Annotated in this window: 41 protein-coding genes and 3 pseudogenes (1 of these 44 running past the window's edge); 19 read left to right on the top strand and 25 right to left on the bottom strand. The window is 69.7% G+C overall.

The window, feature by feature from the left end; translation table 11 throughout:
• Together KZ813_RS11840 and KZ813_RS11835 are read right to left on the bottom strand one after the other, a co-directional pair.
• Positions 1-450: the 5' portion of a crotonase/enoyl-CoA hydratase family protein gene (locus KZ813_RS11840; protein WP_219755197.1), read on the bottom strand. Its footprint begins 339 nt before the window's first position; only the first 450 of its 789 coding nucleotides appear in the window; the start codon lies at positions 448-450; its stop codon lies off the left edge, out of view.
• A gap of 87 nt (positions 451-537) precedes the next feature.
• Positions 538-738, bottom strand: a complete 201-nt coding sequence (locus tag KZ813_RS11835; protein WP_219755196.1) for a hypothetical protein — start codon at positions 736-738, stop codon at positions 538-540.
• A gap of 187 nt (positions 739-925) precedes the next feature.
• Between KZ813_RS11835 and KZ813_RS11830 the strand changes: the two genes are divergently transcribed.
• Genes KZ813_RS11830 through KZ813_RS11820 form a run of 3 tightly spaced genes read left to right on the top strand, consistent with a single transcriptional unit; the run spans position 926 to position 2,471 of the window.
• Positions 926-1,582, top strand: a complete 657-nt coding sequence (locus KZ813_RS11830; RefSeq protein WP_219755195.1) for an HAD-IA family hydrolase — start codon at positions 926-928, stop codon at positions 1,580-1,582.
• Positions 1,579-1,794, top strand: coding sequence for a hypothetical protein (locus KZ813_RS11825; RefSeq protein WP_219755194.1), 216 nt, complete (start codon positions 1,579-1,581; stop codon positions 1,792-1,794). The genes KZ813_RS11830 and KZ813_RS11825 overlap by 4 nt, the downstream gene beginning before the upstream one ends.
• Positions 1,791-2,471 carry an ATP12 family chaperone protein gene (locus KZ813_RS11820; protein WP_219755193.1) on the top strand — a complete coding sequence of 227 codons (681 nt, stop codon included), beginning with the start codon at positions 1,791-1,793 and terminating at the stop codon, positions 2,469-2,471. The genes KZ813_RS11825 and KZ813_RS11820 overlap by 4 nt, the downstream gene beginning before the upstream one ends.
• 14 nt (positions 2,472-2,485) lie before the next feature.
• Here the strand turns inward: KZ813_RS11820 and gmk are convergent, their stop codons facing one another.
• The 3 genes from gmk to KZ813_RS11805 form a co-directional block, all read right to left on the bottom strand.
• Complete coding sequence (gene gmk / locus KZ813_RS11815) at positions 2,486-3,145, bottom strand: guanylate kinase (protein WP_219755192.1); 660 nt, start codon at positions 3,143-3,145, stop codon at positions 2,486-2,488.
• 62 nt (positions 3,146-3,207) lie between these two features.
• The gene (locus KZ813_RS11810; RefSeq protein WP_308461872.1) at positions 3,208-3,987 is read right to left on the bottom strand and encodes a metallophosphoesterase family protein; all 780 of its coding nucleotides are present in this window, start codon (positions 3,985-3,987) and stop codon (positions 3,208-3,210) included.
• Positions 3,978-4,811 (bottom strand): hypothetical protein, encoded by an 834-nt coding sequence (locus tag KZ813_RS11805; protein WP_219755191.1) that lies wholly within the window; start codon positions 4,809-4,811, stop codon positions 3,978-3,980. Before KZ813_RS11805 ends, KZ813_RS11810 begins: the two co-directional genes overlap by 10 nt.
• Before the next feature lie 298 nt (positions 4,812-5,109).
• On the opposite strand from KZ813_RS11805, the gene phoA reads away from it, so the two are divergent.
• Both phoA and KZ813_RS11795 read left to right on the top strand, forming a co-directional pair.
• Positions 5,110-6,516, top strand: a complete 1,407-nt coding sequence (gene phoA, locus KZ813_RS11800) for an alkaline phosphatase (RefSeq protein ID WP_219755190.1) — start codon at positions 5,110-5,112, stop codon at positions 6,514-6,516.
• Between the two features lie 55 nt (positions 6,517-6,571).
• Entirely contained in the window at positions 6,572-7,315 is a 744-nt protein-coding gene (locus KZ813_RS11795) for a glycosyltransferase family 2 protein (protein ID WP_219755189.1), read from the top strand.
• A 239-nt stretch (positions 7,316-7,554) separates the two neighbouring features.
• On the opposite strand, the gene KZ813_RS11790 is transcribed toward KZ813_RS11795, so the two are convergent.
• Together KZ813_RS11790 and KZ813_RS11785 are read right to left on the bottom strand one after the other, a co-directional pair.
• Positions 7,555-8,517, bottom strand: a complete 963-nt coding sequence (locus KZ813_RS11790) for a glycoside hydrolase family protein (RefSeq protein WP_219755188.1) — start codon at positions 8,515-8,517, stop codon at positions 7,555-7,557.
• Positions 8,514-9,281, bottom strand: a complete 768-nt coding sequence (locus KZ813_RS11785) for an SDR family NAD(P)-dependent oxidoreductase (RefSeq protein WP_219755187.1) — start codon at positions 9,279-9,281, stop codon at positions 8,514-8,516. Before KZ813_RS11785 ends, KZ813_RS11790 begins: the two co-directional genes overlap by 4 nt.
• Positions 9,282-10,074: 793 nt before the next feature.
• On the opposite strand from KZ813_RS11785, the gene KZ813_RS11780 reads away from it, so the two are divergent.
• Positions 10,075-10,818 carry a FadR/GntR family transcriptional regulator gene (locus tag KZ813_RS11780; RefSeq protein ID WP_258046696.1) on the top strand — a complete coding sequence of 248 codons (744 nt, stop codon included), beginning with the start codon at positions 10,075-10,077 and terminating at the stop codon, positions 10,816-10,818.
• A 244-nt stretch (positions 10,819-11,062) separates the two neighbouring features.
• Here KZ813_RS11780 and KZ813_RS11775 read toward each other — a convergent pair whose 3' ends face one another.
• The 4 genes from KZ813_RS11775 to KZ813_RS11760 form a co-directional block, all read right to left on the bottom strand.
• On the bottom strand, positions 11,063-12,748 hold the full coding sequence (locus KZ813_RS11775; RefSeq protein ID WP_219755185.1) for a GH35 family beta-galactosidase: 1,686 nt from the start codon (positions 12,746-12,748) through the stop codon (positions 11,063-11,065).
• A gap of 108 nt (positions 12,749-12,856) precedes the next feature.
• Positions 12,857-15,865, bottom strand: coding sequence for a TonB-dependent receptor (locus tag KZ813_RS11770; RefSeq protein WP_373369275.1), 3,009 nt, complete (start codon positions 15,863-15,865; stop codon positions 12,857-12,859).
• Between the two features lie 1,013 nt (positions 15,866-16,878).
• Positions 16,879-18,309: a M20/M25/M40 family metallo-hydrolase gene (locus KZ813_RS11765; RefSeq protein WP_219755183.1), complete on the bottom strand. Its 1,431-nt coding sequence runs from the start codon at positions 18,307-18,309 to the stop codon at positions 16,879-16,881.
• Positions 18,310-18,341: 32 nt separating this feature from the next.
• Positions 18,342-20,663, bottom strand: coding sequence for a TonB-dependent receptor (locus KZ813_RS11760; protein ID WP_219755182.1), 2,322 nt, complete (start codon positions 20,661-20,663; stop codon positions 18,342-18,344).
• 378 nt (positions 20,664-21,041) lie between these two features.
• Between KZ813_RS11760 and KZ813_RS11755 the strand changes: the two genes are divergently transcribed.
• Complete coding sequence (locus KZ813_RS11755) at positions 21,042-21,881, top strand: RMD1 family protein (RefSeq protein WP_308461871.1); 840 nt, start codon at positions 21,042-21,044, stop codon at positions 21,879-21,881.
• Positions 21,882-21,999: 118 nt separating this feature from the next.
• Here KZ813_RS11755 and KZ813_RS11750 read toward each other — a convergent pair whose 3' ends face one another.
• The 3 genes from KZ813_RS11750 to KZ813_RS11740 are packed head-to-tail and all read right to left on the bottom strand — an operon-like array spanning position 22,000 to position 24,359.
• A complete protein-coding gene (locus KZ813_RS11750) occupies positions 22,000-22,425 on the bottom strand; it encodes an ion channel (protein WP_219755181.1) in 426 nt (141 codons plus the stop codon).
• Between the two features lie 24 nt (positions 22,426-22,449).
• Positions 22,450-23,313, bottom strand: a complete 864-nt coding sequence (locus KZ813_RS11745) for a hypothetical protein (RefSeq protein ID WP_219755180.1) — start codon at positions 23,311-23,313, stop codon at positions 22,450-22,452.
• Between the two features lie 47 nt (positions 23,314-23,360).
• Positions 23,361-24,359, bottom strand: coding sequence for a L,D-transpeptidase family protein (locus tag KZ813_RS11740; RefSeq protein WP_219755179.1), 999 nt, complete (start codon positions 24,357-24,359; stop codon positions 23,361-23,363).
• Positions 24,360-24,455: 96 nt separating this feature from the next.
• On the opposite strand from KZ813_RS11740, the gene KZ813_RS11735 reads away from it, so the two are divergent.
• The gene (locus KZ813_RS11735; protein ID WP_219755178.1) at positions 24,456-25,127 is read left to right on the top strand and encodes a hypothetical protein; all 672 of its coding nucleotides are present in this window, start codon (positions 24,456-24,458) and stop codon (positions 25,125-25,127) included.
• Positions 25,128-25,325: 198 nt separating this feature from the next.
• Here KZ813_RS11735 and KZ813_RS11730 read toward each other — a convergent pair whose 3' ends face one another.
• A complete protein-coding gene (locus tag KZ813_RS11730) occupies positions 25,326-26,354 on the bottom strand; it encodes an arabinan endo-1,5-alpha-L-arabinosidase (RefSeq protein ID WP_219755364.1) in 1,029 nt (342 codons plus the stop codon).
• Positions 26,355-26,371: 17 nt separating this feature from the next.
• A complete protein-coding gene (locus KZ813_RS11725) occupies positions 26,372-28,999 on the bottom strand; it encodes a TonB-dependent receptor (protein ID WP_219755177.1) in 2,628 nt (875 codons plus the stop codon).
• A gap of 483 nt (positions 29,000-29,482) precedes the next feature.
• Here KZ813_RS11725 and KZ813_RS11720 point away from each other — a divergent pair, with 483 nt between their 5' ends.
• Positions 29,483-29,818 carry a hypothetical protein gene (locus KZ813_RS11720; RefSeq protein ID WP_219755176.1) on the top strand — a complete coding sequence of 112 codons (336 nt, stop codon included), beginning with the start codon at positions 29,483-29,485 and terminating at the stop codon, positions 29,816-29,818.
• Between the two features lie 62 nt (positions 29,819-29,880).
• Positions 29,881-30,864, top strand: a pseudogene (locus KZ813_RS11715) (glycoside hydrolase family 43 protein); the annotation flags it as partial.
• A gap of 81 nt (positions 30,865-30,945) precedes the next feature.
• Here KZ813_RS11715 and KZ813_RS11710 read toward each other — a convergent pair.
• The gene (locus tag KZ813_RS11710; protein WP_219755174.1) at positions 30,946-31,380 is read right to left on the bottom strand and encodes a DUF3617 domain-containing protein; all 435 of its coding nucleotides are present in this window, start codon (positions 31,378-31,380) and stop codon (positions 30,946-30,948) included.
• 255 nt (positions 31,381-31,635) lie between these two features.
• On the opposite strand from KZ813_RS11710, the gene KZ813_RS11705 reads away from it, so the two are divergent.
• On the top strand, positions 31,636-34,395 hold the full coding sequence (locus KZ813_RS11705; protein ID WP_219755173.1) for a TonB-dependent receptor: 2,760 nt from the start codon (positions 31,636-31,638) through the stop codon (positions 34,393-34,395).
• Positions 34,396-34,448: 53 nt separating this feature from the next.
• Entirely contained in the window at positions 34,449-35,507 is a 1,059-nt protein-coding gene (locus tag KZ813_RS11700) for a glycoside hydrolase family protein (protein ID WP_219755172.1), read from the top strand.
• Positions 35,508-35,602: 95 nt separating this feature from the next.
• Here the strand turns inward: KZ813_RS11700 and KZ813_RS11695 are convergent, their stop codons facing one another.
• The 6 genes and pseudogenes from KZ813_RS11695 to KZ813_RS11670 all read right to left on the bottom strand — a co-directional run bounded on the left by KZ813_RS11695 (position 35,603) and on the right by KZ813_RS11670 (position 41,996).
• Entirely contained in the window at positions 35,603-37,714 is a 2,112-nt protein-coding gene (locus tag KZ813_RS11695; protein WP_219755171.1) for an outer membrane protein assembly factor BamB family protein, read from the bottom strand.
• Between the two features lie 457 nt (positions 37,715-38,171).
• A pseudogene (locus KZ813_RS11690) lies at positions 38,172-38,888 on the bottom strand (IS6 family transposase).
• 74 nt (positions 38,889-38,962) lie between these two features.
• Positions 38,963-39,421, bottom strand: a complete 459-nt coding sequence (locus KZ813_RS11685; RefSeq protein ID WP_219755170.1) for an SDR family NAD(P)-dependent oxidoreductase — start codon at positions 39,419-39,421, stop codon at positions 38,963-38,965.
• 166 nt (positions 39,422-39,587) lie between these two features.
• Positions 39,588-39,929 (bottom strand): hypothetical protein, encoded by a 342-nt coding sequence (locus KZ813_RS11680; RefSeq protein ID WP_219755169.1) that lies wholly within the window; start codon positions 39,927-39,929, stop codon positions 39,588-39,590.
• A gap of 193 nt (positions 39,930-40,122) precedes the next feature.
• Positions 40,123-41,106, bottom strand: a complete 984-nt coding sequence (locus KZ813_RS11675; protein ID WP_219755168.1) for a glycerophosphodiester phosphodiesterase family protein — start codon at positions 41,104-41,106, stop codon at positions 40,123-40,125.
• Positions 41,107-41,282: 176 nt separating this feature from the next.
• Positions 41,283-41,996 (bottom strand): annotated as a pseudogene (locus KZ813_RS11670) (IS6 family transposase).
• Positions 41,997-42,193: 197 nt separating this feature from the next.
• Between KZ813_RS11670 and KZ813_RS11665 the strand changes: the two are divergent.
• Positions 42,194-44,026, top strand: coding sequence for a glycoside hydrolase family 9 protein (locus KZ813_RS11665; protein ID WP_219755167.1), 1,833 nt, complete (start codon positions 42,194-42,196; stop codon positions 44,024-44,026).
• Between the two features lie 14 nt (positions 44,027-44,040).
• Complete coding sequence (locus KZ813_RS11660; protein ID WP_219755166.1) at positions 44,041-45,186, top strand: endo-1,4-beta-xylanase; 1,146 nt, start codon at positions 44,041-44,043, stop codon at positions 45,184-45,186.
• A 45-nt stretch (positions 45,187-45,231) separates the two neighbouring features.
• On the opposite strand, the gene KZ813_RS11655 is transcribed toward KZ813_RS11660, so the two are convergent.
• Positions 45,232-48,684 carry a TonB-dependent receptor gene (locus tag KZ813_RS11655; protein WP_219755363.1) on the bottom strand — a complete coding sequence of 1,151 codons (3,453 nt, stop codon included), beginning with the start codon at positions 48,682-48,684 and terminating at the stop codon, positions 45,232-45,234.
• A gap of 309 nt (positions 48,685-48,993) precedes the next feature.
• On the opposite strand from KZ813_RS11655, the gene KZ813_RS11650 reads away from it, so the two are divergent.
• The 5 genes from KZ813_RS11650 to KZ813_RS11630 are packed head-to-tail and all read left to right on the top strand — an operon-like array spanning position 48,994 to position 56,126.
• The gene (locus KZ813_RS11650) at positions 48,994-50,517 is read left to right on the top strand and encodes a tryptophan halogenase family protein (RefSeq protein WP_219755165.1); all 1,524 of its coding nucleotides are present in this window, start codon (positions 48,994-48,996) and stop codon (positions 50,515-50,517) included.
• 2 nt (positions 50,518-50,519) lie between these two features.
• Positions 50,520-52,001: a tryptophan 7-halogenase gene (locus tag KZ813_RS11645; protein WP_258046719.1), complete on the top strand. Its 1,482-nt coding sequence runs from the start codon at positions 50,520-50,522 to the stop codon at positions 51,999-52,001.
• A complete protein-coding gene (locus KZ813_RS11640) occupies positions 51,998-53,599 on the top strand; it encodes a tryptophan halogenase family protein (protein WP_219755163.1) in 1,602 nt (533 codons plus the stop codon). The genes KZ813_RS11645 and KZ813_RS11640 overlap by 4 nt, the downstream gene beginning before the upstream one ends.
• Entirely contained in the window at positions 53,596-55,122 is a 1,527-nt protein-coding gene (locus KZ813_RS11635) for a tryptophan halogenase family protein (RefSeq protein ID WP_219755162.1), read from the top strand. The genes KZ813_RS11640 and KZ813_RS11635 overlap by 4 nt, the downstream gene beginning before the upstream one ends.
• Complete coding sequence (locus KZ813_RS11630; RefSeq protein ID WP_308461870.1) at positions 55,119-56,126, top strand: cupin-like domain-containing protein; 1,008 nt, start codon at positions 55,119-55,121, stop codon at positions 56,124-56,126. Before KZ813_RS11635 ends, KZ813_RS11630 begins: the two co-directional genes overlap by 4 nt.
• Before the next feature lie 18 nt (positions 56,127-56,144).
• Here the strand turns inward: KZ813_RS11630 and KZ813_RS11625 are convergent, their stop codons facing one another.
• Positions 56,145-57,176 carry a cupin-like domain-containing protein gene (locus tag KZ813_RS11625; RefSeq protein WP_219755361.1) on the bottom strand — a complete coding sequence of 344 codons (1,032 nt, stop codon included), beginning with the start codon at positions 57,174-57,176 and terminating at the stop codon, positions 56,145-56,147.
• Positions 57,177-57,671 lie beyond the last annotated feature (495 nt).

The following is a 57,671-nucleotide window of genomic DNA, read 5'->3' as shown; positions in this document are numbered from 1 at the left end:
CGCGTAGCCGCCCATGTCGGGCACGAGGCCCCAGTGCAGCTCGCGGATCGCCAGCCGGGTATCGGGGTGGGCGACTCGCACGTCAGCGCCGGCGAGCAGCTGGCAGCCGCCGCCGAAGGCGACGCCGTGCGCCGCCGCGATCACCGGCACGGGCAAGGCGCGCCAGCCGGTGCAGACATATTGCACGTCGTTGCTCGCGCCGCGCGTGCGCTCGGCGAGCGCGAGTCCGGATCCGCCCACCGCCATCGCCGCCATGTCGAGCCCGGCGCAGAAGCCGCGCCCCTCGCCCGAGAGCACCACCGCGCGCAGTCCCGGCGTGACCGCGAGCCGGTCGATCGCCGCCGCCAGCGCGGCGAACATCGCCGGGTCCAGCGCGTTCATCTTGCCGGCGCGCGCGAGCCGCACGTCGGCGACGCCGTCCTCCAGCGCGATCGTCACCCGCTCGTCCATCCCGCCTCCGCTCGATCGTGGTGGCGTATCGAACCGCCGCGCGACCGCGGCTGTCAACGGGTGTTATCGGCGGACGCGGTCAGTGGATCAGAGCGTCTGCCCGGTCGCCAGCCCCCAGGCGGCGTACACCGACAGCGTCGCGGTCAGCGCGCAGGTCGCGCCGAACAGGACATAGCCCACGTAGTTCAGCACCGGCGGGTTCGGCCGCGCCAGCTTGCGATTGTGCGACGCGCCCGAGAGCACGAAGCTCAGCAGCATGCCATAGGTCAGTGCAACGGCTTCCAGCATTCCCCACACCCTCGTGATCGGTCATCCACGCGGCCGCCCCCCGACGCCCGCCCTGGGCTTAACCATATCCGTTCCCTCCTACGAAGGGGTTAACACGCACTCCGCCGCGACGCTCGCACGCCCTGCCGCTGCACCGCAGCATGAACCAGGCTGGCGCTCGCGCGCGGCGCGTCCTAAGCGCGCGGGCATGCTCCCACGTCTCGCGATATTCGACTGCGACGGCACGCTCGCCGACAGCGCGGCCAACATCTGCCGCGCGATGGAGGCGGCCTTCGCCGGCGCGGGTCTCGCCGCACCGACTCGTGACTCGATCCGCGGTATCGTCGGGCTCAGCCTGGTCGAGGCGATGGCGGCGCTCGCGCCCGCGGGCGGCCCGGCGCGGCATGAGGCGCTCGCCGCGGACTACAAGGCCGCGTTCCAGCGGATGCGCGCCGAGGCCGCGCTCGACCCCGAGCCGCTGTACGACGGGCTGATCGCCGCGCTGGACGCGTTCGCGGCCGCGGGCTGGCGGCTCGGCGTCGCCACCGGCAAGTCCGACCGCGGGCTCGCGCTGCTGCTGGCACATCACGGGCTGACCGAGCGCTTCGTCACCCTGCAGACCGCCGACCGGCACCCGTCCAAGCCGCACCCCTCGATGCTCCAGGCGGCGATGGCGCAGGCAGGCGCCGCGCCCCATATGACGGTGATGATCGGCGACACCAGCTTCGACATGGCCATGGCGCGCGCCGCCGGCGTGCGCGCGGTCGGCGTCACCTGGGGCTATCATCGCGAGGCGGCGCTCTGGGCGGCGGGCGCGCATGCCGTGGCGCGGCGCCGCGACGAGCTGCTCGGGTGCTGCGCGTGAGCGAACCGGCGGACCCCGCGTTCGCGCGCTGGCTCGCGATCGCGGGGGTAAGGCTGGCGACGAGCTTCGGCGCGATCCTGGGCGTGGTGCTGCTCGGCCGCGCGGTGACGCTGCCGACACGGCTGCTCGGCGTCGCGATCGTGCTCTCGGCGCTGTGGGTGATGGCGACGGTGCCGCGCGCGCTCGCGGCGCGGTGGCGGAGCGACCGGTGAGGCGGTTCTGGAGCGAGGTGGCGGTCGACGTCGATCGCGTCGTCCGGCTCGACGACCGCCCGGTGCGCACTCCCGGCCGCGCGCCGCTCGCGCTGCCGAGCGACGCGCTGACGGCGCTGGTGGCCGAGGAGTGGCGCGCGGTGGGCGAGACGCTCGACCCGCGCGCGATGCCGCTCACCGGGCTGGCCAACGCCGCGATCGACCGGGTCGCGCCCGCGCGCGCCGACTTCGCCGCCGGGCTGGCGCGCTACGCCGAGAGCGACCTGCTCTGCTATCGCGCCGATACGCCAGCCGCCTTGGTCGAGCGTCAGGCCGCCGCCTGGGACCCGCTGCTCGCCTGGGCGCGCGAGCGCTACGACATCCATTTCACGCTGGTCACCGGCGTGATGCACCGTGCCCAGCCGGCGGCGACGCTGGCGCGGCTCGGCGAGGCGGTGGCGAGCCGCGACGCCTTCGCGCTCGCCGCTTTGTCACCGCTGGTGACCGTCACGGGCACGCTGGTCGGCGCGCTCGCGCTCGCCGAGGGCGCGGTGACCGCCGAGTCGCTATGGGACGCGGCGACGCTCGACGAGCGCTGGCAGGCCGAGCATTGGGGCGAGGACCCGCTCGCCGCGGCTGCCAACGCGGCGCGACGGCGCGATTACGACGCGGGAGTGGCATTTCTCGCGGCGCTGTAGCGCCGCCGCTGCCCTCAGCCCGCCGGCGTGCGCAGCTTGCGGATGAAGCCGATCAGCCCGGTCTGGCGCGAGCGCTTGAGCCGCTCCGCCGCCAGCACCGTCTTCACCTTGGCGAAGCAGCTCTCGACCTCGTCGTTGACCAGCACATAGTCGTAGCCGTCCCAGTGGCTGATCTCGGCGTCCGCGCGCGCCATGCGGCGATCGATGATCTCCTGCGCGTCGGTGGCGCGACCCTCGAGCCGACGGCGCAATTCCTCCATCGACGGCGGCAGGATGAACACGCGCACCACATCCCCGCCCGCGATCTGGTGGAGCTGTTGCGCGCCCTGCCAGTCGATGTCGAACAGCACGTCCTTGCCCGCCGCCAGCATCGCCTCCACCGGCGCGCGCGGCGTGCCATAGCGCTGGTCGAACACGTGCGCCCACTCGAGGAACTCGTGGTTCGCCGCCATCTCGCGGAAGCGGTCGAGCGAGACGAAATGATAGTCGCGCCCGTCCTCCTCGCCGCGCCGCATCGCGCGCGTGGTGGCCGAGACCGACAGCGACAGCTCGGGCTCGCTCGCCAACAGCATCCGCGCGATCGTCGACTTGCCCGCGCCCGAGGGCGAGGAGAGGACGAACAGCACGCCGCGGCGCTTCATATGGTGCGGGTCGGCGGGGGGGGCGGAGTCCATGCCGGCTGATGCCCCGCGCGGTCGCGGCGCGTCAAGGCAAAGCGTCCGCACGGGCCAGCCGCTTAGGCCGCGGCGACCGCCTGGACGATCTCCAGCCCGTTGCGATCGATCCGCAAGGCAGAGAGCACGCCGGTCTCATAGGCGCCGGTGTCGAGCCCGATCCGGTGCGGCAGCAGCACCGGCCGGTCGCTTGCCCAGGTGTGGCCGTGCACCACGATCGTCTCGGCGGGATGCGGGTGATCGAGGAAGTCGTCGCGGATCCACAGCAGGTCGTCGCGCTGCTGCGCGCGCAGCGACACGCCCGGCCGCACCCCGGCATGGACGAAGGTATAGTCGCCGACGCGCACCATCGGCTCGAGCCGCTCGAGCAGGCGGTATTGCGCCACCGGCATGGCGTCGAACAGGCGGTCGCGCAGCGCGGTGAGCGCGGCGGCGTCGGGCTCCTCCTCGGGCGGCGCGACGCCGTAGGAGCGCAGCGTCTCCGACCCGCCGTAGCGCAGCCACTGGCCGTTCGCCGCGGGCCGCTCCATGAACAGGCGGAACATCGCCTCGTGGTTGCCCTCGAGCAGCCGCGCGGTGATCGCGCTGGAGCGCGCCAGCCACGTGAGCGCGGCGAGCACCTTGGCCGACTCGGGCCCGCGGTCGACATAGTCGCCGAGCAGCACCAGCACCGGCGCGGTGCCGGGTGAGCGCTCGGCGGCGTCGCGCGCGACCCAGGCGAGCAGCGCGTGGAGATGGTCGTAGCAGCCGTGGACGTCGCCGATCGCGTACAGCGGCCGGTCGCCGGCGCGCGCGCCCGTGGGCGCGGCGTGGCGCTCGTGGCGCAGCGTGATCAGCGCCACGCGCTCCGCTCGTCGACACGCGTGTCCTCGCCCTCGGGGTCGGTGGCGAGCATGCGCAGGTCGGCGGCGACCATGCCGTAGACGCGCAGCGCCTCGCGCGGCCGGCTACGCCCGACGCGACGCGCGCGCAGCCACTCGCCGCGATAGTCGCGCAGCAGCCGCGCGCTCACGCCCGCTTGGGTGGCCTCGGCATAGGCCGCGGCGACCTCGCCGTCGGCGTCGTACAGCCGCTCGCCGGCGCAATAGGGATCATCGAGGCAGCGCTCCCCGTTGCCCGACGCGGCGCGCACCGCGACCGGACGCGCGGCCGGCGCCGACGGCACGCGCGGGGCCGCCGCGTAGCGCTCGGCGGCGGTGGGACGCGGCGGCGCGGTGTAGCGCGGCGCGACCGGCGCGAGGGTCGCGCGCGCTCGCAGCGGGGCGGCGGGGTCGATCGGCGCGCGCTCGGCGGGGCGCGCCATCTCGGCGACGGGCGGCACCGCCTCGGGCGAGTCGGCGAGCACGGTCGGGGGCAGCGCCAGCGGGGCCGGCCCCGGCGTGGCGTTCGGCACCGCGCTGGGCGCGGCAGCGCGGGTGGCGGCACGCGTGGGCACGGGCGCGGCGGGCGAGCGCGCCACCGGGCCGACCGCGCTGGTACCGGCGAGCACACCGGCGGTCACCGCCACCGCCAGGCCGGCCGCGCCGAGCGCGAGCGAGCGGCGCCGCCCCGATCGCGCGGGCAGCGGGCGCGGCGGCGCCGCCGACGCGGGACGCACCCCCGGCCCGAACAGGGCGGCCATCTCCTCGGCCACGTCGCGGCCGGCGCTACGCTCTGGATCACTCATGCCGCCTCCCGTGCCCTTATGCCACTGAACCGACGCTGTATGCCGGCCGGATCACCGGGCGCGGCATCGACCCGCGGCGCGCCGTAACGTTCCCGACATGCGACCGTCACTGAGCTGACACAGCGGGGCCATAACGCTGGAGCGCGGCGCGGTGGCGCACGACCGGACCCGGTACGTCAGGCGGCGGAGTCCTTCGCTGGCGGGAAGGCGAAGCCTCGGCCGGCACGGCCGGGCCTCACCGCCGCCGCTTCGGACCTGCGCCCCCGCGGCGCCTCACGATCGATCCCAGGAGAACCGCATGATCCCGCGTCTCGCCCTCGCCGCGCTGCTCGCCGCCAATGCCCAGCCGGCGCTCGCGCAGCGCGCCGCGCCCGACCTGTCGCGCGCCGCGACGGGCGATCTCAGCCGGCCCGGCGGCGCGCGGCGCCTGCGCGGCGACATGCAGGCCACCTATCGCGCGCTCGCGGCAGAGGGCGAGGTGCGCAACGTCATCCTGCTGATCGGCGACGGCATGGGCGATTCCGAGATCACGCTGGCGCGGAACTACGCCGAGGGCGCGGGGGGCTATTTCAAGGGCATCGACGCGCTGCCCTTCACCGGCCAGTACACGCATTACTCGCTCGATCGCGCCACGGGCAAACCGAACTACGTCACCGACAGCGCGGCCTCGGCTACCGCCTGGGCGTCGGGGGTGAAGAGCTACAACGGCGCGATCGGGGTCGACATCCGCGGCGCACCGCAGCCGACGCTGCTCGAGCGCGCCAAGGCGGCCGGGCTCGCGACCGGCGACGTCTCCACCGCCGCGATCCAGGATGCGACGCCGGGCGCGCAGCTGGCGCATGTCGTCCAGCGCAGCTGCTTCGCGCCGGCGGAGACGAGCCGGACCTGCCCGGGGAACGCGCTCGAGCAGGGCGGCGCGGGCTCGATCACCGAGCAGTTGCTCGCGACGCGCGCCGACCTGGTCCTGGGCGGCGGCGCCGAGAGCTTCGCCGAGACCGCGCGCGCCGGCACGTACAAGGGGCGGACGCTCCTCGACCAGGCGCGCGCGCGCGGCTATCGCATCGTCCGTACCGCCGCCGAGCTGGACGCGGTGCGCCGCGCCGACGACCGGCAACCGCTGATCGGGCTGTTCGCCGACGGCAACATGCCGGTGCGCTGGATGGGACCGCGCGCCACCCACCACGGCAACATCGACCAGCCCCCGGCGACATGCCGGCCCAACGCCGAGCGCACCGCCGCGACGCCGACGCTGGCGGCGATGACGCGCAAGGCGATCGCGCTGCTGCGCGGTCGGCCCAAGGGCTTCTTCCTCCAGGTCGAGGGCGCCTCGATCGACAAGCAGGACCATGCCGCCGACCCGTGCGGCCAGATCGGCGAAACCGTCGACCTGGACGAGGCGGTGCAGGAGGCCCTCGCCTTCGCCGAGGCGGACGGCCACACCTTGGTGATCGTCACCGCCGACCACGCGCACACCAGCCAGATCGTCGGCAATGGCACGCGCGCGCCCGGACTCACCGCGGCGCTGACGACGCGTGATGGCAGCGTGATCACGGTCAATTACGGCACCGCCGAGGAGGGCTCGCAGGGCCATACCGGCACGCAGCTGCGCATCGCCGCCTATGGCCCGCACGCCGTCAACGTCAGCGGCCTGCTCGACCAGACCGACCTCCATTATATCATCCGCGACGCGCTCGCGCTGCGCTGAACCGGGACGCGCGGCGCCGTTGCGATCGGGGCCGCCTCACTTTAGGGGCAGCGCCATGCTTCCATCAGAGATCGGGCCGCCCCACGCCGTGGGGTGCGGCGGCTATGACGTCGTCATCCCCTGCTTCAACCGTGCGCGCACCGTCGAGCAGGCGGTCGCGAGCGTGCTGTCGCAGGTTCCCGCGCCGCGCGAGGTGATCCTGGTCGACGACGGCTCGACCGACTCGACCGCGGCGGTGCTGCGGTCGCTCGAGGCGCGGCACGCGTCGATCCGCGCGCTCCTGCTCCCGCGCAACACGGGCGCGTCGGGCGCGCGCAACGCCGGTCTCGCGCTCGCCCGGGCCGAGTGGGTCGCCTTCCTCGACAGCGACGACGTCTGGCTCGACGGTGCCGCCGCGACGCTGCTCGGGGCGGGGCGCGACGCCGACGTGGTCGTCGGCCAGTTCCGGCGGGTGTGGCCGTGCGGCGCCGCCGGCGAGCCCGAGTGCGGCTGGGGCGGCGGCGACATCCTCTCCGCGCTGGCGATCACCGGCGCGGTCGGGCCGAGCTGGTCGATCGTGCGCCGCGCCGCCGCGGCCGCGGTCGCCGGCTTCGACCCGTCGTTCCACAATTGCAACGACTGGGACTTCTACGTCCGCCTCGTCGCCGCGGGGGCGCGGTTCGAACGGATCGACGACGTCGTCGCTTTCTACCATGTCGCCGAGGCGAACCGCCTCAGCCACGACAGCGCGATCGGCATCGCCAACGCGCGCCGAGTCCGCGCGCACCCCGTCTTCGACCGGGCGGACCACGCGGCCTGACCGCGGCCGAGGCGGGCGTCCCGCCCGTCATCCGCGCTCAAGCGCGTGCGGCCTCCGGACGGCGGTCGACCGCACGACACGCCGACGCGTTAGCAGCGCAGGCGAGCCGCACCAGCAGGCAGCGCGAGCGACAGCCTGCACCCCTAACCCGACCAGCAGCGGCGCCAGCGCCGGGCCGAACAGCCGGAAGCGACCGAGGCAGAGCGCCGCAGCGAGACAGGGTGAACCGCGCTCGCGTCTCAGCTGCGCCGGATCAGCGCGCGTGCCAGCCGGCGGTCCTCGAGCGAGTGATACAGCCAGATCGCCCCGTCCTCGACCACGACCGAGGCGGCGAAGGCGATGTCGGTGGCGGAGCGATCGGCCACCGGCGGCGGGGTGAGCAGCGGCTCGATCCCGCGCGCCACCACCCGCTCATAGGCCGCGTCGAACGCGACCCAGCCGATCCGCCAGCGCGCGTCGCGCGTCGCGCCGTTGTAGAACATCACCGGCGTCGCGGGATCGTCGGTCAGCAGCGGCCCGGTCGAGAGGTGCCAGTCGTCCCAGCTGTCCGCGCGCGGCATGAACGGGGTCGGCTGCTCGGTCCACGGACCGGACACGCTCGGCCCGACCGCCAGCCCGATCCGCGACGCGGCGTCGGCGGCATATTCGTAGAACAATCGCCAGCGCCCGTCGGCGGTGCGGTCGACGGTCGCCTCCTTGGTGTTGCCCTCCGACTTGGACGAGGCGAGCGCCACGCCGCTCTTGGTCAGCCGGTCGAGCGACGGACCGGTCGCGTAGGAGAGCTCGCCGTGCGCGTGGTCGGCGAGCACGCCCGAGTAATAGACGACATAGCCGCCCGGCTCGCGCACCACCGTCGGGTCCTCGACCCCGCCCGCGTCATGGTCGCCGGGGCCGGGCACGAGCGACGGCGCGTCGAGCATCGTGAAGTGCGCGCCGTCGTCACTCCACCCCGCCCAGATCTGGCCGGTGTCGGTGAGCGGCTCACCGGCGCGGACGGTCGCGCGCACCATCAGCCCCCAGCGACCGTCGTCCTCGCGCCAGACATAGGGGCTCATCAGGTCGCGCGCCATCAGCGCGCGCGGGCCGACCACGGTGACCGGCTCGATCGACTTGACGTTGAAGTCGAGCGGCGCGGTCGCGGCCACGACGGTGTCGCGGCGGTGCGGGTCGGCGATCGCGGCGGTACGGTCCGGCACGGTCATGCGCCGAGCGCCTGCATCAGCGACAGGCCGCCGTCGATGACGATCCGCGCACCGGTGATGTAGCGCGCGCGGTCGGACGCGAGGAAAACGGCGAGATCCGCCACCTCGGCCGGGTCCCCGGCGCGGCCGAGCGGGATATTGCCCTCCAGCGTGCGGCGATAGGCCGGGTCGGCCTGCGCGCGCGCGTTCATCGGCGTGAGGATCATGCCCGGCTCGATCGCGTTGACACGGACCCGCCGCGGCGCCTCCTCGATCGCGAGCGTCTCGACCAGGTTCGACAGGCCGCCCTTCGCCGCACAATAGTCCGCTCCGCCGGCGCGCACCGCATAAGCGTGGATCGACGAGATATGGACGATCGCGGCGTCGCCCACCGTCTCCCCGCGGCCGGTGAGGAAGCGGCGCGAGACGAGGAAGGCCCCGGTGAGGTCGGTGTCGATCAGCCGGCGCCACTGCGCCAGCGCCATCGTGCGGACGGTGACGCCGCTCATGTTCAGCCCGGCGGAGTTGACCAGCACGTCGGCCGGTCCCCAGGCACGTTCCACCGCGGCGAAGGCGGCGTCGACTGACGCCTCGTCGTCGACATGCGCCTGGACCGTGAGCGCCTCGCCGCCGCGCTGCCGCACCGCCGCGGCGCTGGTCTCGGCCGCCACCGAGTCGCTGAAGTAGAGCACGGCGACGCGATCGCCGGCGGCGCCGAACGCCGCCGCGCAGGCCGCCCCGATGCCCGATTCCGCGCCCGTCACCACGATCGTCCTGGCCGCCATCGCCGTCCTCTCCGCTGCCGCCGCATAACGCCGCTCGGACGCGATCGGCCTCAGCTCGCGGCGGTGTTGCGGCGAACCGAGCGCGGCGCCGACCCGCGCCGGTGGCGCGCGCCTCGTAGCGGCCGAGATCGCGCGGCGCCTCCACCACCAACCGCCACGCCGCGGTGGCGTTGACGAGGTCGATCGCGCGCGTCGGTCCGCCCGACACGATCGCGTGATCGGCATAGGCCGCGACGATCTGTTTGTCGGCGGTCACCGCGGGGACGATCTCATCTTGCGCGTTGATCCCTTCAGGGATGAAGCGCACGTCGAGTAGGACGTCGCGGTTGCCCGCCAATACGCCAGATAGCGCGCCAGCATCGCGGCATGCGCCGGCTTGAGTGCGAGCGTCGTTATTTACCCAGGCCTCGGCGGGCGGTCACCGGCGCCGCCGCCGCTTCGCGGTGAGCCTCTCAAGGTATGGTCGTGCCGACGGACACGTCGCCGCCGATCGCGGCACTCGCTCCCGCGGTAACTCCATGCTCGTCGCGACACCCCCGGCCGGCGACGAAGGTACCCCGACATCTCCCCGGTGAGCGACGGCACGGATCACCGACGCGAGCATGGCGGCTATGCGACCTGCGCGCAGTGCAACAGGGCCGTTTGCGGGATTGTCGGACGACGTGGTAAGGCAGATAGTCGGCCGTTGAGAGCGAACATGCGGCTGCGACCGGGAGCACGCCGCTCCCCGCCTGGATGGGACATAGCGACGTTGACAACTGATCGGTCGAGAGGCGCTCCGGAACGCCTCTACATGCAAGTTGCACGACGCCTGCAGCAGTCGATCCGCCTGGGTCACTATCCGGTGAACAGTCGACTGCCCTCCGAGCGCGAACTCGCGGAACTTCTCGGCGTGAGCCGGCCGACGGTCCGTGAAGCCGTCATCGTCCTCGAGCTGCGCGGCGTGGTCGAGATGCGTCACAGCGCGGGCGTCTACGTGGTCGCGACCGAGCCGGAGACCGCGGCATCCGACTTGACGGACAATGTCGGCCCCTTCGAGGTGACGGAGGCACGGCGATTGTTCGAAGGCGAGGCGGCGGCCCTGGCCGCCGGTACGATCGAGGACCTCGAACTGACCGAACTCGAGGGTCTATTGTCGCAGATGGCGGACAATGGATTGGATCAGACCATCCGCGAACGGGCGGACCGCGACTTCCACCTGACCTTGGCCCGTTCGACGCGCAACGAGGCCATCGTCAGCGTCGTACAGACGCTCTGGGACAAGAGGTATAGCTCGCCATTGTGCGTCTATCTCTTCTCGCTCGCGCGACAGATCGGTATCCAGCCGCCCGTGGAGGATCATCTGCGCATCCTCGCCGCGCTACGGGCCCGCGATCCGGACGGGGCGCGCCAGGCGATGCGGGCTCACCTCACGCGGGTCACGGAGAGCCTCTATCGTGCGACCGAGCACGATGCCCGCGAGCGGGCCAGGCTCAAGATGGACGAACGTCGACACGTCTTCGCGCGCCGCGCGGGCGTGTCCGAACCTGCGGGGTGACGATGCCGAGGGCGGACGCGATCGGTCACCGCGCCCACGTCCGGTCAGCGCTCGGGGAAGATGCCCGCGGTGGGCAGAGAAGGTGAGCGCACCTTCTGGAGCGCGCTTGATCGCCCACGGCCGACACGCGAGGTCCGCCGGCGCCTTCATCCTGCCCACCGTCAAGATCCGCCCACCTCCCGCACGATCTCGCTGACCTTACGCCCGACTCTCGCGGCGGCGACGCCGCGCCGTCGCGCAGGGGTCATCTGTAGCGATAGAGTCGAAGCCGATACACTTTCTCGTCGCCGGCATCCTTCGAGAACAATCGCAGCGACTGCCCCTGCCCCGTCTCGTCGCCGTTCAGCCGACGAGCCGTGACGATCTGCCCGTCCCGGAAAACCTGCTCGTCGATGCTCTCCACGCCGACGAGCGGCGGGCCGGGGCGATCGGTGGTGAAGCTGAGTTGCGCGTCGCCGCTGCCCACGACCAGGAACTCGTCGGGGCCGTTCTGCAGGAACATGGCGGCAATGCGACTGGTCTGGTCGACGTCACCCTTCGCGCCCGCTGCGCGCACCATGTTGACGATATACTCGCCGATGCGCCCCCGGCCGGCGCGCTGCGCGCCGCCCTCCATCAGCACGGTCGTGACGCTGCCCTCGGCCTGTTTCCGCAGGATCGTCGGCGCGAGCGGGGCGAGCTGACCGTAGAGCGCTGTCATCGCCGGATCCCCCTCGCCCGCCGCGCTGAGGCCGATGCTGGCGTCCCCCTGCAACACGACCCCTTCGCCATCGATCCCGAACGGCGAGAAGCCGATCGCTTGGAGCGTGCCGAAGCTATAGAGCGCGTTGGCCGCTCCGACCGGCCCGCCGCGCGCCTCCGGTACGAACAGCGGATTGTCAGGGCGCGCGTACTGGGACGCCCAGTCGGCGTAATCCTCGAAATAGATATCGGGCGCCAGGAAATCGAGCGATGGCGCGCCGGCCTTGTAGATATCGATGGCGAACGGCAGCGGTCCGCCCGAATTATACTGGCCAGGCTCGTAGTTCGGTCGGATCAGCGCGGCATTGGTGAACATCGGCAGGCGATAGTGCGCCTTTCCCGCGGCGGTCACCTTCTCGATGAACGTGGCATAGGCCCATGACATGAACAGCGAGTCCGTCATCGCCGCGTCGCCGAACACCTCATGCCACGTTCCCGCGGCGCGTGCTCCAGCGGCCTCCCAGGCGGTGCGCAGCGTCGGGTGCAGCGTGGCGCGATGCGCGGCAAGGTAGCGCAGCAGCGCTTCCGGCACGGGCGCGGCCAGCGCGGCGTCGGCGGCGGCCGAATGGTCCCGCGATTCCGGGATGACGCCGACCTCGTTCTCGACCTGCACCATCACCACGGTGTGCTGCGTCCCGTCGGCGGCGCGCAGGTGTCGCATCAGCTCGCCGAAGGCGCGCGCGTCGGCGTCGCGCGCGGCGGCAGAGAACGGCGACAGTCGCTCCGTCCCGCGCCCGTCGCTGGTCTGCGCGCGCGCGAAGCGTGCCTGATCCCGCTTCACCCATCCCGGCACGTAGCTGGAGTAGGTGTTCTTCCACGCTCCGAACCAGAGGAGGACCAGCCGCAGGTTCTGCGCGCGCGCGCCCTTCAGCAAGCCATCTACGCGACTGAAGTCGAAGCGGCCCTCCTGCGGCTCGATCGTCTCCCATGCCACCGGCACGAGCACGGTGTTGAGGTTCATCGCCTTCAGCCGCGGCCAGATCGGCGCCATGTACGCGAGATCGCTACTGCTCGAGTTGTGGAGCTCGCCGCCTAACATCAGGAAGGGCTCATCATCGACGATGAGCTGCGTTGCCGCTCCGCGCCGCTCGAGGTGCGGGGTGGCCGCGGACTGCGCCTGTGCGGCCGGGACCGCGAGCAGAGCGAGCCCGGCCGCGACGGTGCGGGCGGCGGAGATCAGGCTGAACATCGCGGCTCCTAGGTAAGTCTCGCCCGAAGAGAGGGAGCCGGCCCCCGCGGGAGACCGGCCCAGCGGCGGCACGCCTCGGAGGAAGGACGCGAGACGTGCCGGGACCGATCAGAAGCTGGCGCGCAGGCCGAACAGCACCTGCCGCCCCGGATAATAGACGTTGTACGTGGCATTGTCATAGCCGAAGGTGGTGCGGATCGGCGCGTTGGTGAGGTTCAACATATCGAGCGTGAGCCGCACCGCCTTGTTCATGAAGGGCAACTGATAGCCCGCGGACAGATCGAGCTGGCCGCGCGCGTCCGCCAGCAGGCCGAGCGGCAGGTTGTTCTGCGGCGCGTTCGCGGCGATGACCCCGCCCTGCCAGACATAGTTGAGGCTCAGCGACAGGCCGTAATTCTCGTAATAGCCCTGGACGTTATACTGCCAGCGCGGGACGCCCGCGGCGACCAGCCCGCTGTCCGACTTCTGCGTGATGTGCGTACCGTTGGCCTGGAAACCCAGCCCCTTCGTGAGGAAGTCGAGCGGCTGGTTCCAGGTGCCCTCGACGCCCTTGATCAGGAGGTTGTTCAGGTTGACCGGCAGGTTGACCGTGATCGGCACCGCCGACACCGCCACGCCCGAGGCGGCGGCCCGATCGAGCAGCGCCTGCCGCTGCGTCGCCTGCAGCGCGTCGACCGGGATGTTGAGCTCCGAGAAGGGCGTGGCCTGCTGGATCGTGGCCGTGAAGCCGTTGATGCTCTTCCGGAACAGCGCCACGCCGATATAGCCCGCGCCGCCGGTGTAGAACTCGCCGCCGACGTCGATGTTGTCGGACGTATAGGGCTGGAGCGCGGGGTTGCCGGCGGTGGCGATCTGCGCGCTCGGGTCGGAGAAGGTCACGCCCGGCAGGATCGAGCCGGCGTCGGGCCGCGTCAGCGACTTGGACACCGCGAAGCGCAGCTTGAGGTTGTCGAGCACGTCGTAGCTGAGGTTGGCCGACGGCAGCACCTCCTCATACTCCGAATCGGCGACGATATCGACGATCGCGGTGCCGATCTGGCTCGGCCCCACGACGTGCTGCTTGGTGTAGGTATAGCGGAACCCCGCGTTGGCGCGCAGCTCGCGGCCGAACAGCTCGGAGGTGCCGTTGATCTCGGCATAGCCGCCGTAGACCTTCTCGTCGATGTCACCGGTGGAGCCGCCGGTCACCGCACCGCGGGTCTCGGGCGCGGTATCGCGATATTGCGCGTAGTCGGTCACTTCCTTGAGCCGGTCGAGATCGGGCACGATGAAGCTCGTCACCCCGAAGGTGCCGCGCGACAGATGACCGAAGTTGGTCGCCGCGGTGCGCATCAGATATTGCGGGATCGCGCTGGTCGGCACGCTGCCGCCGTTACCGGTGCAGGGATTGCCGCAGACCGACAGCTGGAACGGGTTGGTATTGTCATAGGCGCGGACGCTGCGCTTGGCCTGATCGTAGGCGGCACCGAATCTCACGTTGAGCGCGTCGTCGCCGACATAGACGTCGAGGTGCGCGCCGCGCGTCTCGGTCTCGCGCCGGACGTTCTGGACGTTGACGCGATACCATTGCCAGCCGAGGTTCGGGTCCCCCAGGTCGACGTTGGCGGCGATGCTGGGCTGCGGGTCGCCGTTGGTGTTGTCGTATGTCACCTCGACGCCCGAGTTGGGCGCGGTCTGGAAGGCGAAGGTCGGCTGCTCGCGGAAGAAGGTGCTCTTGCCGACGTTCGCCGACAGGTCAACCTTCACCGTCTCGCTCGGCTTCCACGACGCGCTCGGCGTCACGTTCCAGAACTTGGTGTCCTGGTTGAAGATGCTGTTCTCGGAGAAGAAGGACGAGTTGGCGAACACGCCCGAGGTGACGACGTTGTTCGAGTCCACCTCGATGTCGAACGGCACCATGCCGCCCGTCGACTGCGGCGAGGTGCCCGGCCCCGAGTTGCGCACCTGCCAGTTCATGTTCGAGCGCAGATAGTCGCGCTTCGACCGCGCCCAGATCCCGTCGAGCGCGAAGTGGAGCGCGTCCGACGGGCGCCACTCGACCGCGCCGACCACCGAGATCCGCTCGCGCGTGCCTTCGGTCAGCACCGGGCGGCCGAGCCGCGGGATGATCGCCTTGGACAGCTGAGACAGCGACAGGCCCGATGTCGCGGCGAGATCGACCGGCGTGCCAGCGACCAGCCCGCGCCCGACGTTGGCGGGCGTGACCGAGGCGAAGCTGAAGCCGTTGCTCTCGGGCGGCGAGACGTTGCAACCGGTGCCGCAGGCGAGGTTGGCGTCGGTGAAGCCGACCGTGTCATAGCCGTCGACGCGGGTCTTCTGCCGCACCCCGGCGACGCCGAGCAGCACGCCGAACGTGTCACCGAACGTGTGGCTGGCGACCAGCGCGCCGCGCGGCCCGACCTTGTCGTTGCTGTCGGTGTAGGCGCCCTGCGCGACCACGGTCAGGTGCGTGCCCGGCTTGTCGAACGGCCGCGCGTTGCGCAGGTTGACCGTCCCGGCGATGCCGCCCTCGAGCGTCGAGGCGGTCGGCGTCTTGGCGACGTCGAGCCGGGTGAACAGCTCTGACGGGAAGAAGTCGAGGTCGATCTCGCGGTTGCCGCCGCCCGAGCCGTTGGTCCCGCCGTCCGAGGCGACCGCGAACTGCGTGCCGTTGAGCAGCACCTTGGAGAAGCTGGGGCCGAGGCCGCGGATCGAGACCTGCGTGCCCTCCCCGCTGATGTCGCGGTTGAGGCGCACGCCCGGGATGCGGTTGAGCGTCTCGGCGAGGTTGGTGGCGGGCAGCTTGCCGATATCCTCGGCGAAGATCGAGTCGCCGAACGCGACCGAGTTACGCTTGGCGTTGGTCGCGCTCTGGAGCGAGGCGCGGATGCCGGTGACGACGATGTCCGCGCCGGGCTGGCCGGCATCGGTAGACTGCTCGACACTCTGCACCGCGCCCTGCGGCACCTGGGCGTCCGGGTTGGCAGCGGTGTCGACCTGCGTCGCGGGGGAGGGCTGCTGACCGCCGGGACCCGGCGCGGTAGCGCTCTGCGCCTGCGCGTCGGCGGCGATGACGGCGATCGCCGCGGCCGCGACAAGTAGCGACAGGCGGGTGGTGTGACGATGATGCACTGACACGGGGCCCCTCCCTCGATGCTGTGACGCCTGCTTCGTAGCGGCAGGCTGTGTAGCGCCGTTAGCGCTATCATGTAGTTCGTATGCCAATGCCTTGATATCGTCAAGCCGAACCGCTTTCTTTGGCCTGACAATATGTGCTCGTGACCTGCCGGGTCGGTCGAGGTCGCGACTTGGCGACTCCGCTGTGGGAGGCGCTGGCGACGACCGGCCGAGCGCGTGTTTGCGCAAGCGCGACCGCGTCAGCGCCGCTGCCCGCCGGCGGCACACACTGGCGGGCGCCGAAGACGGATCGCCGGAACGAGTCTGCGCGTGAGGGTTGTCGGTCGAGCGCGAACTCGCCTGTACGCGGTGCATTTCTACGTTCGCGCGCGGCGGATCGGCTGGCGAATGCTGGCTCTATGCCAGCACCGCCGGGCGGCGCTGCTCGCAGGTCTGCCTGACGACGCGAAGGCGTTAGCGGCTGAAGCCTCGGTGGACGTCGGCGAGAACGCAGGCCAACTTCTCTACCACTCGCATCTTCGGAGCCGAGAACGCGCGCCTTGTCACAAGCCTGAGGGTACGAGCCCCGCGATCGTCATGTTCGCGGCGGCCCGCCGACGTCAGCTAGCAAGTACCTGCGAACACGGAAAGGTCCGACGCGAGGCGACTGGCATCACCTTTCGAGCAGAACGAGATCTCGACCCATTCTCCCCTGGCGGCACTATATAGGTGCCAAGCGCCCTTGAGCCCTTTGCTGCGACCGCTTCTGCCAAGACTGTACGTAGCCAACATGTGGATCGCGGGCTCCTCTAGGAGGGATCGAGCCCTCCTTGTACGCACCGTCGGTCTGCCGAAGATGAAGAGGCTAGCTTAGCGGCGCTTTAACTACTCCGCTTGGGGCCCACCGTCGCGCCTTCCCCATCGTCGCGGACCGCTCGCGCATCTCGCTGTGCGCGCGAGCGGACGACGCGCACACCGGGCCTCTCGGCGGGAACAGGCCGCCTCGCCCTTTGGCAGGGGGCACGCGCGCCGCCTCAATGTTGAACGACGTAGGTGACAAGATCGTAGATATAGTCGCGCCCTCGATACAACGCGTCGGCGGGGATGCGCTCGTTGAGCCCATGCGTCCCCGCGGTGGCGGGATCGTTCCATAGCCCGGGGATTCCGTAGGTCGGGACGCCCATCTTGCTGAGATAGGTCGCATCGGTGGCGCCGGCGGACTGAGTGGGGATCACCGGCACGCCGGGGAAATGCTTCGCGCCGATCGCCGCGATCGGGCGCAGGATGGCGGGGTCGAGCGGCGCGCTCTCCGCCACCGGGCGCTCCTGGATCTTGCTGCGGAGCACCTTCACCTGCGGGTCGGCGACGACCCGCTCGATCGCCGCGCGCGTCTGGTCGGCGGTCTCGCCCGGCACGATGCGGCAGTTGACCGAGGCGGCGGCGCGCTGCGGCAGCGCGTTGGCGGCGTGCCCTGCCTCCAGCATCGTGGCGACGCAGGTGGTGCGCAGCAGCGGGTCGAGCGCGAGGTCGCGCGACACCGCCTCGGCCGCCGCGGCGTCGCCGGGGGCGGCGGCGAGCCGCACCATCGCGGCGCCGGTCGCGTCCTGGCGCAGCGCGCCGGCCTTGGCGAGATAGGCCTGCGAGACAGGGTTGAGCCGCACCGGAAAGCGCAGCGTGCTGAGCCGGGTCAGCGCCGCGGCGAGGCGGTAGATCGCATTGTCGGGGCGCGGCTGCGAGCTGTGGCCACCGCGATCGGTGACCTCGAGGATGAAGTTGCGCGGCGACTTCTGCGCGACCTGGACGCCCAGCGTCTCCGGGCCGCCGCCCGGCGCGGTGCGCCCGCCGCCGCCCTCGTTGAAGGCGAAACCGGCGCGGATCAGCTCGGGGCGATGGTCGACCAGCCAGCCGGCGCCGTTGAGCACGCGCTCGTTCGACCCCTCCTCGCCGCAGGTCAGCGCGAGCTTGACCGTGCGCCGCGGTGCGGTGCCGCGCTGCTTGAGACGGATCATCGTGTCGGCGAAGATCGCCGCCTGCGCCTTGTCGTCGCTCGCGCCGCGCGCGTAGAAATAGCCGCCCTCCTCGATCAGCGTGAACGGGTCGCGCTGCCAGTCCTCGCGCTTGGCCTCGACCACGTCGATGTGTGCGAGCAGCAGCAACGCGGGCCGCTCGGTGTCCGAGCCGGCGAGCGTGGCGACCAGCCCGCCGTCGCGCGGGCGTCCCTCCGGGACGTAGATCGTGAGATCGGAGTCAGCGTAGCCCGCCGCGCGCAGCCGCGCCGCGACTTGGCGCGCCGCCCGGGTGCAGTCCCCGACCGAGGAGGTGGTGTTGGTCTCGACCAGTTCGCGGTACAGCTCGCGGAAGGCGGTGCGGTCGGGGCGCGACGCGGCGGCGGGCGCCTGGGCCGCGGCGGCGAGCGGCTGGAGGAGGGCGGCGGCCGCGGTCGCGGCGGTGACGAGGCGGTACATGGGTTCTCCTCTCGGATGGCGGTAAGGGCGGATCAGAAGCTCTGGCGCACGTTGACCCCGATCGTGCGCGGGCGCGTGCTGACGTAGTAATCGGGCGTGCCCGTCGCCGAGGCGACGCGGTTGAGGCCGTTCTCGTCGAACAGGTTGCTGGCGAAGACATAGGCGCCGAAACCTTGCCCCTCGATCCCGACGCGCGCGTTCACGATGCTATAGTCGCCGATGCGGCGATAGAAGGCATTACTCTCGCGCAGCTCGGTCGTCATCCGGCCGGTATAGGTATAGTCCAGCCGGAACAGCCCGTTGAACCGGTCGTCGATGGGCGGGGCATAGTCGATCCCGGCGGCGGCGGTGGCGCGCGGCACGTAGGTCAGCACGTCGCCCGACCGCCCCGGCGCGGTGATGAAGCCCGTCGAGTCGACCTGATCCGAGGTCAGCCGCGCGTCATTGTAGTTAACGCTGCCGCTCAGCGTGAGGTGGCGCAGCGGACGCGCGCTCGCCTCCAGCTCGACGCCCTCGACGCGGACGCCGGCGAGATTGTAGATGAAGTTGAAATTGCCGCCGCCCTGCTGGAGCGTGGAGACGCTGGTCTGCACCTCGTCCCAGTCGGTGCGATACACCGCCAGGTTGAGCGTCAGCCGCCGGCCGAACCAGGACGTCTTCGCGCCCAGCTCGTAGTTCCACAGCGAGTCGGGGCGATATACGAGATACTGCGCGGGCAGGTTGGGGATGTTGTTGGCGCCGCCCGGGCGAAAGCCTTGCGCGGCATTGCCATAGACCAGCAGGTCGCGCGTCAGCCGCAGCTCGGCGTTGAACTTCTTCACCCAGCCCTTGGCGTTGGCGGTGGTCTCCTCATAGGCGCGCGGTTCCTGGCCGTTGGTGAAATTATAGCCGAGGTACGCGCCGCCCACCGTCTTGGTATAATCGAAGTGGCGCAGCCCGACGGTGAGCGTCAGCGGCGCGAACAGGCGATAGCCGAGCTCGCCGAAGAAGGCGGTCTGCTCGACGCTGGTGAGGATGTTGCGGCCGCCGAGATCGTCGACTGGGTCGCGCTGGCCGCCGGTGATCGGGTCGCCGGCGAAGGGCAAAGTGTCGACCCGGTCGAACCGGTCCTCGTGGAACAGGCCGACGGTATAGGTCAGCGGGCCGGTGCCGTTCGAGCCGAGCCGCGCCTCCTGGAGGAAGTTGCGGACGTAGCGCGGCTGGTAGGCGCCGAACGGCGCCTTGGAGCGGGCATAGGCCTGATACGCGCTGCGCTGCGCCGCGGTGCAGCTGGTGACGGGCACGCCCAGCGCGACACGGGTGTAGAGCGGGCACCAGCGCGCGCCCGAGACCACGCTGGCGAAGGCGGCGTTGTTGTCGTTGGTGCTCTCGACGTCCCAGCGGTACCATGAGGCGCTCGCGATCAGCGTCGCGAAGCCGAGATCGAACCGGCCGACGCCGTTGTACAGCTGCAGTTTGTCGTGCCACGGCTGGAAGATCTGGAAGTCGGCGCGGTACGGCCCCAGCGCCGAGCTGTACTGCGAGGTGCCGGCGATGTCCTGCGTCTGTAGCAGCGCGGTCGCGGTCAGCGTCACCGCGTCGCTCGGCGTATAGGCCAGGATCGCGCGCCCGCCCTCCAGCGTGGCGCGATTGGTGTCGCGGCGGTCGAGCAGCGTATAGTCGACGAAGCCCGGCTGGCGCTCGCGATAGCCGACGACGCGCAGCGCCAGCCGGTCGGCGACGAGCGGCACGTTGAGCGCGCCCTTGGCGACATAGCCGATCCCGCCGTCGCGCGTGCTGCTCGCCTGCAGCTCGACCGTGCCGGCATAAGCGGTCGGGTTGGGCTGGTTGAACAACACGCGCAGCGTGCCGCCCATCGATCCCGAGCCGTACAGCGTGCCCTGCGGCCCGCGCAGCACCTCGACGCGCTCGACGTCGAAGAGGTTGAGGTTGGGCGTGTTGCCCGCCGGGTCCGAGTTGGTGCCGGACGGGCCGGTGAGCGGCGTCTCGCCGTAATAGAGGCCGACGGTGCTCTCGCCGGAGGCCTGCACGCCGCGGATCGAGACGCGCGTGCGGCCCGAGTCGCTCTCGGTGAGCTGCAGCCCGGGCACCTGGCGGATCACGTCGGCGATCGTGGTGGCGCCCAGGCGCGAGAGCTGGTCCTCGCCGAGCGCCGAGATCGCGACGGGGGTGGTCTGCACGGTCGACTGACGACGCAGAGCGGTGACGACGACGTCGCCAGGCTCCTCGGCGGCGGCGGGGGCATCGGCGGCGGCCTCGCCCGCGGCGGGTGGAGGCGGTGCCGCCTGGGCGAGAGAGGGCGTGGGTACGGCAACGGTGGCGAGGAGAAGCGCGGCTGGCCCGATCGGTCGCATGATGCCCCTGACGTCTTGTCTGCGATGCGCTCTGCCGAGCGGCGAGCAGAGACAAGCATCGCCACTAAATCCGATCGGATCAATAGGTTTTCAGTTGCTCGAGCGGCAGCGGCTTTCTCCGATCGGATCGCGCATGGATCGGGAGCCGCGGCCCGGTCCTGACGCCGCCGCTTCGGGCTGAGGCGGCCCGCCCTCCGAGGCAGCCGGCCGAAGAGCCTCGTCCACCTCGTCACAGCCTCGTCGCGGCCGGCCGGACTGGCGTCGCTCGATGGCAGTGCTCGAGATTACTGGCATGCCGTCGCCGAGGGGGCTGCGGTCGTGCCGCCGCGAGAGTATCGCTAGATGATCGATGGCCGCGTCACCGAGGAGCCGATGCCCGTGATCAATACCCAGATCCTGCGGCCGACAGGCCTGCCGGAGGCGCTCGTCATGCCGCTGCCGGGACGCGGCGACCAGATCGAGATGCGCGCTCACCTGCTGGGCACGCGCATCGACATGCGCGCGCTCGTCGACTTCGGCGATCCTGAGACGGTCGCGCTGGAGGGTTCGTGCGCCTTCGTGTTCCGCTACGGCGCCGTCGTCCTCGTCGGCGCGACGTCCGAGGAGGAGGCACGCATCCTGGCGCAGGTCACGCCGCACGCGGTCGACCCGCCGACCAGCCCTGAGATCGAGACCGCCCGAGTCGAGCTGCGCGACGACGGCGACGAGACCGTGTCCGCCGACGGCCGTATCCGCCTGCGCGAAGTGACGCCCGAGCGGCTTCTGCTCGCCGCGACCGTGCTGGCGCGCTCCGTCGTCCTCGCCCGCGACGAGATGCGCATCGAGGACGCCTTCGACCGGATCGAGCCACTGCTCGTCGACATGCGCGAGCACGGTCGTGCCCACCTCCCCATCCGCCAGATCATGCGCCAGATCGGCAGCGTCCTCTCCGCGCAACACCGCGTCGTGGGACGCGCGCGCATCGGCGAGAAGCCGGATCTCCTGTGGGAGCACCCCGAACTCGACCGCCTCTACGGCCGACTCGAGGCGGAGTACGAGCTGGGAGACCGCACGCGCACGATCGAGCGCAAGCTGGAGATGCTCGGCGACTCCGCCGAGTGGCTTCTCGACCTCGTCCAGGACAAGAGGTCGCTGCGTCTCGAGCTCTCGGTCATCGGCCTCATCGCCTTCGAGGTCGCGATCGGGCTCTACGAGATCGCGGTCCGCTGGCCGCATTAGGCCGACGGCTCTGGCGGACCCCGAAGCGGTCGTGCGGATCGCGCCGGCCGCTTCTCGCGCCGTACGGGCTCCATCTACGAGCCAGCAGCTCTGGTCGGGTGGCCGCGGCCGCCCCCCGTCACCGATGTCTGACGCGCTGGAGCTCAGCGACGAGAAACGCCACGGACCAACCCAGCAGCAGCACGCCGTCGATGCCCTCGATCGCGCCGACGAGGCGCCACGGGGCCGCCAACGACGCGTCCGAGAAGCCGATGGCGGCGTAGGTGATCGTGGAGAAGTACACGGACGCCGGGAGCGTCGCCATCGCGCCGATGAGCAGGTAGACGAAGGCGTAGAACCAGATCTCCAGGCCGGACAGCATCAGCAGTCCGAGCACGACCGCGCTGGTGTAGGCGGCGCCGAGCAGCGAGAGCGGGTTCAGCTCGATCTCGGCCGCGCCGCGGTCGAGCGCTCTCAGGGCGCGGCCGATCGCGAGCAGGCCGAGGCCGTGGAAGATCGCGCTCGCGAGCACCAGCACCGTCGACAGCGCCAGCTCGGTCCACATCGACGGGGGCACGGCCGACACGCGCTAGAAGCGTCGCGCCTCGTGACCGATCGTGTCGCACGTACCCCGGAAGCTGTACGAGGCGGAGCCGGCGACGGTGATCCGCCCGGTGCGGCGATCGATCACCACCTTGGGCTTGTTGAGCCCGTTCAGCCGGTAGCTCGCGCGGATGACGTCTGGTCCCTCCACTAGGTCATAGAGGTCCCACCAACCATCGTTGCCGCGCGAGTTGATGGGGGGGATCAGCGAGCGCGGCAGCCGGATGCGCCCGCCACCCTCCCACGTCTGGACCATCAGCAAGGCGTCGAACACCTCGGTCGTCGTCTCATTGTAGCGGCCGTAGTCGTAGCGCTTCTTGTCACGGTTCCACGTCCAGGTCGTGCCGCTGGCGATGCCGGCCTTGCTGCCGTCGCCGAAGCAGACGAGGCCGAGCTCGACGGCACGCCCGTCGACGGTCGGTGCGTCGCCGCCGACATAACTCGGCGCCGCCTGCTGTCGTTCGGGCGGACGCGCGCTGCCGCGGTCGGGCTCGTCGCCGGCGGGTGGGCGGCGCTCGGGCTGTCCGGCGTAGCTCGGGTTGGGACGGAGGCTTGCCGGCTCGCGGCAGTCGGGCGGAAGCGTCGGCTGGATCGAGCTGTAGCGCCCGTCCATCGTGGCGATCGTGACACACTGCCGGCGATCGGCGTTCCACCAATAAGTGTAGGCGCGGTCGTCGCCCTTCTCCGCGCGGACGTCGACGTAGCCGCGTCGACGCACCTCCAGCTCCGCCTGCCCGGCGCGTGCGCCGACCATGTCCTCGAGCCCCGTTGCCTGCGCCGCCGCGGGGCTCGGTAGCCCCGGCAGCAGCAGCGTGGCGGCCAGGATCGGCGAGGCTTTGGTCATCGACATGATACGTCCCCTGTTCACCGGCCGGGTCGCGGCCGGACGGTTGCGCGTCACGGCTGCGGCACCACGGCGTCCATCACCGTCAGCGGCTCGCCCCCGCTCGACCCGACCCGCGACTGCGTGATCAGGATCGTCGTTCCCGGCCGCAACGCGGCGCGGACCTGCTCGTAGAAGCCGCGCGGAAGCCGCAGCCGGTTGATCACGGCCTCGTCGAGCGCGTGCCCGGCTTCCTCCTCATGGCCGGGCAGGCCGATATACACCCAGCGCGGCGCGCCGCCGGCGCCTCGCGTGAGCGTGATGACGTGGCTGCCGGGATCGTCGTCGCTCACCGCCGCGACGCTGCGCCCGATCTCGACGCCGCTGCGCATGACCACGACCTGGCGATCGGATTTGGACACGATGATCGTCATCGGGCCGGTGGGCGAACGCTCCGGCCGCCAGCTGAACTGCTCGCGGTCGAGCAGCGCCGGTGCGATCGGCCGGCCCTTGCTGTCGAACGGTGCGAGCAGGCTGGTCTCGGAGGTGCGGACGTGGCGCGCGGCGTCGCCGTCGATGACGACCGTCGCGCCGAGCGACGTTATGCCGAAGAGCTCGCGCGAGAAGCCGTAGGGCAGATGCACGCAGCCGTGGCTCTCGGGATAGCCCGGCAGGCCACCGGCGTGGAGCGCCACCCCGTCCCAGGTGAGCCGCTGCTGGTACGGCATCGGCGCATCGTTGTACTTGCTCGAGCGGTGCGTCGCGTCCTTCTGCAGGATCGTGAAGACGCCGGTCGGCGTCTCGTGCCCCGGCTTGCCCGAGGAGACCGAGCTGATCCCGATACGCACGCCGTTGCGATAGACCGTGGCGAGCTGGCGCGAGAGGTCCACGTAGACGACGACCTGCCCGTCGGGCGCGACCGCCGGCGCCCAGACCCATTCGCCGGGCCTCAGCCGCTCGGCCATGCGAGCGAACTCGGTGGCCGAACTGGCCCGCGCGCCCTGCGCCATCGCTTGGCCGCTGCACAATGCCAGCGCGAGCGCCGCCGGCACCTTGTTCCAAGCGTGACGCACCCCGCTTTCCCCCGCCGCCTGACCCGGATCAAATAGGCTCGCCCTTTGATTTGCAAGCAGATATTGCCGGAGTGCCGGCCGCTATCGAGGTGCAGCATGGACTTCATGAAGTGGCTCAACTCGCTCGACGAGCTCCTCTACGAGGTGATGAGCTGGCTGCTGTTCTTTCCACTTACGCTGTGGCGTGCCGCCTTTCGCCCGATCCGAACGATGACCGAGATCGAGCGCGAGGCTGCTCTGCCCGACGAGCAGCGATACGGCTCGGTTCTCAGCCCACCGCTGTTCCTGGCCCTCGCGCTCCTGCTCGGGCACACGGTCGCGACCGCGATGGGGCAGACCGACGCGATCATCGCCAGCCACCACGGGCTGGCCGACCTGGTGAACGACAATGCCAGCGCGCTCGTGCTCCGCGTGATCGTGTTCGCGGCCTTCCCGCTGTTCCTGGCGGCGCGACTGGTACGGCGACGCGGCGTCCAACTGGACCGATCCTCGCTCCAGCAGCCCTTCTACGAGCAATGCTACCCGGCCGCCGTCTTCGCCTTGGGCATCAGCATCGGCACGAGCCTCGGCCTTGACGCCCATCCGACCGTGAGGACGGTCGGCCATTGGCTCGCGGCCGGCAGCATCGCCAATTACTGGATCGTCGAGGCCCGCTGGTTCTCGCGCGTGCTGCGGATCGGCCTCCTTCCCGCCATCGGCAACGTGTGCCTCGGCCTGCTCGAGGGCACGATTTTCCTGATCGCCGTGGGGTTTCTCTTCACACGCTGACGCGCCGTACCGAGCGACGAGCCCCCCCTTCCTTCGGCTGGGGACAACGCCAGCATCGCCTCCCGAGCGGCCCCGGCCTCCTTAGAATTCGATGCGTACGCCGAGGTTCACGGTGCGACCGACGGTGTGGATGTCGCTGAACTCCGCCTCGCTTCCCGCATAGGACGCCGGGCCGCTACCACCGTTCTCAGCGACGCATCACTCCGCCTTGGGCCAACCGTCGGCGCCCCAGCGCAGGCGTGCGATCCGCAGGGTCGGCCTGCCCTTCGCCTCCTGATCATAGGCATGATAGACGAGGTAGTCGGTCCCATCCCGGTCCCGCAGATGACCGGCGTGACCGGGCCCCCGGAACCGCTCCTTCTCCGGTAGATCAGCACGAAGCAGGATCGTGCCGCCGCCCTGCATCATGGCGCTGCCGTCGCGGCCGAGATACGGCCCGGTCACCGCGCGCGAGCGCCCGACCACGGTATAGTAGGTGCTGGCGCTGCCCTTGCAGCAATAATCGTAGGAGGCGACCAGCCAGTACCAGCCGCCGTGATCGATCACGAAGGGCGCCTCGATCGGGGCCGGTGCACCCACCGGCGCGGGCCGTCGCGCGATCGCGACCGGCGCCTCGTTCTTGTTCAGGAGCTTGCCCGTGGCACGGTCCAGCGCGAACAGCTTCAAGCCGCTCCAGAAGCTGCCCAGGGCGAGCCATTGCCGACCGTCCCGCGCCACCACCAGGTTCGGATCGATCGCGTTGTAATCGTCCGTCCGGTCGGACATCACCACGGGACCGTCGTCGCGCCAGCGATAGCCGGGCCGCGTAGGGTCGAGCGTGGCGTTGGTCAGCAGCCCGATGGCGGACCGATTGGATCCGAAGGTCGAGACCGAATAATAGAGCCGATACCGCCCGCCGACGAAGGAGATGTCCGGCGCCCAGGCGTTCTTGGCGCCGGGGATGGCCTGGGTCGCCCAGTCAGGCAGTGCCGCGAGGGGCGTCTCCGCCTTGCGCCAGTTCACTAGGTCGTTCGACACGCGGTGGGCGATGATCCGGTCGGGACCGTCACCCAGCCCCGTGGAATAGACGTGGTAGGTGTCCCCTTCGCGGATGATGACGGGATCGTGGGTCGGCGCGATGTCCCCCCGAAGTCGCTCGTTCAAGGTGGGCGCCGCTCTCGCCCCAGCAGGTGTCGCCACGTCTGCCTGGGTGGCCGCGACCGTCGCCAGCGCCGCCACCGCGATCATGGTGGATGGCGCCGGCATCAGAACTTCACCCGCGCGCCGATCTGGACCGTCCGGTCGTACGTCCGCGTGTCACGCGGGGTGTCATAATAGACGCCGGTGACCGAGTTTTTGCCGTTGAACCGATCCTGGTACACGTCATCGAGTATGTTGGTGGCATCGAAGGTAAGCGTCAGCCACTGGGTCGGCGAGTAGCTGCCGGAGAAGTCGAGGCGGCTGACCGGGTCGGCCAGGATCGTGCTCGCCTGGACGCCCCCCGAGTTGTAGCTGTCGACGTAGCTCGACCGCCAATTGTAGGCGAGCCGCGCCGAGATGCCGTATTTCTCGTAGATGGCGACCGTGTTGAACGCCCAGTGGGAGACGTTGACGATCCGCTGCTTGCCGCCGTTGATCGGGTCATCGGTCTTGCCGTCCATGTACGTGCCGTTCAGCTGGACGCCGAAGCCGCTCAGCGCGCCGGGGAGGAAGTCGAAGAACTGCTGATACGCCACCTCCGCGCCGGCCAGATAACCGTCGCCGGCGTTCCGCGGACGGCTGACCAGATAGGTTCCCCCCGCGAACTGCTCGGGCTGCGAGTAGGTCTGTATGTAGCCCGACAGATCACGGTAGAACCCCGCCGCCGTCAGCGACGTGCTGCGCGCGATGTACCATTCGAGCGACGCGTCATAGGCGATGGACTCGATGGGCTGGAGCGCCGGATTGCCGCCGCTGCCGGTGCCGGCATATTGCTGGGTCCCGGTATTGCCGCTGGGCACCAGCGTGATGAGCGGGTTCAGCGCGGCGAACTCGGGCCGCGTGATCGTCTTGCCCGCGGCTGCGCGGAGAAACAGGTTGCTCGTCAGACCGAGCCGCGCGTTGATGCTGGGCAGGACGTTCAGGTAATTCTGTGTGCTGGAGACGTTGTTGCCGTTGAGCTGCTCCACCGTGTTGACCACGCGCGCGCCGACGACACCGTCGAGCGGCATCGAGCCCAGCTCCAGCTTATACCCCAGCTGCCCGTAGAAGGCGTAGGTGTCCTCGCGGTTGAAGAAGGCGAGGTTGGGCTCGAAGGCGCGCGGACCGGTAGGTCGTCCGAAGAGGGTGCGAATGCGGTCCGTGTCGTCGAGCAGCACGTCCGTATCAGCGGTGATGAAGCGATCGATCCCGAGCGCTCCCTTGACTAGCCCGCCAGGCGACAGTGTCGCGAACCCACCGACGGAGGTCAGCGGTGCGCCCTGGTCGGTCGGGAACGCGAGCGGGATCGAGGCAGTCGCCTGCGAGTCGACGTTGCGGTGCGTGTAGCGAGTGCCGATCTTCAACGTCTCGACGATGCCGCTGTCGGGCTTGATCGTCAGGTCGTTGCGCCAGGCGATCTGCTCGCTCGTATCCAACCCGTTGTTGTCGAAGAGCGTGCGGATCGTATAGATCGAGGGGTCGGTCAGGTCGACGCCGGTGAGTGTCACCCTGGGCGTTCCGCCGACATCATAGTCGACGTCGAGCCGCGGCACGTTGAAGGAGGTATCCAGGATCGCGTTGCGGTTCGGCACCTTGCTGTAATTGTACGTGACTTCCGTGTTCAGCACCGCCTGACCCAAGGTCCACTTGCCCCCGACCACGGCCTGATAATTATCCGTGCGGTTGCGGTACGCCTGCTTGCTGGTGAGCGTGAACGCATCGGTGGTGGTGCTGCTGTCGGCGAGGTTCGGATAGTTGGCGTTCGCGGTGACACTCGTCAGCGTCCCGGCTTTCGGCAGGCCGATGAAGAAGTCCACGGCGATCTGGTTGTCGTATCGTGTGAAGACGCCGTCGGCGTAGAACTCGACGTCAGGGGACGGGCGCCACTGGAATGATGCGTTGAGCGCCGTCCGGCGCCGATCCCCGGACGTGTACAGCCCCCCGACCGTGTCGGGCGTCGCAACGGGTGTCCCCGAGGACACGAAGTCGAACGCGGTCTGATCCTGGTAGAGCCGTTTGTTGTAGGATCCGGCGAGCAGCAGACCCATCTCGCCGATGCCGGTCTCCCACCGCTGGCTGATGAGACCCGAGCCGATATATCCCCATTTCTCGGACTGGTCGCTGTACACCGCGCGGCCGCTCGCGGCGATCTGACCATCGGCGAAGTCGAACGGACGGCGGAGCCTTACGTCGATGAGACCCGCCACGCCGCCCTCGATCAGGTCGGGCGTGCTCGTCTTGTACACGTCGACCCCGGCGATCAGCTCGGCGGGTATGTCCTGAAGGGCGAAGCCGCGCGTGACCCCCGTGAACGCCTCGCGACCGTTCAACACCGTGGCCACGTTGGGGAGGCCGCGGATCAGGACCGTTCCCGCCTCGCCGGCGCCGCGCGTCACCTGGACACCCGTCACGCGCTGCAGCGCGTCGGCCACCGTGTTGTCGGGGAGCTTGCCGATGTCCTCGGCGACGATGGAGTCGACGATCTGCGTCGCGTTCTGCTTGATCGACTGCGCGGAGGCGAGGCTGGCGCGAACGCCGGTGACGATGATGTCCTCCGCCCCCGCCCCGGCCGGCGACGCCGCTTCCTGCGGCACACCGGTGCTGTCGGCGGCGCCGACCGCCTCTTGTGTCGACGGAGTAGTGGACTGCGCCGCCCCGGCGCGTGATGCCGGTGTGCCGCTCGCATCCTGCGCGGCTGCCGCGTGCGCGAGCATCGCCGACGCGCACAAAGAGGCCGTCCCGCATAGGCGGCCAAGTCGCTTGTAGCCCATCAACCCTCTCCCCGAACGCCGCTGATCCGGCGAATATTTGTCCTACATTACACCGGAGTAGAAGCAGCAGCAAGAGGCATGTGCGGTCTCAATGTCGGGCTGCTCGGATCGATCTGCGTCCCGATGTAGACGGCGGCGGCACACCTAGGCCGGAGGAGCCTTCGCCCCCGGCTGGGCGGCGACCGAGCCGCGCCTCGCTCATATGTCTGAGATGCGGCGCGCTGGGGAAGGCACGAGAAGGCTGAGGCGGTGCCCCTCTCGACGCACGGCGCGTCGACGCGCGGCGCGCGTCGGACCCACGGACCTCCACGCCAGCGACCGGGTTCGGTCCGGACCGCTCGGCCGAAGCGGGGCCGTCGGACGTGGCCGCACGGCGCTTCCTGTCGCGCGCTTCGGCGACACGACCTCCGGATCACTGATCGTCGCGTGACGACGGTCATCGCCGTCGGGCACCGTGGATCGCGCACGATCACGCCGAAAATCGTTGTTTTCGACCTAATGTATGAGTATTCCGGTCGAGAAGCGAGTGCGCTCAGACACTCGCCTGGATCGAAGAGGGATGAGGTGAAGCAGCAACTTTCCCCGCTTTGGGGCGCGCTGATCCCGGAGACGCTCGCGTCCATGCCGGATGTCGCGCAGCCTGCGGTCAGCACGCCCGCGAAGGGCCAGGCCGGCCCAGCTCACGCGATACTTGCCGCGGCCGACCCGGAGCGGGCGATCTCGTTGCGGGCCGCGTCGGCCGTGATGCCGACCCTGCCGTGAGCGGGTCGATGGGCACACTCACCCGGCGCCTCGTGCTGGCGGGCGGCGTCAGCATCGCGGCGATGCCCGCGCTGGCACAGCGTCGACGCGCCGGGGCGGGCACGATCGTCAACCCTCTGGTGCGGCAGCGCGCGGACGCGCAGGTGTTCCGGCACACCGACGGCTGGTATTACATGACCGGCTCGGTGCCCGAGTACGACCGGCTGGTGCTGCGCCGCGCGCGCACGCTCGCCGGCCTCTCGGCCGCCGCCGAGCGCGTGCTGTGGCGGCACGAGAAGAGCGGACCGATGTCCGGCTTCCTCTGGGCGCCCGAGCTGCACCTGATCGATGGCAAGTGGATCATGTATTTCGCCGCCGGCCCGAGCGGCGGGGGCGAGGACGTCTTCCGCATCCGCACCTACGCGATCGTGTGTGACGGTGCCGATCCGATGACGGGCCGGTGGACGGTGCTGGGCCAGCTCGAGACGCCGTGGGACAGTTTCAACCTCGATTCGACCAGTTTCGTCCATCGCGGCACGCGGTATCTCGCCTGGGCACAGCGCGAGCCGGGCATCGAGACCAACTCGAACCTGTATCTGGCGCCGCTGAGGACGCCGCTGACGCTCGCGGCCAAGCCAGCGCGACTGTCGATGCCCGAACTCGACTGGGAGATCCGCGGCTTCAAGGTCAACGAGGCGCCCGCGCTGCTGGCCCGCAACGGGCATCTGTACATGACCTATTCGGCCAGCGCGACCGACGCCCGCTACTGCATGGGGATGCTCACCGCGCGCGACGACGCCGACATCATGGACCCGCGCAGCTGGGCCAAGTCGCCGGTGCCGGTGCTGAAGACGTCGCGCGAACACAGGGTCTTCGGCCCGGGACACAACAGCTTCACGGTGGACGAGCGCGGCCGGGACATGCTGGTGTTCCACGCGCGCGACTATGAGGTGATCAAGGGCGACCCGCTGTTCGATCCCAATCGTCACACCCGCGTCCAGCCGATCCGCTTCGCCGCGAACGGCACGCCGCTGTTCGACCCGCCGGTCGCGAACGGGCCGCTGCCGCGCGGCTGACGCTGCCGGCGGGGGCGCTGTCCGTCAGCGGCATCAGCATGCCCAGCGGGCAGGCGCCGAGCCGCGCAGCGGCTAAGCGCCCACCCTGCTCGCCCGCTGGTCCAGGACGATGCGCAGTGCCCCTCTCGGCGTCGTGCCGGTGACGATCGCCTGACCGGCGAAACCCGTCACGTCATAGCTGCCAGAGCGGACGATCTGCAGGGGCGTGCCTTTCTTCTGTGGGCAGGCGAGCGTCTGGGCGTAGCGCCCGTCCGCGACACGTTGGCTCTCGACCCGGCATTGTGCCTTCGGATCGGGCGCGAGGAGCGTCTCGACGCCCTGGCCCGGCACAACCCGTTTGTGCTCCGCTTTGCTCTTGCCGCGCGCCATGCGGGCGAGGAACCCGGGCAAGCCCGGCACACTGATGTCGACGATCCTCGACGTCACGTCCCACGCGCCAGACTCCATTCGGGGTGGGACAGTCGTGTCGGGTTGTGCGACGAGGGCGAGGGCGAGCAGACCGATCATCGCTCGAGCGTGTACCGCCAGCCGACACGACGCAACCGCCTGTTCCTACGCCGGCGGTATCGTTCGGCCGAGCCCGACGCCAGCCGCGTGCCAGCACCTCAACACCATGCTCCAGATCACTAAAGTGTTACAAATGCGACATAAAGCGTTGCATTTTTGCCGCGGTCGCGTGACACATCCGCAGAGGACGCGGGCGAGCGCTCGGCCGACAGATCCTGGGGAGGATGGACGATGGGAACGACCTGGAGAGCCGGCGTGTCGCTGACAGCGTTGCTGATCGGCGCGCCGGTGGCACAAGCGCAGAACGTCCAGGCGCCCGCGGTGGGCGCCGGTACGACCGAGACCGGCACAGCCGGTCCCGATCAGGTCCAGCTGACGGACCCGGCGCAGCCCGACGAGGCGGCGGCGGGCGACGACATCGTCGTCTCCGGCCTACGGCGCAGCCTCGAGTCCGCCCAGGCGATCAAGCGCACCTCGGACGGGATCGTGGACGCGATCGTCGCGCAGGACATCGGCAAGCTACCCGACACCTTCGCCTCGTCGGCGCTGCAGCGAGTCGCGGGCGTCGCGGTGACGCGCGGCGGGGGCGAGTCGGCCGGCGTGACGGTGCGTGGCCTTCCCGACCTGACCACGACCTACAACGGGCGCCAGATCTTCACCGCCGAGGGGCGCTACGTGCAGATCCAGGACTTCCCCGCCGGCACGGTCGCCGCGCTGGAGGTCTATAAGTCCGGTCTCGCCGATCAGGTGGAAGGCGGGATCGCGGGCGCGATCAACGTGCGCGGCCGCCGCCCCTTCGACTTCGACGGCTTCGAACTCTCCGGCTCGCTCAACGGCGTGCTGTCGCAGCAGTCCGAGAAGATCGTGCCGAACGGCAATCTGCTGATCAGCGATCGGTGGGACACCGGCCTCGGGGAGATGGGCCTGCTGCTGAATGCCTCGTACGTCGGCGTCAATTTCCTCGATTCGACGCGTGAGCAGTCGCTGGTCATCGCCACCACCGACGCCACCAACGCGCCCGGCGCGCAGAGCGGCCTGCGCTACCCCGACGCGCAGGGCAACTTCCTCGGCTACGGCAATCGCTACCGCCCCTCCGCCAATGCCGCGTTCCAATGGCGGCCGACGCCGGAGCTGGAGATCTACGCCGACGGTCTCTACCAGGGCTTCCGCTCGAAAGACTATAACCGTTGGATGTTCATCCCGATCTTCGGTGATGGCGTGAGACTGTCCGACGTGACGACGATCTCCGGCACCGATAAGATCGCGACGGCGACGGTCAGCGGCGCGTTGCGACCCGAGGGCTATACCGGCTCGTTCAACGGCAAAACGGACACCTATCAGGGCGGCCTCGGCGCGACCTGGAAGAAGGATCGACTGCAGATCTCGGCCGACGTCGCTTACACCGACAGCACCTATACCGCCAACCTGGTCAACGTCGACTATGCCGCGGCGCGTTCGCCGGTCCGCTCCGTCGCGTTCGAGGCGTCGCGAGATGGTGGGCCGACGCAGACGTTCGTCGACTTCGATATCACCGATCCGGCGAGCTTCATCAGTCGCGGCCTCTACCAGGAGCTGACCGTGGTGAGCGGCAAGGACTGGCAGGCGCGCACCGACCTGTCCTACGATCTCGACCTCGGTTTTCTCAAACGGCTGCAGGTCGGTGTGCGCTACGCCGACCGCGACGCCGCGCGCGACTTCGGCAACCTCTACATCAACAACGAACCGGCCGGGATCCCGCTCACCGCGCTGCCCGGCGCGGACGTGAGGGTCAGCCTGCCCGGCTTCACGTACAACGACGTCCAGCGCAACAAGGCCTATGCCGCGCTCACGCGCGACAGCATCCGCGACAATCTGGTCGGGCTCCGCAGCTTCTACGGCGTCCCCGCCGGCACGCCGCCCTTCAACCCGCCCGACAATTTCCGCGCCAACGAGAAGTCCTACGCGGCCTATGGCCAGATCAAATACGGCTTCGACCTGGGCAGTATGATCGTGGACGGCCTGGTGGGCCTGCGCGCGATCAAGACCAAGACGCGGATCAGCGGCTTCTCCCGCGTCGAGGACACCGGCGGCGCGGTCACCTTCCCGCCGATCGCCGCCGAGAACGAATATACCGACTATCTGCCCAACGTGAGCGGGCGCTTCGCCTTCACGGACAAGTTGCAGCTGCGCCTGGCTTACACACAGACGCGTACCCGGCCCAACTTCTTCGACCTGCGCCCGAACACCTCGCTCGGCCAGCCGGTGGTGCTGGCCCCCGGGGACCCCTGCCTGACCGATCCCACGACCGAGGTCTGCGTCGAGCGGCTCCGTCGCGGCGGCTCGGCCGGCAACCCCGATCTCACGCCGCTCACGTCGAACAACTATGACGCGAGCCTGGAATATTACTTCTCGCGCACGGGCTCGTTCACGGCCGCGATCTTCCGGCATGACGCGGAAGGCTTTCTGGCGACGGTCGACGATCGGTCGGCGCCGGGGCTTCGGATCGCGCGCCCGGTCAACCTGGGCCAGACCCGCCTGCAGGGCGCCGAGGTCCAGTTCACCAGCTTCCTCGACATCGACGGCCTACCCGATTGGGCGAAAGGTTTCGGCGTCCAGGCCAACGGCACCTTCATCGATGCGAAAGGCGATCTCCAGCCCAATTTCGCGGCCACTCTGAACGACGAGAAGCAGGTGTTCCCCGGCGTCTCGAAGTGGGCGTACAATGTCGTGGCGCTCTACGAACGGCCGCAGTTCTCGGCCCGGCTCGCGTACAATTACCGGTCGAAGTTCGTGCAACTCTACAGCCTGGAAGCGCTCGACCCCACCGCGCATGCCGTGATCGAGAAAGGCCGCGGCCAGCTCGATCTCTCGACGTCGGTGACCCCGCTGCCGAACGTCACCCTGGCGTTCGACATCGTCAATCTCCTCGGCAACCCACTGCAGCGCTATCGCCAATTCGACACGGGTGACAGCTTCACGCGGCAGGTGTTGTACATCGAGCGGGCCTATTCGCTGGGCGTGCGATTCCGTTTCTGAGGTAACGGGCCGCGACGACGGGTTCTCAGCGGACCCGCGCCGGGAGAGACGATATGGGACGATCACGCTCACGGCGCGCGCTCGCACGCCTGCTCCTCGCCTCCGCCGCGGTGACCGGCATGGCCGCGCCCGCGGCGGCGCAGACGACGACCGTGCCGCCCGGCGCACCCGAGACCCCGTATGTGGCGCCCGATCGCGCCTATCTGTTCGCGCACATGACCAAGGAGCGCTACGGCGTGCTCCATTATTCCGTCAGCCGCGACGGGCTACACTGGCAGCAGCTCAATCGCGGCGCGCCCGTATCGAGCGACTATCACGGCCATGCCTCGATCGCGCGCGGCGGTGACGGGCGCTACTATCTCGTCGGCAATCGCGGCGACGACGACCCGCTGATCCGCTTCTGGGTGTCGGACGACCTGGTGCGCTGGACGCCGTTCGGCACCTACCGGCCGCGTCTCCAAGGCATCGCCGGTCTGGCGCACGCGATGCAGCGGATCGGCGCGCCCAAATTGTTCTACGACGCGCCGTCGCGCCGCTTCCTGCTCACCTGGCACACCCCGACCGTTCCCGGCACGCCCGACGATCCGGAGCGCTACTGGGCCAGCCAGCGCACGCTCTACGTGTCCTCCCCCGACCTGCGGCGGCTCGGCGAGGCGCCGCGCCGGCTGTTCGGCTGGGAGATGGCGACGATCGACACCTTCGTCGTGCCGAACGACGCCGGGACGGGGTACTGCGCCGTGTTCAAGGACGAGCGCTACCCGTCTTACGAGTGGACGACGGGCAAGACGGTGCGGATCAGCTGCGCTCCCACGCTCACGGGGCGCTATGCGCCGCCGGGCCCGCCGCTCAGCCCCAATTTCCGCGAGGCGCCCACGCTGATCCGCTCGCCCGACGACCGCGACTGGCTGCTCTATTACGAGCAATATGCCGGCACGAGCTACGGCCTCTCCAAGGCGCCGCGGCTCGCGGGCCCGTGGTATCAGGTGTCCGGCAACTCCGGTGTCCCCGCCTGGGATCGCTACACCATGCCCGCGGGGCTTCGACACGGCTCGATGATCGCCATCAGCCGACGGCAATATGACGCGTTGGTGGCGGCTTACCCGCCGGCCTGAGCACACCGCGCTGTCCGATGCCCCGCGGCCGGATATCCGCCCGACGCTCGGCGGCGCGTCGGGACGTCACGTCGGCGGCGAGGCAGGCGTCGTGGTCATCGCGGCAGCGCGAAGGCGATCACCGAGCCGCCCGGCCGACGCTTTTGATCCTTGCCGCCGCCCGCCGCGATCGCGACATATTGCCGCCCATCGACCGCGTACGTCGCGGGCGTCGCGAGCCCCGCGGCGGGCAGTTCGGTCGACCACAGCAGCTGGCCGCTGCGCTTGTCATAGGCGCGGAAGCGACGGTCGTAGACGGTCGCGGCGATGAACAGCAGCCCCCCGCGGGTGACCACCGCCCCGCCGTAATTCTCGCTCCCCGTCTCGTCCGGGCCGAGCTCGGGATAGCGGCCGAGCGGCACGCGCCACACCCAGCGCCCGGTGTTGACGTCGAGCGCCGACAGAGTGCCCCAGGGCGGCGTCAGCGCGGGATAGCCGTCGGGATCGAGCAGGCGATGGTAGCCGTCGAAGACGTAGGGCTCGTCGAAGCCCGGCGCCGCGGCGGGGGTGGCGTCGCTCTCGTTGCCGCGCGGTGCCGCGGCGGCACGGTCGCCGCGCAGATAGCCCACCAGCGTCGCCACCTGCGCCGACGACAGGGTCGCGCCGAACCCCGGCATGCGCCCGCCGCCCCGGGTGATCTGGTGCCCCAGCTGCACCGCGCTGAGCCGCGCGCCGACATCGCGCAGTCCGGGCACCTGCGGCGGGTCGCCGGCGCGGTCGGCGCCGTGGCAGGCGGCGCAATGGGTGGCGTAGAGCGCCGCGCCCGAGCTACCCGCCGTGCGCGCCGGGCGGGGCTTGAGCCGCAGCGTCCAGGCCATCTCGTTGGCGTTGACGTAGAGCAGGCCGCTGTCGGGATCGTAGGCCGCCCCACCCCACTCGGCGCCGCCGTCCATACCGGGCAGCAGCACCGTGCCCTGTCGGCTGGGCGGATCGAACGGGCCGCGGTTGCGCAGGCCGGCGAGCTGCGCCGTCACCGCGGCATGCGCCGCCGGCGTCCGCCGCGTCACGATGTCGGGCGTGAGCCGCTGGCGCGCGAAGGGCGCGATCCCGGTGGGCATCGGCTGGGTCGGCCACGCCCGCTCGCCGGGCATGTCGCTGGGCGGGACCGGTCGCTCCTCGATCGGGTACAGCGGGCGGCCGTCGCGCCGGTCGAAGACGTAGACCCATCCCGACTTGGTGGTCTGCGCGATCGCGGGCACGCCGCGCACCGTTACCAGCGTCGGCTGCGCGGGGAAGTCGCGGTCCCAGAGATCGTGGTAGACGCTCTGGAAGTGCCAGCGCCGCCGCCCGGTGCGCGCGTCCAGCGCGACCAGGCTGTTGGCGTACAAGTTGGCACCCGCGCGGGTCGGGCCGTAGAAGTCGCGGTCGCCCATGCCGCTGGAGGCCACGGGCAGGAACACCAGACCGCGCGCGACGTCGACGGTCAGCCCGGCCCAGACGTTGGCGCCGATCTCGGTCTTCCAGGCGTCGCGCGGCCAGGTCTCCGCGCCGGGCTCGCCGTCGTGCGGGATGGTGTGGAAGGTCCAGCGGATCGCGCCGGTGCGCACGTCGAAGGCGCGGACGTCGCCCGGCGTATGGCCGGTCGAACCCATGATGATCAGGTCCTCGAACACCGCCCCGGGCGTGACGTTGTTGACCGTCAGCTGCGCGAGCGGCCTGCCGAAGCCAGCGCGCAGGTCGACGCGACCGTCGCGGCCGAAGCGCGGGTCGGGCCGACCGGTCAGCGCGTCGACCGAGATCAGCTCCTGCCCGAACGTGAACAGGATCCGGCGCTGATCGCCATCCCGCCAGAGGGATACGCCCCGCAGCCGCTGGCGTGTGGCGACCGGCGCGGGCGCCGGGTCATAGGCCCACAGCTCGCGCCCGGTCGCGGCGTCTAGCGCCACCAGACGGCCCTTGGGCGTGACGATGTACATGCGACCGTCGACGACGAGCGGGTTGGCCTGCATGTCCGACTGCGACCCGCCCTCGCCGAAGGCGTCGCCGCTGTCATATTCCCAGGCCTTCACCAATCCCGTGACGTTGCGAACGGTGATCTGGTCCAGCGCGGAGTAATGCGTCGCGGCGGGATCGCCGTGGTAATAGGGCCAGTCGGCGCCCGCCTCGCGCGGCGGCACCGTCCCGCTCCCCAGCAGCAGCGCCCCCGCGAGCACGACCGTCGCCCTCACTCGCTCTCCCGCGCGCGCTGCCATGTGATCCTCCGCCGTTCGGCGGAGCCGACCCGCGCCGCGCGCCAGCCTAGGCCGGCGCACGTCGCCACGCCATCACTGACGCGCGCGTACCGCCTCGACAGACGGTCGTTCCCGGACCAACGAGCGTGTGCGCCCGCGGCGACCTATTCGCGGCCTGTCCCTCCGGCGCGACCCGGTGAGTCGCTGTGTGGCAGCCAGGCGCATCGATCTCACCGGCCCCGGACCTCGTGTCGGCGAGGGCCCGCGACATGGCGCACTGTCGAAGCGACCGTACGGAGCGCGAGCTCATGGCCCCACGCCGGTGCGTCGAATCCGACAGAGCCGTCTGTCGGGACCGAGCCCATCAGAAGCGGGAGGATAGCGAGCGGAGGTGCTGTCAGTCTAATGCGAACTCGTCTCTCCACGATGCACCTCGGGCTTTGCGGGCAACAGATCAGCTGGCGAGCGCCTGCCACTCAGCCAGCGCCGCGGAGCGGCGCTGCTTGTAGGTCTGCCTGTCGACGAGATGGCGTTCGTGGTTGAAGTGGTTGTGGACGTTGGCGTGGACCGAGGCGAACTTCTGTAACGTTCGCATCTGCCGAAACCGCAGCATCGCCCGTTCTCGTCGCCTGAACGGCAGGTGCGAGTTCTCCACCCGGTTGTTGGCCCAGCGACCCACCTCCTGCTTCTCGCGGCTGCCTAGCTCCGTCAGAGCAGCACCTTAGGAGCGCAGACCGTCGGTGGTGATCGCCTCGGGCGAGCCGTGCCGCTTGAGCGCCTTCTTAATGAAGGCGAGCGCAGCCTTCTTGTCGCGCGTTCGGGTGACGTAGCTTTAGAGGATCTCGCCCTCGTGATCCACCGCTCGCCACAGGTAGACCATCTCGCCGTTGAGCTTCACGTACATCTCGTCCAGGTGCCAGCGCCAATGCCGAAAGCCGCGCATGCGGCTCACCCGCTGACGCCGCACCTCGCCCCCGAACAGCGGACCGAACCTGTTCCACCACAGCCTCACCGTCTCATGGCAGATGTCGATCCCGCGCTCGAACAGCAGGTCTTCGACGTTCCGCAGCGAAATAGGGAAACGAACGTACATCAGCACCACCAGCCGGATCACCTCGGGCGAGGAGTTGAAGTAGCGGAACGGACTGGCTGGCTTGCGGAGGCGGGGCATGGCCCCTCCCCTACCCCGCCGGTCGCTGTAGGTGCATCAGCTTTGACAGCGCCCGGGCGGGGCATGCCCCTCCTCTACCCCGGCGAGCGCCGCAGGTGCATTAGCTTTGACAGAGCCATTGTGACGATCCGCTCACCTTTGGTCATCAGACTTGCCGCCTTTTTCGCCGCGAGGAAGGGCGCTCTGACGTTGAGCGCAAAAGAGCGGTCGAACGCGTCATCCGGATAATCCTCAAGCGGTTCTACGATCGCCGTTCCAGCTACGCTCACCAGGATATCAAGGCGGCCGAAATGCTTCACGATGTGATCGATGGCGCCGTTGAGCGCCCCGACGTCGCTGACGTCCGCCTGCACCATGAGGGCTTGATGTCCTGCCGAAAGTAGCTCGTCCGAAAGACGCTCGGCGTCATCTGATCGACTGAGAAAGGTCGCGCCAACCGACGCGCCATCAGACGCCAACCTTCGGCTGATCGCTCCACCGATGCCGCGTGTTCCGCCGATGACGATGGCAACCTTCCTGTCGTGAACTCGCATAGTTTCCCTCGGTAAGCGTGTCGGCCATGGCGCACGGTAGCCGCGTCGCGAGCGCAGCTACAACATTGCCGTTCGACCTTCCCGAATACGAACGGCCAACCTGACGGCGCGGGCGATCTCGGAATCGATCGGGCTTCGGGGATCAGTCTATGAGCAGGCGCTGACGTTACCGGACCTGTCGGCGCAAAGTCTTGCCGATGAGCCAAAAGTGCAGAAGCTGCATCGCGATAAGCGTCGCGCCCATCCCGATCATAGTAGGAAGAACGAGGCCTTCTTCGCCGGCACGGGCCGGAACATAGAGTGCCATGATCGTAACGAAGCCGAGCAAGACAATTGCCAATGCCGGCATGAAGGCAAGGGCAAGACGCCGGGGGGCGGACCATGTCACCTCACCTGTGATCCACCATTGCATCGGCAGTCGCTCTTCGCTGTAGAACAAGGCATCGGCCCGGTAAGCCAAAGCACATACCATCAGGACAGAGATCACCGAAACGATCACGATGCTCATGGAAGGACTCCTTCAGGCGTTAAGCTAGCACTTCGCACGGTCTTCTGAAACCTTTTCGCGATTGAGAACGGCGACGGGAAGGCCAGAGCGTTCTCGGAATCGATCGAATATCGGGAAGCCGAATGCGTTCCCGAAACTCAATCTGTGGGGCTTATGAGAAGGCCTGTGTGGCCACAGGTATCGGCATAACTGGTTATCTCGGCCAGCGCCGTAGTGCCGCCGGGCCAATCTTTTCGATGTCGTCTGTCATTATACTGCCATCGTATTGATCGGGAATAGCATTGAGTTGGACAGGACTGGTAATGCCAGGATCGCCGCTTTTGCTGCCGATCGGCCCCGCCACAATTACCTCGACATCCGCGACTCGCATTCGCTGTAGGAAACGGTTCGGCCATCCCCAGAATGCCCAATGCACATTGATAGGGACGCCAATCGTGCCATGGCGACAGGTTTTAGGAACATAGCCGCTCCAGCCAACAGCTATATACCCTAAGGAACATGCTTTCGCACGATCGACCGAGAGCACCCTAAGATGTGGAGCAATGGCTCGGACTGTATCCAAAACCCGATCGCTAGCGACGATGCTTAAGTGCTCATTGGCCTCCACTCCTCTCACCTTGAGGTATCCGACAAGCTGGTCAGCCTCGTCCGGATCGTTGCTTTTGATGTTGATCAGGAAACGCCTGTTCGGAAACGTAGCCAGCACCTCGTTGAGCGTTTTCATCTGCCCTACAAATTTGCCGCGAAATGGGTAGGTTCTGCCTCCATCCGCCGTATAGCCATAACCAAGATCGAGCGTGCGGAGGTAAGTCATGCTCAACTCACGTGTCACGCCCTTGCCGTTCGTGCGGCACTCAACCGACCAGTCATGAAACACGGCGAACTCGCCGTCCGTAGTGGGATGAACATCCAGTTCAATCTGGTCTGCGCCAAGATCGAAGCTGGCTCGCATCGATGCAATGGTGCTCTCTATGAATGGATTGGTCGGAGGACGCATCCGAATGGCGGTGCAGTCATTCTCCCCCAGGTTTGTCCGATCGAACGTCTGATGCACGCCTCGATGGGCGAGGATGTTCGGTCGCCCTTCTGGTGAAGCGGCAAGCCACGATGCGTTGAACAGATAGAAGCCGGTCAGCCCGACCCCTGCCAAAATTCCCGCGACCCGCCGCTTGCGCATCCACGCCTCCGCCCAATGGTGCAGTTCCGTAGCATAGCTACCGATATCGCTCCGTCAATTTTGACTAAGGCCATCTTCAACGTCGATGACGACCCTTGTGACTACTTCGAGTGGTGCTGTCAGTCTAACGCGAACTCGTTTCCACACGATGCACTTCGGGCTCCGTAGGCGTTGACTCAGCTGACGAGCGCCTGCCACTGAGCCAACGCCGCGGAGCGGCGCTGCTTGTAGGTCTGGCGGTCGACAACGTGGCGTTCGTGGTTGAAGTGGTAGTGGACGTTGGCATGGACCGAGGCGAACTTCTGTAAGGTTCGCATCTACCGGAACCGCAGCATCGCTCGTTCTCGTCGCCTGAACGGTAGGTGCGAGTTCTCCACCCGGTTGTTGGCCCAGCGCCCCACCTCCTGCTTCTCGCGGCTGCCGAGTTCGCTCAGTGCCGCACCGTAGGAGCGCAAGCCGTCGGTGATGATCGCCTCGGGCGCGCCGTGGCGCTTGAGCGCCGTCTTCATGAACGCGAGCGCGGCCTTCTTGTCGCGTGTCTTGGTGACGTAGCTCTCGAGGATCTCGCCCTCGTGATCCACCGCGCGCCATAGGTAGACCATCTCGCCATTGAGCTTCACGTACATCTCGTCCAGGTGCCAGCGCCAATGACGGAAGCCGCGCATGCGGCTCACCCGCTGGCGCCGGACCTCGCCCGCGAACAGCGGACCGAACCTGTTCCACCACAGCCTCACCGTCTCATGGCAGATGTCGATCCCGCGCTCGAACAGTAGGTCCTCCACGTTCCGCAGCGACAGCGGGAAGCGCACGTACATCAACACCAGCCTGATCACGTCGGGCGACGAGTTGAAGTAGCGGAACGGACTGGCCGGCTTGCGCGGGCGGGGCATGCCTCTCCCCTGCCCCGGCGAGCGCCGCAGGTGCATTAGATTTGACAGAGCCCTTGAAGACGATACCATCTCGACCTGCCGTCCTAATCAAGCGATGGTGCCGTCAAACGAAGAAGAAGCTCGCAATCTACAAGTAGCGCTCCGGTGCTCGATCCGCCGCCGTTCCCCTTTCCCGCGCGCGCAACTAAAGTGAGTGCATGATCCTTCGCCCTCTCATCCTAATTGCGTTAGTCGCCACCGCCTCGATCGATGCGGCGCCTCCGCCAGCTGCGATCCACCTAAATCAGCTCGGCTTCCTGCCCGACACCGCCAAGCGCGCGATCGTCGCCGACCCCTCGACCACCCCGCTCCGCTGGACCGTGCGCGACACCCGCGGCGCGACCGTCGCCGCGGGCGAGACAAAGGTGATCGGCGACGACGCCGCGTCGGGCGATCACGTCCATCTCGTCGATCTCGGCCGACTCGCCGCGCCCAGCACCTATCGCCTTAGGGTCGGCAGACAGACCAGCCGGCCGTTCGCGGTCCGTGCCGGCCTCTACGCACCGCTCGCGGCGGCCGCGCTCCATTATTTCTACCACACACGCGCGGGCATCGCGATCGAGCCGCGCTACGCCGGCGACCCGCGCTGGGCCCGTCCCGCCGGACACGCCAAGGAGATCGCGCCCTGCTTCTCCGGCACCGACGAGCGCGGCACGCACTGGCAGGGATGCGACTACCGCCTCGACGTCACCGGCGGCTGGTATGATGCGGGTGACCACGGCAAATATGTCGTCAACGGCGGCATCGCGCTGTGGACGCTGCAGAACCTGTACGAGCGCGAGGCACGCGCCGGCCGCTTCCCCTTCGCTGACGGGCGCGGCACCATCCCCGAGAGCGGCAACGGCACCGACGATCTGCTCGACGAGGCGCGCTGGGAGATGCGCTTCCTCCTCGCGATGCAGATACCCGACGGCGCGCGCGCGACCGTTCCGGTCGGCGCCCCCGGCAGTGCCGGTGCGCCCGTCTTCCGCACGATCGACGCGGGCGGCATGGCGCACCAGAAGGTCGCCGACCGCCACTGGACCGCGCTGCCGACCCGCCCCGTCGACGACCGCGAGGACCGGCTGCTCTACCCGCCGACCACCGCCGCGACGCTCAACCTCGCGGCGACCGCGGCGCAGTGCGCGCGCGTCTGGCGCACGATCGACCCGCGCTTCAGCGCGACCTGCCTCGCCGCCGCGCGCCGCGCTTATGCCGCCGCGCAGCGCGAGCCGCAGGTCTATGCCACCAACAGCTTCACCGGCAGCGGCGGCTATGGCGACGGCGACGTCAGCGACGAGTTCTACTGGGCCGCGGCCGAGCTGTACGCCACCACCGGCGAGCCCACCTTCGCCGCGGCGGTGCGTGGCTCACCGTGGCACGCCGCGCCCGTACAAGCGCCCGACTGGGGCCATGTCGGCGCGCTCGGCACGATCACGCTCGCTACCACGGCGGCCGTATCGGCGAGCGACGCGGCACCGGCACGCCGGGCGTTGATCGCCGCGGCCGATGGCTTCCTCGCCGAGGAGGCGCGGAGCGGCTACCGCATTCCGTACGCCACGCTCGACTATCCCTGGGGATCGAACGCGGTCATCCTCAACCGCGCGATGATCTTAGGGGTGGCGCAGCGGCTCACCGGGGCGGCGCGCTACCGCGACGGCATGGTCGACGCGATCGACTACGTGCTCGGCCGCAACCCGCTCGATCAGAGCTATGTCTCGGGCTTCGGCGCGCGCCCGCTGACCCATCCGCACCACCGTTTCTGGGCGCACCAGCTCGACGCCGCGCTGCCCGGCCCGCCGCCCGGCGTGGTCTCCGGCGGGCCCAACTCGACCGCGATGGCCGACCCGATCGCGGCGGCGATGCAGGGCACCTGCGCGCCGCAGCGCTGCTGGGCCGACGACATTCGCGCCTATGCACTCAATGAGGTGGCGATCAACTGGAACGCGCCGCTGCTCTGGGTCGCTTCAGCGCTCGACGGACCGGGCGCGCGCACCCAGCGCCGCCGCTGACGGAGGAGCCGCGCATGAGCTGGTCGCCGACACGACGCGAGGGACTCGCCGCACTCACCGCCGCGTTGGCGGCGGGGCCCGCCCTCGGTGCGAGCGCCGCGCCCGGGCTCGACGCCGTCGCCCGTCGACGCGGGCTGCGGTTCGGCGCGGCGCTGTCGAGCCGGCCGCGGGGCGCCTCGCCGGACAATCCGAGCTACGCCGCGCTGCTGCGCGCGGACTGCGGCGTGCTGGTCGCCGAGAATGAGATGAAGTGGCAGCACCTGCGCCCCGCCCCCGACCGCTTCGACTTCGCCGCCTTCGACCGGATCGCCGACTATGCGGCGCGCGAGCACATGGCGCTGCGCGGCCACAACCTCCTGTGGCAGCGGCGCAAGTGGATGCCGCGCTGGCTCGAGGCGCATGATTTCGGCGCGCGCCCCGCGACCGAGGCGGCGCGAATCCTGCGCGAGCATATAGAGACCGTGACGCGCCGCTACGGCACGCGCATCACCAGCTACGACGTGGTCAACGAGGCGGTGACGCCCGAGACCGGCGCGCTGGAGCAGACCGCGCTCAGCCAGGCGCTTGGCGGCACCGAGGCGACGCTCGACCTCGCCTTCCGCACCGCGCGCGCGGGCGCGCCGCATGCCGAGCTGGTCTACAACGACTACATGAGTTGGGAGCCGGGCAACGCGGCGCACCGCGCCGGCGTGCTGCGGCTGCTTGAGGGGTTCCGCAAGCGCGGCACGCCGGTCGACGCCCTAGGGCTGCAATCGCATATCGTCACCGCCGGCAGCGACACCGCGGCGAGCGCGCGCACCTACGAGGGCGAGTGGCGACACTTCCTCGATGCCGTCACCGCGATGGGCTATCGCCTGCTCATCACCGAGTTCGACGTGCGCGACAACGGCCTGCCGGCGGAGATCGCCGCGCGCGACCGCGGCGTCGCCGATTACGCGCGCCGCTACCTCGACGTGACGCTGAGCTACCCGGGGCTGCGCGACGTTCTCGCCTGGGGCCTGTGCGATCGCTTCAGCTGGATCGGCCCGTTCGAGCCGCGCGCCGACAAGGCGCCGCGCCGCCCCTGCCCCTATGACGCCGACTATCGCGCCAAGCCGCTGCACGCCGCGGTCGCGCGCGCGCTGGCGGAGGCACCCGCGCGCACGGTCGCTCCCGCGTGACGCGGCGCGAGCGCCCGCCGGAGCGAGATCCGGCGGGCGTACTCCTTAGTAATTGGCGCGGAGGATGATCGAGTAGCGCCGGTCGTTGGTGAAGTAAGAGCGCGGCGCGAGATCGTCCGAGCCGCCCTTATACGCCTGGAGCAGCTTGGTCGTCGTGTTGGTCAGATTGACCCCCTGGACACCGAGCTTCACCCATTTGTTGAGGTTGATGAAGGCCGAGGCGTCGAGCTGCCCGGTCGCGTCGTTGAAGATCGACGTATAGGGGAAGATCACGTCCGCCGCGGTGAGCAGGAAGCGCGAGCGCCAGTTGTACGCGGCGCGCAGCGACACGGGCCCTTTCTCGTAGAAGAGCGTGGCGTTGACATTGTGCTTGGACAGTCCCTCCAGCGGCAGATTGCCCCTGGCGATCGTCGAGTTGGACGAGGGCGTGCCCCCGTTGAGGAAGGAATTCGGCAGGCCCGAGCTGTCGATATAGGTGTAGTTGCCGTTGAAGCCGAAGCCGCCCAAGACGCCCGGCAGGAAGTCGAAGGTCTGCTGGTACGCGACCTCGAAGCCCTTGATCTTGCCCTTGCCGTCATAATTAGCGGGGCCGCGCGCCTGGATATTCTGCGTGATGCCATTGTTGGTGATCGAGCGATTGACCAGAGACTGGTAGAAGAAGCCGTCGACGGTCTTGTAGAAAGCGTCGAGCGAGATCTGACCCACGCGGCCAAAATACCACTCGATCGTCGCGTCGAATTGCCAGGCGGTGGCGGGCTTGAGGTACGGGTTGCCCGCGTTGATCGTCACCGTGCCCGAACCGGGCTCGAGCGTGTAGGTCACGTACGGCCGGATGTTGGCGAAGTCGGGACGCGTCAGCACCTTCGACCCGGCGAGGCGGACGATCAGATCGTTGGTGACGCCGAACTTCAGGTTCGCGCTTGGCAGGAAGTAATTGTAGCTGTTGGTGAAGTTCGCCGGCTGCGAGGCGTAGCCCGGCGTCGCGAAGGTGCGCAGCCGCTCATATTCGGTCTCGCCGAGGTTACACACGCCGCCGGGCTGCGTGACCTGTGTCGTCCCGTCGGGCAGCTGACGGGTGGTCGCGACGCAGCGGGTCGAGAAGGGATCGCTCACGCCGAGCTCGGTCTGGTTGGGCACCGCGGTCTCAGTGCGCGACCGGACGGTGGTGCGGACGTAGCGCACCCCGACGTTGCCCGAGAGGCGGATGCCGCCGAACAGGGGCTCGTTGTCGCCGAACTGCACCATGGCATAGGCCGCGGTGTCCTGCTGGTTGACGTTCGAGACCTCGGACGGGAGGAAGTCAGTCCCCGGGATCGCGCCGACGCGCTGACCCGCCGCGAGGAAGCGGTTGGTCGCGGTGGCACCGTTGGTGTTGCGCCAGATATCGTTCTGCGACTGGAAGAAGCTGGTCGCGCCGTTGTAATCGCCGATCAGGTCGCCGTTGTAGAAATAGGCGCTCGGCGGCGCGGCGGTCTGGCCGCGGAAGAAATTGTCGAAGGAGTAGAGCGACGAGCGGCTGGTGTCGCCCTGGTTGAAAGTGACCGGCGCGCCCGACCATACCTCGCTGATGGCACCCCAATTGTAGGCGGTGTAGCGCACGTCCTGCGTGCGCTCGGCGTAGCGCGCGCCGAACTTGACGCGCTGCAGGAAGTCGCCGTCGTCGAACTTATAGGCGAAGTCGCCCTTCACCTGATATTCCGAGCCGACGCTGTGCTCGATATGGTCCATCGCCGCGCGCCAGAACTGGAAGTCGCGGCTCTGGAAATAGTCCGAGTCGCTCGCCGCCGCCATCGCGGGGTTGGGGCTGGCCCAGTTGGCCGCCAGGGTCAGCGGCTTGTGCGGGACCACGACGGGGATCTTGCCGGTGAGATCGAGTTCCTCGTCGGCGAAGGTCGAACCGAACACGCTCAGGTCGGTGACGTCGTGCTTGGCATAGGTATAGTCGACGTCGAGGTTGATCGACCAGCGGTCGTCGGGGTTGATCTTCAGGTTGAAGCCCGCGTCCTTGACGAGGTTCTCGTCGTACACCTGGCGCCGTGACAGCGACTGCTGCATCCCGCCCGAGGGCACGGTGGTGGTTGCCGAGCCGCTCGACGCGGTGCGCCAGCCGTTGCCGGGCAGCGTGATGAAGCCGCTCTGGAACAGCCCGCTGTCGTCGTAGACGAAGTTGGGATAGGGGCCACCGCCGGGATTATAGCCGTTGCCGCGCTGGTTCTCGCCGAACTGGAACTGGCCCGCGCCGTTCAGCTGGCACTCGGCGCGCGTGGTGCTGTTGCCCGCGCCGTTGAGCGGGCCATTGCCGTTCTGCTGGCAGCCCGCCGGATAGGTGCTGTACTCGGACAGGTCGGGCGCGGTCTCGAACGTGTGCTCGCCCCACGCGCTGCTCGAGTGGGTGCGCAGGAACTGCGCCGTGAAGGTGGTCCGCTCGTCGGTGCTCTGCCACTGCACCGCCAGCGCCTGGCCGTCGCGCTTGCGGTCATAGTCCTGGCTGCGGAACTGACCGCCGATCGGCGCATAGGCCAGCGCGGTCGGGTCGGCGTAGCCGTCCGCGCCGGCCGTGCCCTGCGCGCCGCAGACGTTGGCGGGATTGGGGAAGGACTGGCCGCCGACGCCGTTGACCGTGCCGGGCAGCAGGGTGAAGCCGTCGGTCGTCCCGGGCAGCTGGTTGCGGCACGTCACCGTGGTGTTGGTGCCGGTGCCGGTCGCCGCCTGGACCCCGTCGCGAGTCTGGAAGTTGGTGACCTGGATGCCGTCGGCGCGGCTCTTCAGCCGCGAGTAGGAGGCGTTCGCCAGGATGCCGAACGTACCGATCGGCGTATCCCAGGTGTTCGAGACCAGCAGCGAGCCCGTGGGCGACCATTTCTTGGCGAAGTCACCATAGTTCGCCTCGACCCCGCCGCCGATGTGGAAGCCCTTGTTGTCGAACGGCTTGCGCGTGTTGAGGTTGACCGTGCCGGCGAGTCCGCCCTCGACGAGGTCGGCCGTGGCGTTCTTGTACACCTCGACCGAGCCGAGCAGCTCCGAGGGCACGTCGGCGAAGTTGATCGCCTGCCCGCCGATGCCCGCCGAGAAGGTGTCGCGCCCGTTGAACTCGGAGCGGACGAAATTGAGGCCGCGAACGTTCACACCCGAGCCCTCGACCGAGAAATGGTCGGGGTCGTTGTTGCCGGCGAAGCGGTTGATCGAGACGCCGGGAACGCGCTGCAGTGCCTCGGTCACCGAGCGGTCGGGCAGCGCGCCGATGTCCTGCGCGGTGATCGCGTCGACGACGGTGTCGGAGTTGCGCTTGATGTTCTGCGCGTTGGCGAGGCTCTGCCGGATGCCGGTGACGACGATGTCGTCCGCACCCGCCGCGTCGGTCGCGGGCGTGTCGCCGCTGTTCTGCGCCGCCGGATCCGATCCTGGCGTGTTCGGCGAGGTCGCCGCGCCGGCGGTGTTCTGGCCGCTCGCGGGGCCAGTCTGCGCGAATGCCGGGGAGGCCAGTGCGACGACGCACATCGCGGTCACGGAGACGCCGGTCAGAACGGACCTGTTACGAAGTCGGGTATGGCCACCGCGGGCAGGCTTGTCCTTGATGATCATCACACCCCCTCCTGAATAATCATACTATGATGTCTCTCCGCGGCGATCGCGTGGCATCTTCGATCTACGGGTACGATCGCCGCGGCGACGCTGCAACTGAAATGTTTGCGCTATCATTTTTCCTTATTCTGTGTGGCTTTCCGGCATTCCCAGGGCTGCCGGTTGCGCTATGACAGGGTCGATCGCGGCGCCGGTTCGGACGTGCGCGACAGGCGCCGGAGGCGAATGGAGCGAGCGGAGCGAGCGGAGCGACAGCGCGTGGTGGTGGTCGGCGGGGGAACGTCCGGCTGGATGACCGCGGCCGCGCTCGCCAGGCTGCTGCCGGCGCGCTGCACGGTCGATCTGGTCGAATCGGAGGCGATCGGGATCATCGGCGTCGGCGAGGCGACACTGCCGCACATCCGCGCCTTCAACGAGCGGCTGGGCATCGCCGAGGCCGAGTTCATGGCGGCAACCCGCGCCACCTTCAAACTCGGGATCGAGTTCCGCGACTGGGCGCGGATCGGCGACAGCTACATCCACCCGTTCGGTACCTTCGGGCGCGGCACAGGCGAGGTGCAGTTCCACCATTATTACGCGCGTCTGCTGCACGCGGGTGCGGCGTTGCCGCCGGTCGAAGCTTTCTCGATGGCCTGTTCGCTCGCGCGCGCGAATCGCTTCGGCGCGCCCGCGACCGACCCGCGCCAGATCGCCTCGACCTTCGGCTACGCCTATCAGTTCGACGCGGTCGCCTTCGCGCCCTATCTGCGCCGGCTCGCGGAGGGCCTGGGCGCGCGGCGCACCGAGGGGCGGATCGTCGACGTCGCGCGCGACCCGCTCAGCGGTGACGTCACCGCCGTGGTGCTGGAGGACGGCCGCCGCGTCGAGGGCGACCTGTTCGTCGACTGCTCGGGCTTTGTCGCGCTGCTGATCGGCCAGGCGATGGGCGAGCCGTTCGATGACTGGTCGCGCTGGCTCCCCGCTGACCGCGCGGTGGCGCTGCCGTGCCGCACCGCCACCGCGGTGACGCCCTATACCAGCGCGATCGCGATGCCCGCGGGCTGGCGCTGGCGCATCCCGCTCCAGCACCGCACCGGCAACGGCTATGTCTACTCGAGCGATTTCCTCGACGAGGGCGCCGCCGCGGACGCGTTGGTCGGCGCCGTCGAGGGTATGCCGCTGGTCGAGCCGCGCGTGCTGCGCTTCAAGGCGGGGCGGCGCGCGCGCAGCTGGGTCAACAATGTCGTCGCGGTGGGGCTCGCCTCAGGGTTCCTCGAGCCGCTCGAGTCGACCAGCCTGTATCTCGTCCAGCAGGCGATCACCGCGCTGGTCGAGCTGTTCCCGGAGCGCCGCATCGCCGCGGCGGATCGCGACGAGTTCAACCGTCTGGTCAACATGGAATACGACCGCGTCCGCGATTTCCTCATCCTGCACTATCACGCGACCCAGCGCGACGACTCGCCGTTCTGGGACTATGTCCGCACGATGCCGATCCCCGACAGCCTGGCCGAGAAGATGGCGCTGTTCCGCCGCCGCGGCCGGGTCGTGAAATATCGCGAGGGTGCCTTCCTCGATGCCAGCTGGGTGTCGGTCTATCTCGGCCAGCGCGTCCTGCCCGACGGTCATGACCCGCGAGCGGAGGGGCCGACGCTCGACAGTCTCGCCGCGGGGATGGAGCGGCTGCGCGGCGAGATCGCGGCGGCGGTCGGCGGCATGCCGGACCATCGCGACTTTCTCGCGGGCTATTGCCCGATGCCGGCGGCGGCGTGACGATGCTGGACGACCCGATCCGCAGCGTCGCGGTGGTGGGCGGCGGCATCGTCGGCTGGTCCGCCGCGGTGGCGCTGCGGCGCCGCGTGCCGGGGCTGGCGGTGACGATCCTCGCCACCCCGCCCAGCCCCGACGCGCTCGCCGATCGCCTGCCGCAGACCTTGCCCTCGACGATCGGCTTCCACGACGATCTCGGCCTGCGCGAGGAGGATGCGGTGGTGCGGGCCGGCGGGGCTTGGCGGCTGGGTACTCTGTTCGAGGGCTGGGTCGAGGGCCTGCCGCCCTATGTCCACGCCTACGGTAGCTATGGCCGGCCGTTCGGCACCGCTTCCTTCCACCATCACTGGGTCCGCGCCGCGCACGCGGGCGCCGCCGCGCCGTTCGACTCGCACGCTCCCGCGGCGGCGCTGGCGCGCGCGGGCCGGGTGGCGACGGAGGCGGCCGACCCGCTGCTCGGTGACGTCCAGCCCGGGCTGGTACTCGACGTGGAGCGCTATCGCGCCATGCTCGCCGCGTTCGCGCGCCACCTCGGCGTCCATGTGCGCGAGGGGACGATCGCCGCGGTGCGGCTGCGCGGCGACGACGGCTTCGTCGAGCGGCTCGTGCTCGACGACGGCACGATGCTCGAGGCCGACCTCTACGTCGACGCCAGCGGGCCGGGCGCCATCGTTCGCGGCGCGATTGACCAGGAGCGCGAGGACTGGTCGGCGTGGCTGCGCTGCGACCGGCTCGTCACCGGCGAGGGCGCGCCCGAGCCGCTCTCGCCGCTCGATCGGGTCACCGCCGCCGACGGTGGGTGGCGCTGGCGCAGCGCGGCGCCGGGGCGGACGCTGCACGGCTATTGCTACGCCGCCGCCGCGCTGGACGACGCGTCGGCCGGCGGGTCCCTCGCCGTGGCGGGCGCCAGCGCGATCGCCGCGCCGATCTCGTTCCGCCAGGGCGCGCGGCCCACGCCCTGGGCGCGCAACTGCGTCGCGGTCGGCGACGCCGCGACGGTGATCGAGCCGCTAGACTTCACCAACCTCCACCTCGCGCAGAGCGCGATCGACCGGATCGTCGCGATGCTGCCCGGCCGCGCCTGCCACCCGCTCGAGCTCGCCGACTATAACCGCCAGGCGAGCGCCGAGGTGGCGCGCGTGCGCGACTTCGTGCTGTGCCATTACGCCACCGCGCGGCGGCCCGGCGGCTTCTGGCAGCCGCCCGCGGCGCTGCCCGAGAGCCTCGACCGCACGCTGCGGCTGTTCGCCGAGCGCGGTCGCCTCCCCTTCTTCGAGGAGGAGACGTTCGCGCGCGACGACTGGCTCGCGCTGCTGCTCGGCCAGGGCATCGTGCCGCGACGCGTCGACCCGCTGATCGACGTCACCGCCGCGGCGGACAGCGACCGCGCCATGGCGGCGTATCGCGCCGCGATCGCGCAGGCGGTGGCGCGCTGCCCCACCGCCGACGATTATCTCGCCACCGCACGGGGACGGCTCGCCCGATGAACGACCATACCATCCGCCACGTCGTCATCCTGGGCGGCGGCACCGCCGGCTGGATGGCCGCCGCGGCGCTGTCGCGCTTCCTCAACAACGGCGTGACCCGGATCACGCTGGTCGAGTCGGAGGAGATCGGCACCGTCGGCGTCGGCGAGGCGACGATCCCGCCGCTGCTCACCTTCAACCGCATGCTCGGCATCGACGAGCAGGACTTCATCCGCGCCACCGGTGGCACCTTCAAGCTGGGCATCGAGTTCGTCGACTGGGGCGGGCTGGGCGAGCGCTACTTCCACCCGTTCGGCGCGCACGGCCACGATCTCGGCGGCGTCCACTTCCACCAGCTCTACCTGCGCGAGCGCCAGCGCCGTGTGTTGCAGGACATCTCGGCCTGGTCGATGAGCGCGGTGGCGGCGCAGGCGGGCAAGTTCGCCCCGCCCTCGCCCAACGCGCAGTCGGCGGTGAAGGAGCTGCTCTACGCCTATCACTTCGACGCCGCGCGCTACGCCGACTTCCTGCGCGGCTACGCCGAGCGCAACGGCGTGCGCCGCGTCGAGGGCAAGGTGGCCGCGGTCGCGCAGCGCGCCGAGGACGGCTATGTCACCGCGTTGCGGCTGGAGGACGGTCAGGTCATCGCGGGCGAGCTGTTCGTCGACTGCTCGGGTTTCCGCGGGCTGCTGATCGAGGAGACGCTCGCCACCGGCTACGAGGACTGGCGCCGCTGGCTGCCGTGCGACCGCGCTGTCGCCGTGCCGAGCGCGCTCGCCGGCGAGCCCGACCCTTACACCCGCGCCACCGCGCGCGGCGCCGGCTGGCAGTGGCGCATCCCGCTGCGGGAGCGGATGGGCAACGGCCTGGTTTATTGCAGCGAGTATCAGACGCGCGAGTCGGCCGAGCGCGAGCTGCTCCACCATCTGGAAGGAGCGCCGCTCGCCCAGCCGCGCCACCTCTCCTTCACCACCGGGCGGCGCGCGCTGGCGTGGAACGGCAACGTGGTCGCGCTGGGGCTCGCCTCGGGCTTCGTCGAGCCGCTCGAGTCGACCTCGATCCATCTCGTCCAGTCGGGCATCGCCAAGCTGATCGCGCTGTTCCCCGACCGCCGCTTCGCCGCGGTCGAGCGCGACGAGTATAACGCCCAGATGCACGAGCTGTACGAGGACGTGCGCGACTTCGTGATCCTGCACTACAAGGCGACGCGGCGCGGCGACACGCCCTTCTGGGAACGCTGCCGGACGATGGACGTGCCCGCCAGCCTCCAGCGCAAGATCGACCTGTTCCGCGCCAAGGGCCGCGTCTTCCGCGAGGGCCGCGAGCTGTTCGCCACCACCAGCTGGGTCGCGGTCTGCCTCGGCCAGCATGTCGTACCCGACGAGCACGAGCCCGCGGTCGACGCGCTCGACGCGGACCGCGTCGCGGAGGCGATCGAGCAGATGCGGCGCGACTATCTCGCCGTGGCGGACAAGCTGCCGCGCCACGGCGACTTCCTCCGCCACATCGGCGCCGGCGCCGCGGCGGCCGCTCCGGCCCCGCCCCCTGCGCCCGAGCCGGGACCGACCTTCTCCTTCGCCGCCGAGACGCCGTTCAACTTCTCGGCCGACCCGCTGTGAGGGCGGACTCGATCCGCCGCGTCGTGATCGTCGGCGGCGGCACCGCGGGATGGATGGCGGCCGCCGCGATCGCGCGCGTGCTCGGCGAGATCCCCGGCCTGTCGATCGAGCTGGTCGAGTCCGAGGCGATCGGCACCGTCGGCGTCGGCGAGGCGACGATCCCGCAGATCGTGCTGTTCAACAAGATGCTCGGCATCGACGAGGCCGAGTTCCTGCGCGAGACGCGCGCCACCTACAAGCTCGGCATCGAGTTCGTCGACTGGCTGCGGCCGGGCCATCGCTACGTCCACCCCTTCGGCTTCTATGGGCTCGACATGAAGGGGATCGAGTTCCACCATCACTGGCTCAAGGGCCGCGAGCTGGGCGATGATACCCCGCTCGACGCCTATTCGCTCGCTGTGGTGGCGGGGTTGCAGGGTCGCTTCGCGCACCCGCGCCCCGACCAGCCCGGCTCGCCTTTGTCCAAGCTGGGCTATGCCTTCCAGTTCGACGCCGGCCTGTACGCGCGCTTCCTCCGCCGGCTGGCGGAGGCGAACGGCGCGCGGCGCACCGAGGGGCGGATCGTCGCGGTCGAGCGCGACGGCGAGAGCGGCCATGTCGCCGCGGTGGTGCTCGAGTCGGGCGCGCGCGTAGAGGGCGACCTGTTCCTCGACTGTTCGGGCTTCCGCGGGCTGCTGATCGAGGAGACGCTCGGCGCCGGCTTCGAGGATTGGCGCCACTGGCTGCCGTGCGACCGCGCGGTCGCGGTCCCCTGCGCCAACGGCGGCGACCGCCAGCCGCTGACCCGCTCCACCGCGCGCGCCGCGGGCTGGCAGTGGCGCATCCCGCTCCAGCACCGCATCGGCAACGGCTATGTCTACGCCTCAGAGCACCTCTCCGACGACGAGGCGGCGGCGACCTTGCTCGCCAACCTCGACGGGGCGCCGCTGGGCGACCCGCGCCCACTGCGCTTCACCGCGGGGCACCGCCGCCGCGCCTGGGTCGGCAACACGGTCGCGCTCGGCCTGGCAGGCGGTTTCCTCGAGCCGCTCGAGTCGACTAGCATCCACCTCGTCCAGTCCGCCATCGCGCGGCTGCTGACCTACTGGCCGACACGCCGCTTCGACCAGCGCGAGATCGATCGCTTCAACGCCGCGCACGTCGCCGACTATCGTGACATCCGCGACTTCCTCGTGCTCCACTATAAGGCGACCGAGCGGCGCGACACGGCCTTCTGGGACACTTGCCGCACGCTCGAGCCGCCGCCCGGGCTGGCCGACAAGCTCGCGATCTTCGCCGCCAACGGGCGCGTCTTCCGCGAGGGCGACGAGCTGTTCACCGAGACGAGCTGGCTCTCGGTGATGGTCGGCCAAGGGGTCGCCGCGGGCGGCTACCATCCCGCGGCGGACCTGCTGAGCGACGCCGAGACGCTGGCCCGGCTGGATCATATCCGCCGCGTCGTGGCGGAGACCGCGGCGCTGCTGCCGCGGCAGGACGATCACCTGCGCGGCCTCGGCTGCGCGCTGGTCGGGATGGCGGCGTGACCGCGCCGCTGCCCGAGCTGACCGGCGTCGACCGCCGCCGCTTCGAGGAGGAGGTGCGCCCCGCCGCGCGTCCGGTGGTGCTGCGCGGCATCGCGCGCGACTGGCCGGCGGTGATCGCGGGGAAGACCTCGGCCGAGGCCGGGGTGAGCTATCTCAAGCGCTTCAGCCGCCCCGCGCCGGTGCCGGCGATCCTGGGCGAACCGTCGATCACGGGCCGCTTCTTCTACACGCCCGACCTCAAGGGGCTCAACTTCGTGCGGGGGCAGACCCCGCTCGACCCGTTCCTCGATCGCCTGCTGCGCGACCGCGCCCGCGCCGAGCCCTATGCGATGGCGATCCAGTCGGTGCCGCTGCCCGAGCTTCTCCCCGGCTTCGCCGAGGCGAACGCCTGCGCGCTCGTCCCCCACGGCGTGGTCCCGCGCATGTGGCTCGGCAACGCGATCCGCGTCGCCACGCACTACGACCTGATGGAGAATGTCGGCGTGGTGGTGCTGGGGCGGCGACGCTTCACGCTCTTCCCGCCCGACCAGGTCGCCAACCTGTACATGGGGCCGCTCGAGCTGACCCCCGCGGGCACGCCGGTGAGCCTGGTCGACCCCGACGCGCCAGACCTCGACCGCTTCCCGCGCTTCGCGGAAGCCTTGCGGACGGCGCAGAGCGCCACGCTGACGCCGGGCGACGGCATCTACATCCCGTTCCACTGGTGGCACGCGGTGGAATCGCTCGAGCCGGTCAACGCCTTCGTCAATTACTGGTGGAACCCGGCATTGGCCGGGCTGGGCAACCCCTATGACGTGTTGCTCCACGCGCTGGTCGCGATCGCCGCGCTGCCGGCCGACCAGCGCGCGGCCTATCGCGCGGTGTTCGACCATCTCGTCTTCCGGCCCGACGGCGAACCGGCGGCGCACCTGCCCGACGACGTCAAGGGCGTGCTCGGCCCGCTCGAACCCGGCATCGCCGGGCGAATCCGCGCCACGCTGCTGGACAGCCTGGCACGCGGGTGACCGCCGACAGGCGGCGGCTCACGGGCGGCCGCCGAGCAGCCGGATCAGGAAGCCACGCATCCGCTCGGTCCGCGCCGGGCTGCCCGCGCCGAGGATGCCGCGCGCCGCCTCGGGAAGGTGCGTCGCGGCCTCCCCGGCGTCGGCGCGGAAGACATAATGGTCGAACCAGCTTCGCCACGCCGCTTTCTGCTCGGGCGGCAGGTCGCGCACGCTCATCAGCGCGTGGACCAGCGCGCCGAAGGGCGAGGCCGTCGCCTCCTGCTCCCACCAATAATTGACAAGGACGTTCAGCGGATCGAGCGCGCGCACGTGATGCCACCAGATCGCCGGCACGAAGAGCGCGTCCCCCGGCCCGAGCTCGGCGACCTGGGCGTGACGTCTCGCCTCGGCGAAACGCGGGTAGCGCGCGAGGTCGGGCGAGTCGGGGTCGACCATGCTCGACGGCGGCCCGGCCATCGTGTGGTCGAGTGGGCCGACGTACAGGTTCGCGATCTGGTCTGGCGGGAAGAGCGTGAACCGTCGCCGCCCGTGGACGACGCAGGCGATGTTATTCGACTGATCGTAGTGGGTCGCGACCTGGGTGGCGTTGCCGATCCACAGCCGCGCGGGCGCGTCGCCGGTGGGCAGGCCGAGCGCGTTCTCCTCCTGCCAGCCGGGCAGATGATCGGGGGCAGTGGCCGCGTTGGCGTAGAGCGCGTGCGGCGCCGCGGTCGCCTCCTCCGCGAAGCGGACCAGCTCGCCGAGCAGCTGCCCGAGCGTCACGGTCTGGCGGGTAAAATTGAAGCCGGTCAGCGCCTCGTCGTAGAAGAAGCGCCCCTGGATCGCGGGCGCGCCGATCATCACGTCCAGCGGCCTCCCGCCGCCGAAGCGCGCGAGATAGCGGGCCATCGCGCGATCCCCTCGCGCGCCGGCGCGCACCGCCGCCCAGTGGCTCACCTGTCCACGCAGCACGATCGGGGCATAGCCGCCGACGACCTCTCGCGCGAAGGTGGCGGCGTCGACCGCTGGCGATTCGGTGACGAAGGTGATCGGAGCGGCGACGCTGGCCATGTTCACGCACTACCGCCGGAACACGCGGAAGACGACTCGATTTGGCGCACACCTGTTTTCGGATCAGCTACTCGCCGCAAGGTTGGGAACGCGAGTACGTTGCCGTCTTGGAGGCTCTTCTATATAGCGTCACGTCCGCGCCCTACTTCAATGCCGCCCGAACTCGGCGGAGCGCTGCAAGGTCGCTGGTGGGATCCCCTCGCGACCACGACCAAGTCCGCGAGCATACCGGACTTCGCCGGGCCGATCGCCTACCCGCATCCAACGCGCGTTATTTTGGGTGGCCGAAACTGTGTCGCTACGCAGACGGTCATGAGCCAAATGTCAGGTTGACCCAGAAGCGGTCACTCAGGGCCACCTGGCGTGCTCCCAACTTCGTTGGGGTGGACGCCCCCTGACGGCATCGATGTGCCAGAGTGGAGGTGTTGAAACACCACTGTAGGAGGCGTCCGTGGGTGAGGTTAGCACAGTCGGCATCGATCTGGCCAAGTCGGT

Origin of the sequence: Sphingomonas folli, from assembly GCF_019429525.1 — a bacterium.
Classification (GTDB): Bacteria; Pseudomonadota; Alphaproteobacteria; order Sphingomonadales; family Sphingomonadaceae; genus Sphingomonas; species Sphingomonas folii.
Note: the sequence above shows the minus strand (reverse complement) of the source record. Positions and strands in the feature narration are given on the sequence as shown.

What these genes read in the sequence shown, in the direction of transcription:
- KZ813_RS11660 (WP_219755166.1), top strand. Translation starts at nt 44,041, where the DNA reads ATGAGCTGGTCGCCGACACGACGCGAGGGACTCGCCGCACTCACCGCC.
- gmk (WP_219755192.1), bottom strand. Translation starts at nt 3,145, where the DNA reads ATGGACTCCGCCCCCCCCGCCGACCCGCACCATATGAAGCGCCGCGGC.
- KZ813_RS11775 (WP_219755185.1), bottom strand. Translation starts at nt 12,748, where the DNA reads ATGTTCAGCCTGATCTCCGCCGCCCGCACCGTCGCGGCCGGGCTCGCT.
- KZ813_RS11785 (WP_219755187.1), bottom strand. Translation starts at nt 9,281, where the DNA reads ATGGCGGCCAGGACGATCGTGGTGACGGGCGCGGAATCGGGCATCGGG.
- KZ813_RS11645 (WP_258046719.1), top strand. Translation starts at nt 50,520, where the DNA reads ATGCTGGACGACCCGATCCGCAGCGTCGCGGTGGTGGGCGGCGGCATC.
- KZ813_RS11680 (WP_219755169.1), bottom strand. Translation starts at nt 39,929, where the DNA reads ATGAGCATCGTGATCGTTTCGGTGATCTCTGTCCTGATGGTATGTGCT.
- KZ813_RS11650 (WP_219755165.1), top strand. Translation starts at nt 48,994, where the DNA reads ATGGAGCGAGCGGAGCGAGCGGAGCGACAGCGCGTGGTGGTGGTCGGC.
- KZ813_RS11730 (WP_219755364.1), bottom strand. Translation starts at nt 26,354, where the DNA reads ATGATCGCGGTGGCGGCGCTGGCGACGGTCGCGGCCACCCAGGCAGAC.
- KZ813_RS11790 (WP_219755188.1), bottom strand. Translation starts at nt 8,517, where the DNA reads ATGACCGTGCCGGACCGTACCGCCGCGATCGCCGACCCGCACCGCCGC.
- KZ813_RS11760 (WP_219755182.1), bottom strand. Translation starts at nt 20,663, where the DNA reads ATGCGACCGATCGGGCCAGCCGCGCTTCTCCTCGCCACCGTTGCCGTA.
- KZ813_RS11700 (WP_219755172.1), top strand. Translation starts at nt 34,449, where the DNA reads ATGGGACGATCACGCTCACGGCGCGCGCTCGCACGCCTGCTCCTCGCC.
- KZ813_RS11640 (WP_219755163.1), top strand. Translation starts at nt 51,998, where the DNA reads ATGAACGACCATACCATCCGCCACGTCGTCATCCTGGGCGGCGGCACC.
- KZ813_RS11750 (WP_219755181.1), bottom strand. Translation starts at nt 22,425, where the DNA reads ATGTGGACCGAGCTGGCGCTGTCGACGGTGCTGGTGCTCGCGAGCGCG.
- KZ813_RS11735 (WP_219755178.1), top strand. Translation starts at nt 24,456, where the DNA reads ATGGACTTCATGAAGTGGCTCAACTCGCTCGACGAGCTCCTCTACGAG.
- KZ813_RS11710 (WP_219755174.1), bottom strand. Translation starts at nt 31,380, where the DNA reads ATGATCGGTCTGCTCGCCCTCGCCCTCGTCGCACAACCCGACACGACT.
- KZ813_RS11745 (WP_219755180.1), bottom strand. Translation starts at nt 23,313, where the DNA reads ATGTCGATGACCAAAGCCTCGCCGATCCTGGCCGCCACGCTGCTGCTG.
- KZ813_RS11835 (WP_219755196.1), bottom strand. Translation starts at nt 738, where the DNA reads ATGCTGGAAGCCGTTGCACTGACCTATGGCATGCTGCTGAGCTTCGTG.
- phoA (WP_219755190.1), top strand. Translation starts at nt 5,110, where the DNA reads ATGATCCCGCGTCTCGCCCTCGCCGCGCTGCTCGCCGCCAATGCCCAG.
- KZ813_RS11685 (WP_219755170.1), bottom strand. Translation starts at nt 39,421, where the DNA reads ATGCGAGTTCACGACAGGAAGGTTGCCATCGTCATCGGCGGAACACGC.
- KZ813_RS11795 (WP_219755189.1), top strand. Translation starts at nt 6,572, where the DNA reads ATGCTTCCATCAGAGATCGGGCCGCCCCACGCCGTGGGGTGCGGCGGC.
- KZ813_RS11625 (WP_219755361.1), bottom strand. Translation starts at nt 57,176, where the DNA reads ATGGCCAGCGTCGCCGCTCCGATCACCTTCGTCACCGAATCGCCAGCG.
- KZ813_RS11665 (WP_219755167.1), top strand. Translation starts at nt 42,194, where the DNA reads ATGATCCTTCGCCCTCTCATCCTAATTGCGTTAGTCGCCACCGCCTCG.
- KZ813_RS11780 (WP_258046696.1), top strand. Translation starts at nt 10,075, where the DNA reads ATGCAAGTTGCACGACGCCTGCAGCAGTCGATCCGCCTGGGTCACTAT.
- KZ813_RS11765 (WP_219755183.1), bottom strand. Translation starts at nt 18,309, where the DNA reads ATGTACCGCCTCGTCACCGCCGCGACCGCGGCCGCCGCCCTCCTCCAG.
- KZ813_RS11725 (WP_219755177.1), bottom strand. Translation starts at nt 28,999, where the DNA reads ATGCTCGCGCACGCGGCAGCCGCGCAGGATGCGAGCGGCACACCGGCA.
- KZ813_RS11655 (WP_219755363.1), bottom strand. Translation starts at nt 48,684, where the DNA reads ATGTGCGTCGTCGCACTGGCCTCCCCGGCATTCGCGCAGACTGGCCCC.
- KZ813_RS11830 (WP_219755195.1), top strand. Translation starts at nt 926, where the DNA reads ATGCTCCCACGTCTCGCGATATTCGACTGCGACGGCACGCTCGCCGAC.
- KZ813_RS11805 (WP_219755191.1), bottom strand. Translation starts at nt 4,811, where the DNA reads ATGAGTGATCCAGAGCGTAGCGCCGGCCGCGACGTGGCCGAGGAGATG.
- KZ813_RS11675 (WP_219755168.1), bottom strand. Translation starts at nt 41,106, where the DNA reads ATGCGCAAGCGGCGGGTCGCGGGAATTTTGGCAGGGGTCGGGCTGACC.